38 protein-coding genes (2 of these 38 cut by a window edge) are annotated in these 57,671 nt (G+C 58.8%); 9 read left to right on the forward strand and 29 right to left on the reverse strand.

The annotated features are described in order from the left end of the window. From VGL38_11700 to VGL38_11710, 3 genes are all read right to left on the reverse strand, one after another. Window positions 1-778, reverse strand: the 5' end (the start) of a protein-coding gene (locus tag VGL38_11700) for an ATP-binding protein (protein HEY3296091.1). It extends 998 nt beyond the left edge of the window; only the first 778 of its 1,776 coding nucleotides appear in the window; the start codon lies at window positions 776-778; its stop codon lies off the left edge, out of view. Next, window positions 775-1,344, reverse strand: a complete 570-nt coding sequence (locus VGL38_11705; GenBank protein HEY3296092.1) for a class I SAM-dependent methyltransferase — start codon at window positions 1,342-1,344, stop codon at window positions 775-777. Before VGL38_11705 ends, VGL38_11700 begins: the two co-directional genes overlap by 4 nt. 169 nt (window positions 1,345-1,513) lie before the next feature. Further along, window positions 1,514-7,288: a carboxypeptidase regulatory-like domain-containing protein gene (locus VGL38_11710; protein HEY3296093.1), complete on the reverse strand. Its 5,775-nt coding sequence runs from the start codon at window positions 7,286-7,288 to the stop codon at window positions 1,514-1,516. Between the two features lie 1,118 nt (window positions 7,289-8,406). On the opposite strand from VGL38_11710, the gene VGL38_11715 reads away from it, so the two are divergent. From VGL38_11715 to VGL38_11735, 5 genes are all read left to right on the forward strand, one after another. Then, complete coding sequence (locus VGL38_11715; protein HEY3296094.1) at window positions 8,407-8,889, forward strand: TlpA disulfide reductase family protein; 483 nt, start codon at window positions 8,407-8,409, stop codon at window positions 8,887-8,889. After that, window positions 8,886-9,116: a DUF4266 domain-containing protein gene (locus VGL38_11720; GenBank protein HEY3296095.1), complete on the forward strand. Its 231-nt coding sequence runs from the start codon at window positions 8,886-8,888 to the stop codon at window positions 9,114-9,116. Before VGL38_11715 ends, VGL38_11720 begins: the two co-directional genes overlap by 4 nt. Continuing rightward, complete coding sequence (locus VGL38_11725) at window positions 9,107-10,372, forward strand: DUF3570 domain-containing protein (GenBank protein HEY3296096.1); 1,266 nt, start codon at window positions 9,107-9,109, stop codon at window positions 10,370-10,372. Before VGL38_11720 ends, VGL38_11725 begins: the two co-directional genes overlap by 10 nt. Beyond that, the gene (locus VGL38_11730; GenBank protein HEY3296097.1) at window positions 10,350-11,267 is read left to right on the forward strand and encodes an FAD:protein FMN transferase; all 918 of its coding nucleotides are present in this window, start codon (window positions 10,350-10,352) and stop codon (window positions 11,265-11,267) included. Before VGL38_11725 ends, VGL38_11730 begins: the two co-directional genes overlap by 23 nt. A gap of 175 nt (window positions 11,268-11,442) precedes the next feature. Further along, window positions 11,443-14,604, forward strand: a complete 3,162-nt coding sequence (locus tag VGL38_11735) for a tetratricopeptide repeat protein (protein HEY3296098.1) — start codon at window positions 11,443-11,445, stop codon at window positions 14,602-14,604. 86 nt (window positions 14,605-14,690) lie between these two features. Here the strand turns inward: VGL38_11735 and VGL38_11740 are convergent, their stop codons facing one another. The 7 genes from VGL38_11740 to recQ form a co-directional block, all read right to left on the reverse strand. Next, entirely contained in the window at window positions 14,691-16,313 is a 1,623-nt protein-coding gene (locus VGL38_11740) for a hypothetical protein (GenBank protein ID HEY3296099.1), read from the reverse strand. Window positions 16,314-16,316: 3 nt separating this feature from the next. Further along, the gene (locus tag VGL38_11745; protein ID HEY3296100.1) at window positions 16,317-19,385 is read right to left on the reverse strand and encodes a hypothetical protein; all 3,069 of its coding nucleotides are present in this window, start codon (window positions 19,383-19,385) and stop codon (window positions 16,317-16,319) included. 13 nt (window positions 19,386-19,398) lie between these two features. Next, complete coding sequence (locus VGL38_11750; GenBank protein ID HEY3296101.1) at window positions 19,399-21,087, reverse strand: cytochrome c3 family protein; 1,689 nt, start codon at window positions 21,085-21,087, stop codon at window positions 19,399-19,401. Window positions 21,088-21,101: 14 nt separating this feature from the next. Next, window positions 21,102-22,409: an NAD(P)-binding domain-containing protein gene (locus VGL38_11755; protein HEY3296102.1), complete on the reverse strand. Its 1,308-nt coding sequence runs from the start codon at window positions 22,407-22,409 to the stop codon at window positions 21,102-21,104. Window positions 22,410-22,634: 225 nt separating this feature from the next. Then, the gene (locus VGL38_11760; GenBank protein HEY3296103.1) at window positions 22,635-23,516 is read right to left on the reverse strand and encodes a hypothetical protein; all 882 of its coding nucleotides are present in this window, start codon (window positions 23,514-23,516) and stop codon (window positions 22,635-22,637) included. Between the two features lie 217 nt (window positions 23,517-23,733). Then, complete coding sequence (locus VGL38_11765) at window positions 23,734-25,404, reverse strand: hypothetical protein (GenBank protein HEY3296104.1); 1,671 nt, start codon at window positions 25,402-25,404, stop codon at window positions 23,734-23,736. Between the two features lie 50 nt (window positions 25,405-25,454). Next, window positions 25,455-27,269, reverse strand: coding sequence for a DNA helicase RecQ (gene recQ / locus VGL38_11770; protein ID HEY3296105.1), 1,815 nt, complete (start codon window positions 27,267-27,269; stop codon window positions 25,455-25,457). 403 nt (window positions 27,270-27,672) lie between these two features. On the opposite strand from recQ, the gene VGL38_11775 reads away from it, so the two are divergent. Genes VGL38_11775 through VGL38_11785 form a run of 3 tightly spaced genes read left to right on the forward strand, consistent with a single transcriptional unit; the run spans window position 27,673 to window position 29,013 of the window. Beyond that, the gene (locus VGL38_11775) at window positions 27,673-27,864 is read left to right on the forward strand and encodes a hypothetical protein (protein ID HEY3296106.1); all 192 of its coding nucleotides are present in this window, start codon (window positions 27,673-27,675) and stop codon (window positions 27,862-27,864) included. After that, window positions 27,819-28,088: a methyl-accepting chemotaxis protein gene (locus tag VGL38_11780; protein HEY3296107.1), complete on the forward strand. Its 270-nt coding sequence runs from the start codon at window positions 27,819-27,821 to the stop codon at window positions 28,086-28,088. The genes VGL38_11775 and VGL38_11780 overlap by 46 nt, the downstream gene beginning before the upstream one ends. A gap of 52 nt (window positions 28,089-28,140) precedes the next feature. Beyond that, entirely contained in the window at window positions 28,141-29,013 is an 873-nt protein-coding gene (locus VGL38_11785) for a carbonic anhydrase (protein ID HEY3296108.1), read from the forward strand. A gap of 88 nt (window positions 29,014-29,101) precedes the next feature. Here VGL38_11785 and VGL38_11790 read toward each other — a convergent pair whose 3' ends face one another. The 19 genes from VGL38_11790 to VGL38_11880 form a co-directional block, all read right to left on the reverse strand. Further along, window positions 29,102-29,311 (reverse strand): hypothetical protein, encoded by a 210-nt coding sequence (locus VGL38_11790; protein ID HEY3296109.1) that lies wholly within the window; start codon window positions 29,309-29,311, stop codon window positions 29,102-29,104. A gap of 262 nt (window positions 29,312-29,573) precedes the next feature. After that, window positions 29,574-30,446: a zf-HC2 domain-containing protein gene (locus tag VGL38_11795; protein HEY3296110.1), complete on the reverse strand. Its 873-nt coding sequence runs from the start codon at window positions 30,444-30,446 to the stop codon at window positions 29,574-29,576. Further along, the gene (locus tag VGL38_11800) at window positions 30,443-31,018 is read right to left on the reverse strand and encodes a hypothetical protein (protein ID HEY3296111.1); all 576 of its coding nucleotides are present in this window, start codon (window positions 31,016-31,018) and stop codon (window positions 30,443-30,445) included. The genes VGL38_11795 and VGL38_11800 overlap by 4 nt, the downstream gene beginning before the upstream one ends. 27 nt (window positions 31,019-31,045) lie before the next feature. Next, window positions 31,046-34,240 (reverse strand): CHAT domain-containing tetratricopeptide repeat protein, encoded by a 3,195-nt coding sequence (locus VGL38_11805; GenBank protein HEY3296112.1) that lies wholly within the window; start codon window positions 34,238-34,240, stop codon window positions 31,046-31,048. A gap of 179 nt (window positions 34,241-34,419) precedes the next feature. Further along, complete coding sequence (locus tag VGL38_11810) at window positions 34,420-37,245, reverse strand: PAS domain S-box protein (protein ID HEY3296113.1); 2,826 nt, start codon at window positions 37,243-37,245, stop codon at window positions 34,420-34,422. A gap of 256 nt (window positions 37,246-37,501) precedes the next feature. Beyond that, window positions 37,502-39,061, reverse strand: a complete 1,560-nt coding sequence (locus VGL38_11815; protein HEY3296114.1) for an NADH-quinone oxidoreductase subunit C — start codon at window positions 39,059-39,061, stop codon at window positions 37,502-37,504. A 4-nt stretch (window positions 39,062-39,065) separates the two neighbouring features. Then, window positions 39,066-40,514, reverse strand: coding sequence for a proton-conducting transporter membrane subunit (locus tag VGL38_11820; GenBank protein ID HEY3296115.1), 1,449 nt, complete (start codon window positions 40,512-40,514; stop codon window positions 39,066-39,068). A 1-nt stretch (window position 40,515) separates the two neighbouring features. Next, the gene (locus VGL38_11825; GenBank protein ID HEY3296116.1) at window positions 40,516-41,175 is read right to left on the reverse strand and encodes an NADH-quinone oxidoreductase subunit K; all 660 of its coding nucleotides are present in this window, start codon (window positions 41,173-41,175) and stop codon (window positions 40,516-40,518) included. Window positions 41,176-41,179: 4 nt separating this feature from the next. Further along, window positions 41,180-42,109, reverse strand: coding sequence for an NADH-quinone oxidoreductase subunit H (locus tag VGL38_11830; protein ID HEY3296117.1), 930 nt, complete (start codon window positions 42,107-42,109; stop codon window positions 41,180-41,182). Between the two features lie 14 nt (window positions 42,110-42,123). Continuing rightward, window positions 42,124-44,169, reverse strand: coding sequence for a hydrogenase 4 subunit B (gene hyfB / locus VGL38_11835; protein ID HEY3296118.1), 2,046 nt, complete (start codon window positions 44,167-44,169; stop codon window positions 42,124-42,126). After that, window positions 44,166-44,702 (reverse strand): hypothetical protein, encoded by a 537-nt coding sequence (locus tag VGL38_11840; GenBank protein ID HEY3296119.1) that lies wholly within the window; start codon window positions 44,700-44,702, stop codon window positions 44,166-44,168. Before VGL38_11840 ends, hyfB begins: the two co-directional genes overlap by 4 nt. 244 nt (window positions 44,703-44,946) lie before the next feature. Continuing rightward, window positions 44,947-47,217 (reverse strand): GH92 family glycosyl hydrolase, encoded by a 2,271-nt coding sequence (locus VGL38_11845; GenBank protein HEY3296120.1) that lies wholly within the window; start codon window positions 47,215-47,217, stop codon window positions 44,947-44,949. A 15-nt stretch (window positions 47,218-47,232) separates the two neighbouring features. Beyond that, complete coding sequence (locus VGL38_11850) at window positions 47,233-48,318, reverse strand: hypothetical protein (protein HEY3296121.1); 1,086 nt, start codon at window positions 48,316-48,318, stop codon at window positions 47,233-47,235. 309 nt (window positions 48,319-48,627) lie between these two features. Continuing rightward, complete coding sequence (locus VGL38_11855; GenBank protein HEY3296122.1) at window positions 48,628-51,105, reverse strand: hypothetical protein; 2,478 nt, start codon at window positions 51,103-51,105, stop codon at window positions 48,628-48,630. A gap of 398 nt (window positions 51,106-51,503) precedes the next feature. Beyond that, window positions 51,504-53,333, reverse strand: a complete 1,830-nt coding sequence (locus tag VGL38_11860; GenBank protein ID HEY3296123.1) for a M3 family metallopeptidase — start codon at window positions 53,331-53,333, stop codon at window positions 51,504-51,506. A gap of 203 nt (window positions 53,334-53,536) precedes the next feature. Continuing rightward, window positions 53,537-54,115: a C39 family peptidase gene (locus VGL38_11865; protein HEY3296124.1), complete on the reverse strand. Its 579-nt coding sequence runs from the start codon at window positions 54,113-54,115 to the stop codon at window positions 53,537-53,539. Between the two features lie 11 nt (window positions 54,116-54,126). After that, a complete protein-coding gene (locus tag VGL38_11870; GenBank protein HEY3296125.1) occupies window positions 54,127-54,447 on the reverse strand; it encodes a hypothetical protein in 321 nt (106 codons plus the stop codon). Between the two features lie 208 nt (window positions 54,448-54,655). Further along, window positions 54,656-54,841 (reverse strand): CsbD family protein, encoded by a 186-nt coding sequence (locus VGL38_11875; protein ID HEY3296126.1) that lies wholly within the window; start codon window positions 54,839-54,841, stop codon window positions 54,656-54,658. Between the two features lie 76 nt (window positions 54,842-54,917). Further along, the gene (locus VGL38_11880) at window positions 54,918-55,880 is read right to left on the reverse strand and encodes a DMT family transporter (GenBank protein ID HEY3296127.1); all 963 of its coding nucleotides are present in this window, start codon (window positions 55,878-55,880) and stop codon (window positions 54,918-54,920) included. Window positions 55,881-56,088: 208 nt separating this feature from the next. Between VGL38_11880 and VGL38_11885 the strand changes: the two genes are divergently transcribed. Then, window positions 56,089-57,671, forward strand: partial view of a PAS domain S-box protein gene (locus VGL38_11885; protein ID HEY3296128.1) — the 5' portion only. 1,573 nt of this gene lie beyond the right edge of the window; the window shows 1,583 of its 3,156 coding nt (coding positions 1-1,583); its start codon is at window positions 56,089-56,091; its stop codon lies beyond the right edge, outside the window.

A 57,671-nucleotide genomic window follows, 5' to 3' on the forward strand; every position in this document is an offset into this window, starting at 1 on the left:
CCATGCTGGCCAGCACAGCGTCCTGTTCGTTGCGCTGCGTGGTCAGTTCGCGGATCTTCGCGTCCAGCTCTCTTGCCATGTGGTTGAGCGTCTCGGCCAGCGAAGCCAGCTCCGCGCTGTCCGGCAGATCCAGCGTGTGGGAAAAATCTCCGGTCGCATAGCGCCGCGCACCGTCCACCAGAGCGACGATGGGCCGGCTGATCCGGCGGGACAGCAAATAGGTGATCAGCGCCGCCATGACCGCAACACCGATTACGCCGAGAATGATTCGCTCGATCATGTCGCTTAGCGCCTCGTCAAACGAGGTCAGCGGCAGCGCCGCGCGCACCACGCCGACGATTTCCGTGCCTCGCCGCACCGGCAGCGCAAAGTACATCATGTTCTGCCGCATCGTGGCGCTGAAGCGCACGTCGAACTCCGGCTCGCCGCGCAGCGCCGTGTGCACCTCCGGATGTGACGCGTGATTCTCCATCAGACGCGGATCCGCGTCCGAATCGCCCAGCACGCGACCGTCCGGGCCGATCATCGTAATGCGCGATCCGGAAATGTCCCGCAGCGTCAGACACAACCGCTGCAGACTGTCTGCTTCGGTGGCCGGAAAGGTCGGCGGCAAATCGCGCATCACCAGCCGCGCGCGCAGTTCCAGATCCCCGCGCGTATGCTGCAAGAAAAACTCCCGCAGACTGTGCGTGGCAAACCATCCCGTGGCAAGAACCGCCAGCAGGGTGATCGCCAGATAGGGTGGTGCCACCTTCCAGAGAAGCCGCTTCCTGCTCATGCCGCCGATTCCTTCACTAGTAGCGCCGCATGACTCTTCGAAATCTTTAATGTCTGTTCTTCACGCAATCCGGCCTGCCGCGCAACCTGCAGTGTCCGGCTCCACGCCGCTGCATTTACATGCCCCGACGGTTCGGCCAGCAGCATCCGTCCTCCCGTTTTGAGAACCGCAAACGCTTCGCGAAAGAAGCTCTCCATATCCGGCAACTCGTGCACCACGGCAAAGGCGAGCACAATGTCCACCTGTCCGGCAACGTCGTCAATTCCCAAGCGAGCGCCGTGCGCCACCCGCGGCATGATGCGTTCAGAAAGTCCTGCCTTGCGAGCCCGGCGCTCCAGTGCGCGCAGCATCTTCGGCTGCACGTCCACCGCAATCACCCGTCCTGAGGGGCCGGCAAGCCGCGCCAGTTCCAGCGTAAAGTAACCCATTCCCGGCCCCGGCTCCAGCACGGTCATGCCATCTTTGACATGCGGCGCAAGCAGCCGACGTGGCTCCTGCCAAAGGCGGCGCAATGGCGAGATCAGAGCATATCCAAGCCACCACGGGCAAATCATATGTTCGGGCATAGTCCTCTCCCTTTAGGCCAAGCCAAATAGAAGTCGTTCACGCCTGCTCCAAACTCCTTATACGCAGGGGCGGCCAGCCTGGCCGCCCCTGCGTTTGTTCACCAAGATTTCGAGGATCAGGCCTCCGGACTCGGTTTATCCCTCATCCTTCCGCCTTCATCCTTCATCCTTACTTCAAGAGCATCATCTTGTTCATGGCCGTGTAGTTGCCCGCCGTCATCTTCACAAGGTAAAGACCCGAAGGAAGATTTCCGGCGTCGAAGCTGACCTGATACCGGCCCGCCGCATACTTGCCGTTGACCAGCGTCGCCACTTCCTGGCCCATCACATTGTAGACGATGATGTTCACCTGACTGTTCTGCGGCACGTCGAAGGGCAGCAACGTCGTCGGGTTGAAGGGGTTCGGATAGTTGGCGTGCAGGGCAAACTCCGTCGGCAGCAGGCCGGGGAGTTGGTCCACCGACAGCACGTTCATATCCACCTGCACCAGGAACGGACTGCCCGGCGCATTGCACAGCACCCGCATGGTGGTGTGGTACTCGTTGGGCTGCATCGTACCGGGCGATGCCGTTACGGTGATCGTCGCACTCTGGTTCGGATCTACCGTACCGCTGGCCGGATCGCTGCTGAGCCAGTTCACGCTGTCCAGCACCTGGAAGCTCAGCGGGCAGTTGCCTCCGGCATTCGTGATCGAGAAGGTCTGCGGCTGCGTCTGGAAGCGGCGCACCACAAACGTCAGCGAACTGACCGAGAGCGTGGCATTGGGCGAACGCAACGACAGATCAATCGTCGTATTGACATTCGCTTCCACCACGACGCCAGTGCGCACCGAATCGCAATGCGTGGCGTGACGGTAATGCACCGTGTACGTGCCCGGATCCACCGGCAACTGGTACGCGCCGTTGGCATCGGTCAGAACAGTGTCTACACCGCCGGTCGCCCACACCTGCGCACCAATCAACGCGGGATTGCTGCCACCGAGATGACGCAGCGTGCCGTTGATCGCCTGGCGCGGGCCGCCCCAGAATTGAACCGCATTGTCGCCCGGCGTGAACGGTCCGGTGTCCGTGCACCGCAGGCTGACACCGTCGGATCCATCGGCATTTTCCACGCCGATGACCGCGTTGGTGTTGCCCATCGTACCGTAATTGAGCGTTACGCCGCCGTTCGCATCGAGGATGATCTGGAAGTTGAAGTTCGGGCTACCGCCATAGTGGGGGCAATTGTCCCAACTGACGATGAACCGCTGATTGGCCGCATCCGCGTAGTACTTGCACTGCCCCGAGGTCGGAAACAGGTCCGTCGCGAAGGCGAACACCACGCCGTTCGGCGTAAACGTGCTCGGGATACAAGGCGGATAAAGGGTCACGCTCTGGTCGCCGAAGGTGATGAAACCATTCGAGCAGACATTGACCTGATTGTACGTCTGGCCGTAGTAGGGGAAGGCGAAGCCCAGATCGTAGGGGCCGCTCATGATGTCGTCACCCTGCGCGGCCACGGTGCCGTTCGTGGTGATGTCTACCCACTGCAGTTCCACCGAATGCCACGGGCTGACCACCGAACCGGAGCCATCCGCGCCCGGACCTTCATTGGGCACTTCGTCAATCCCCTTTACCGTCCAGGTGTAGATCGTCATCGGATCGGGCGGGGTATCAATATAGGAATGCACTCCCGGGGCAACCGGCGTCGGGGTAATCAATGTGCCGTCGCGATAGATGCGAATGCCGGCAAGGTCCGTGCAGGGCGATCCATCAACGTTGACTGCCGGATCGGCCCACGTGATGTGCATGCCGGTCGTCCCGGAAGCCTCAACCAACACATTGGTCGGAGCGTCCGGAGCCATATTGCACATCATGGTGACGCTGTTCGAAGGCGGCGACAACAGGTTGTCATCATACCGCGCCTTAATCATGTAGGTGTGATTCTGATTCTCGGCCACGCCGGTGTTGTCATAGGTCAGAACGCCGGGCAGCGTCGAGTCGATCGCATCAGGCTCATTGTCACGGAAGACCAGGTAGCGGGTAATTTCATCGAGCATGCGTCCACCGCGGCCGCGCGAGGATGATTCCGCCGCGCGTGCGATGGGAGCGTGCGGACCAACCGCCGAATTCATCCGCTGGGCAACTTGCCACGCCGGATGGGAAAACGGCGCCCGCGTCTCATCGGGAGTATGCGAGTACTGGTCCTTCTTGTCCGTGGTTGCGCTGACGCCAAGGGCGAGACCCGGAGCCGCAACCTTGGCGGCGGCGGGTGCGGTCAATGCCCTCACCGAAGCCGGCGTCTTGGCTAAGAAACCCTTCACCGTCTCGGTTTTGCGCGCCGCCATCGGAGCCCGGCTCACGGCGACGTCGCTGCGAACCGTGATGCCGCTTTCCACGGCGGCGGTAACATGTGCCGAGAGCATGGGGACAGAAAGCAGTTCCGGTTCCCACGCATTCCACGACTGGCCATCGTAGCTGTAGAAGAACGTGTTGGTGATGAACGGAGTCTGCATTTCGCCGCCGAGACACACGGAGTGACCCGTCGTCTGCCGGATGCCGACATAGAACGTGCCCTTGTCCACGGTGACCGGCGCGTCCAGCGTGTACTCATGCATTGCGTTCAACGGCTCTTCCACCGTGGCATGAATCGTCGCCAGCGGCGTGAAGCTCGGGTGTCCGGTGCCGTCATCGGCAAATACACCCAGTTCAAATGGCGTACCCGGAGTCGCCAGGCGAGTCAGATACGCCCGGATGGCCGTCACGGTCTGCGGGGCCGTTCCCGGATAGCGGGCAACCATCCAGCCGTAGGGCGGCGTCGCGCCCCACCAGCCGATGCCTTCCACTTCATTCACGCCATTGTCATACATCAGGTTGGATGCCAGAACATCCGTGGGCGAGTTCCACGCCAGATGAATGTGGCTGTCGAAGGCGCCGTCCGCCGTGAGGTTGATCGGCGCAAGGTGACCATAAGGATTGGTTACGGTGTCGGACAGCATCGACTCGCACCAGGGCGGAGCCAGCATGTTGGTATCTACCGCCGTGATCACATAATTGTACACGCCTGCCACCGTCAAGGTGTCGAGCACATACTGCGTCGTACGGCCCCAGATGTTGTAGCGGAAGGTGAAAGCACCGTCCGTGGTCAGCTTGCGGTACAGCTTATATCCGTCCACCATCGTGTCCGGAGACATTGCCCAATGCAGGCTGTCGACGTTCCGGGCCGTAATCACGGTGCCTGTCAGGCTTGCCGGAGCCGGCGGAGCCGAACGGCGCATGGTGATGTTCGCGCCCGTGTAACCCGTCGAATCGGGAATCACGATGGTGATCGGCGTCGGATCGTAACCGGCGAGGGTTCCGGTGATCCGGCGGTTGCCGATCTGCACCAGGCTTATTGTGTAATCGCCGCCGGCATTCGGATGGGTGTTGGGGCTGAACTGGCCGTTGGCCGTCACGGTCACCGCCGCCACGCTGCCATGTCCGCCGCTGAGGGTCACATGTCCGCTCACCGGTCCGTAAATCAGATCGCCGCCCCAGAATTCGACGGCATTACCGCCGCCGGGGGTGAAGGAGCCCGCGGTATGGCACCACAGGTTGGTACCAGCGGTTCCCGTCGCATTTTCCACACCAAGCACGGCATTGACATCGGCCATCTCGCCGTACTGCATTTTGATGCTGCCGCTCGGCTCGAGGATCACCTGGAAGTTGTAGGGACCGCCCTGGCTGAAATGCGGGCAGTTGTCCCAACTCACGATGAAACGTCCGTTAGCGGCATCTGCGTAATACTTGCACTGGCCTGCTGTCGGATACAGGTCCGTATTGAAGACGTAGACCACGTTGTTCGGCGCAGCGGTATTTAGCGGGCAAGGCGCGCCCAGCGTGTTGTTCTGGTCGCCGAAGGTGATGAAGCCGTTGGAGCAGATCCGCACCTGCGTATAGGGATTTCCAAAGTAGGTAAAGGTGAAGCCAAGGTCAAAGGGACCGTCGTTGAAGTCGTCCCCCTGCGCCGCGACCGTGCCGTCTGTGGTAATGTCCACCCAATCGTAATCCGCTTCCCGCCACAGCGAGTCACCCACCCAGAACGAGGTGCTGGCCGCGCTGCTGAGATACGTTCCCGCCTTGGCGCGCGCATAGTAGGTGTTGGGACCTACCGGCTGGCTGGGCAGAGAAATCGTCTGAGCGCCCGGGGCCACGTGGCCGATCTGCGAACCCGGCTGGAGGTTGCCGCGGAAAATCACCACGCTGTCCGGCGTGAACGGGTTGTTATTCGTGTCATGATCCGGATCCGTCCACGTGAGCGTCACCGTATTCCGGTTCGACGTCCCCTGGAAGTTGGTGACGGAGCGCGGGATGCCGTCGGGCGGCGTGGCGATGCCCCAGATGGTCATGTCATCGAAGAAGAAGCCGGGATAGCCGCTGAGATAGGATCCAAACGTGAAGCGGAACATCGGCGTCTGGCCCAGATACTGCCCGATGGGTATGACGACATACTGCCAATTGGCACCCGCTTCAGTCCAGGCCGAGTCACCACTCACACCGGTACAGGTATTGAAGGTGTAAATAGGCTGAGTGAAATAGCTGGGCGAGGGCTGCACATTTTCCCACGTGACGCCGCCATCGACGCTGACCTTGAAATTGACGCCGTCGTAGGGTCCCCACGGATACATGCTCCACCATGCCCAGAACTCGACCGTGGCGTTGTTGCTGGTTACTGCCAGACCGGGATCCAGATCCAGATGATTGCATTGATTACCCGTATAGTTGGCGTCCATGCCCGTGCCCCACATATTGGAGCCGCTGTGCGGCTGGGGAGCGGTAGCATTTGTCGGCGCGCCCCAACTCCATCCGCCATCGGAGGTCCAGCCGCCGTTGTCCACGTCAAAATCGTTCGCATATCCCGGAGTGCCGACGACCACTGTCCGGCTGACAGGACCGCTTAGCCAGGTGCCCGCTTTGGCCCGGACGTAATACGTAATATTGCCCTGCGACTCGGTAACACTGAATGTCTGCGCCCCGGCCGCCACGTGCCCGATTTGCGAACCGGGCTGGCTGTTGCCGCGATAAATCAGAATGCTGTCTGGAGTGAGGGGGTTGCCATTTGTGTCATGGTTCGGATCAACCCAAGTCAGTGTGACGTTGGCGCCATTCACTGAACCCTGCAGATTCGTCACCGGGTTCGGAAGTCCATCCGGCAAAGCAAACCAGATGGCGCGTTCCGCTTCCAGCGGGCGAACCGTATTGCCATCGGTATAGCAGCGGTACGGAAGATTGGTGGTCGTCGCCGCATTCTGAATACCGACCGTGCCCATAATCGCACCACCCGCAAGGGTGACCGTATTGTACTGAATTTTGATCCGGCCACTATTGAACAGGATCACTTCGAACTTCATGCTCGAGCCAGTGTAGGTCGAGTTAAAGAAGCCAATAGAATCATACTCAATAACGGTATACGTGCCGAAGTTCTTGTACGCGACCACGTCATTGCCCGTGGCGTCGCCGCCGCGCTGCAAATGCATGTCATAGGCGCACGGCATAACCGCCGCGCCCCAAATCGTCTGCGGAATGCAGCTATAGTAACTGCTGGCGCTGCACGTGCCGAACTCGATCATACCATTGCTGGTGGGCGTAAAATTCTGGTAGCTCGCGCCATAGAATGGGAAGTCGAATCCGATCGGAGCCGCGGCACTGGCGCAGCCGTCATCATAGCTCTGCCAACCCGTGATCCACGTCGCATCAGCATCCCCGCGAAGTTCAATCCAGTCATAGGTCGCGGTGTCACCGCCCAAGTTGTCTACAAAGGCGTAGCCGAAGGCATCCGGACCACCCTGATCATCCAGCGGATGACCCGGACCGCGCGGCTGCAATAGGCGCGCTTCCTCCGCAAGGGCCATCTTCTCCTGATTAGAAAGCGATAGCCCGTTCAGATTCTTCTCGTGGGCGGCGGCTAAGACCTCCGCTCTCTGCATTGCCATATCCGGCGCTTGAACCGCTCCTTTGCCAAGCAAGACCTCTTTGCCCGCACTCCCTTTCCCTGCGGTGCCGGCGGAAACCAATCCTCCAGCCAGCACGATTAGGGCGAGAGCACTGATCCAAATTCTTCCAAGTGATCTCATCGCTGTCTCCTCTTTCTTGATACCCGGTTTATCTGCATTCAAGGTTTGACATGCTTCGCGGGCCGCACGGGCCGGCGATTTCCGAAACCTCTCTGGTCCAAATCGCTGCAAAAGTGCTGCGAAAACGGGTACGCGCTGTCATCACACTCATAGCAAGGTCGTCTGGTCGCACAATAGTCTTATGAACTCGGTTTGGCACGGTCGTTCATAGAACAGAATATAACGCACTTTTTCCGTACAAGTCAAGGAATCGCGCTACTTTCCGTAACATTGTCCACCCCTCTACTACCCCGCCAGACTCCCCGCGGCAAAAACCCACAAACTCCGCGACCAACTGCCCGCTCTGCCCAAGCATCTCGCTGCCCATTCACTTTGCCAAATCCTATCTCGCTGCTTATACGTCGTATGTCCACATTTTGTCCAGAGCGGCTAACGCTGCAAATTACGAATTAAGATCCTATTTTATAAAACATAATATGCCATGATCCCGTTAGCGTACGTCTCTTACTCTCGCCTTCTCTCTATACTAAGTCTATCAATTACATGCGTCTGAAGTTCAATGACCTTGCGTCTGTCTAAAACTTCCGCTCATTCTGAACGTAAGTGCGCGTCTTCTACGCCGGAAGTGTTCTATTTCCATCCAGCGCAACCTTCACCCGTTTCGGGTCGTCGCCAATATCCATCTTCGCCGAAAAAAACCGCCCCCTTTTGAGGCCCTGCCTCTTCTCTTCGCCCGGCGTCACCACCCGCGTCTGGCCGTAAACCGTTCGTTTCTTGACCTGAATATCTATTTTCAGTTCGACGCCTGTGCGCCTCTCTTTGGGTCGTTCGCAACCTTGGACACTTTTGTATCCTTTTATTCAATATCATCTTAACGGGTCGCGCGGGGCATCGTGCGGCGGAGCCTTTCCGGCTTTCAAACGTTAGAGAACAGGATCATTGATCATAACCATAAGGACAGTCAAGCTATTATGTCGACTCGTCGCACCTTTCTTCTCATACTGATTCTTTTCAGTCTCTCCGCCATCGCGGCGGCGGCCACTCCTGCGCCATCCTTCACGCTGCCCCTTTCCGACGGCCAGATCAGTCTCGATTCCCTGCGCGGCCATGTTGTCTATCTGGATTTCTGGGCATCGTGGTGTGCTCCCTGCCGGCAGTCCTTTCCGTGGATGGATCAGCTTACGAAGAAGTATGCGGACCAAGGCCTGATTGTGCTCGCGATCAATCTCGACGCCAAGCGCGATGCTGCCGACAAGTTTCTGGCAGCGCATCCGGTCAGTTTCACCGTCGCTTACGATTCCAAGGCCACCGTGCCGCCGCTCTATAATGTCAAAGCTATGCCCAGCACATTCATCATCAACAAGGATGGTACCATCGCCGCTTCGCATATCGGTTTTCAGGAAAAAGATACGGCCGATCTGGAAAAACAGGTGATGGAGTCGCTGGAAAAATGAAGACACTACTCGTAAAAAGCCTGCTGCTGCTTGCAGCGATCCTGCTCTTGCTCTCGGGCTGCGCCGTGCAGCGCGTCCAACCGTGGGAGCGTGACATTCTCGCGCAGAAAAAAATGCAACTGGTGCCCGATCCGACGCAAAATTCGTTCGACGAGCACATCTGTTTCAGCAAGGAAGCATCCAGCGGCGGATCAAGCGCTGGCGGTGGAGGCTGTGGATGCAACTAAGGAACCGCCTGCGTACCGCTACCTGTGCTCTCCTCGCCGTGGCCGGGACTGCCGCCGCCGAAGGAACGTGGCAGGCGGAAGCCGGAGCGCTGGGATATTCCGAAGCCGGACGCGTCTCGGTGTTTGAGCCGCTGGCGCGCATCAAGCGCACCTTGCCCAACGGCCAATGGGTGGCCGCCAAAATGGTGATTGATGCCATGACGGGAGCGTCCCCCAATGGGGCGATGCCCACAGATCACCCGCAGACCTTTACCTCCGCCTCCAGCCTGGCGCAATCGCAGCGCAACCGGGGTGATGGCGAAGGGGAGGGCCGCGGACCCACCGTGGTTGCGCCCGGCGCAACACCCTTGCTGCCGTTTCAGGATCACCGCGTGGCGCTGGATCTCGAATATGAACGGCCCCTGCTGCGCACACTGAAAGCCGATATTGGTGCCCATATCTCCGGTGAACGGGATTACATTTCGCGCGGGACCACTCTGAGTTTCAGTTGGGATACGCCCGACCGTCTGACCACATTCACCGCGGCGGGCGGGGCCAATTTCGATCTGGTGCAACCCGTGGGCGGCAAGCCCAAACCGTATGACCTTTATGCCGTCACCACGCGCTACGGCAATGGGGACAAGACGGTGCTCGACGGCATGGCCGGTATTACGCGCATCCTCTCCCGCCGCTGGCTGATGCAGTTCAACTATGGCTATGGCCGTGACAAGGGGTATCTTACCGAGCCCTACAAGCTGGTGAGTATCCTTCTGCCCAGTGGCAGCACTACCGATTATCGCTATGAAAACCGCCCCGATCTGCGCACTCGGCAGGACGCCTATCTGAACTCGGTGTATCAATTCGGCGAAGACGTGCTCCGCACGTCCTACCGTTATTACTGGGACACATGGGGCGTCAAATCCCACACGGCGGACGTCAAGTATCGTTTTGAACTTCCGCACTCCAGGTATCTTGAACCGCACGTTCGCTACTACACTCAGACGGCGGCGGATTTTCACACGTTTGGTTTGATGGACGGCGCACCGCTGCCGGCTTATGCGACCTCCGACTACCGGTACGGCCATTTGGCTACCACCACCATCGGATTGAAGTACGGTGTGCCCACGGCCGGCGGCGAACTTAATTTCCGCGCCGAATACATGCGCCAGAGCGGCGACTCGCATCCCAGCCAGGCGGTGGGGGTGCAGAAGAATTACGATCTATTCCCTTCGGTCAACATCCTGATTCTGCAAATTGGCTACTCGCGCGATTTCTGATCCGCAACTTGCATCCACTCTGAGCCACGAGCGCGATCACTGGAAGGGCCGCTTCTTTGCCATGGCCAGTCCCTGTGAAGTGCTGCTCAACGAGGTTGCGCACCGCGACGCGGCGGAGCTGGTGGAGATTGCCGCCGCCGAGGCGGCGCGCATCGAGCGCAAGTTCAGCCGCTATCGCGCCGACAGTGTGGTGCAACTCATCAATACGGCGCGCGGGCAGCGCGTCGAGGTCGATGAGGAGACCGCCAAGCTGCTCGACTATGCGGCGGAGTGCTACGCCATCAGTGACGGCCTGTTCGATGTCACCAGCGGCGTACTGCGGCGGGTCTGGAAGTTCGACGGCTCCGACCGTCTGCCGCCGTCCGCTGCGGTGGAAGCTCTCCTGCCGCTCATCGGCTGGGACAAGGTGACGTGGGACAGGCCGTGGATCACACTGCCCGCGGGAATGGAGATCGACTTCGGCGGCATCGGCAAGGAATATGCGGTGGATACCACGGCTACCCTGCTTCGCTCGCGCACGGCAGCGGGCTTTGTGGTGAACTACGGCGGCGATCTTTATGTGAGTGGTCCGCGCCGTAGCGGCAAGGATTGGGTGATTGGCGTGGATGACCCGCTGGCCACAGGTGAGCACAGCGTCGGCTCGCTGACTATTGCGCGCGGCGGCATTGCCACCAGCGGCGATGCGCGGCGCTTTCTTTTGAAGGATGGCGTGCGTTACAGCCACATTCTGAATCCCAAAACCGGCTGGCCCGTTACCGCCGCACCGCACAGTGTCACTGTCATCGCCGACACCTGCATCGAAGCCGGGATCCTTGCCACCCTCGCCATGCTCCAAGGCCCCGACGCCGAGACCTTCCTGACCGAGCAGGAGGTCAAGTTCTGGGCGAACCGGTAAGTTAATTCTCGTTTTATAGGTATAGAAACAGCGGAGGCTGGCCATACAGGTCAGCCTCTTGCTTTTCTCGTGAATTTGGTTATCATTAGAGAAGTCGGCAGTAGTGGGTTATTCTAAGATCAACCAAATCAAAATCGTATCTGGCGACAGCCCCGCCCTGATAGAGGAGTGAATCATGTCCATCCCCAAGACTCTCGAGGACCGTCTCAAATCTGGCAAGATTCTTCCATTCGTGGGCGCCGGTGTCTCGAAGGCGGTGAAGCGCCTTGGAACCAGCACAAATTTGTTTCCGGACTGGAAACAGTTGCTCGAACATGCTGCAGCGCGGTTGGTCGAGGAAACCAAAGTGACCGAAGCGGAGGTTGTGCGGGCACTTCTGAAGTTGAGCCCGTCGCGATACCTTGATGCCGCAAAGCATGCGCGGGATGGAATGGGCGCGTCCGTGTGGTTCTCGTATTTGGCAAAGCAACTCGTTCGTAATCGGGATGAGGCCGAGGAGGCCAGTCTCGAACTGGCGAAAGCAGTGTGGGGTTTGGGCAGTCGCCTGATTATCACCACCAATTATGACCACGTACTGTCATGGGCCTGCCCAACGGGCCAACCCAGTGCGTGGGACATTGAAGCGCGCGCAGAAATGGCGGCGGCGTTGCGCGGCGAGATTTCCCAGAATACCGTATGGCATCTGCATGGCACCAGTGATAACGTATCTCGGCTCATCCTATCCCCGGATGGTTACCGCCAACTCTACCCCGACGGCCAGACGGAAGCCACCTACAAAGCCGCACTGGAAACCCTCCGCACTAATCTGGCCTCGCGCACCTTTCTGTTTATCGGATTCAGCCTCGACGATCTTCGATTTGTGGAGGAGTTGAAGCGCACTCATAGTATCTTCGACGGTGCGGCCGGTCCGCACTACGTATTGATTCATGCCTCCGAGGAGCCGCACATCAAGAGTCTCGGATTGCCTGTGGAGACAATTAGCTTCTCCGATTTCGGCCAGCCTTTGGTGAATCTCGTGCGTGAACTCGGGGCACTCGCTACGCCCGCGACCTCTGCGCCTGTTGCTGCTTCCCCTGCGCCGCAGCACATGTGCGATGTCAACAACTCCGTGTTCTACGTGCCCTTCAACGCTAAGGGCAATCAGGTTATCGGGCGCGAAGGAGCGCTGGAAGCCGTGCGCAAACAACTTGCCGACGGCCACCGCACGGCCATCGGCCACACGGCAGCCTTTCAGGGGCTCGGCGGTCTGGGCAAGACGCAACTCGCCGTTGAATACGCTCACACCTACCGTGACTCCTATCCCAAAGGAGTCATCTGGCTCACGGCAGATCAGGACATTGATGCCCAACTCACCGACCTCGCCGTCAAAGCTAATTGGATTGACGCTGCCTCCGAGCACAAATACAAGCTCGACGTCGCCAAACACCGCCTTAATTCCTTTTCCGACTGCCTGATTATCTTCGACAACCTCGAAGACATCGCCGCCATTGAGGATTATCTGCCCGAGCCTCCGGCCCAGCCGCACATTCTGGTGACCAGCCGCACGCCGCATCGCGGTTTTGTACCCATCGCGCTGGATGTCTTGAGTGCAGACGATTCTCTGAAGCTACTGCTGCAAGAGGCTGGACGCACGCCGCAGACCGACGTGGAATGGGAAGCCGCACGCGAGATTGCTAACGCTCTTGGTGGTTTGCCTCTGGCACTGGAAATGGCCGGTGCCTATCTGTGCTACCTGCCTGTACCTTGGCCCACATACGCCGAACTCTTGCGCAGGAATCTTAAAGCAGCGCTGGCGGGCGACTTCTGCAGTAGCTTTACCAAGCATCAGGCCGACATCTACTCGACTCTCAAAATAGATGAAGATCTGATTCAGTCGAAGTCACTTCTAAAACCGATCCTCGACCTCTTGACGTGGAGCGGAGCTTCCACGATGGGCTTATCGCTCATGGCCGCCCTTCTGGATAATGCGAACCCGGGGGATCTGGAGATCGCCTGTGCCTTGGGAGTCTCCCTCCGCCTGCTGCAAAAGGATCCCAAAGAAGAGCGATTTGCCATTCACCGTCTGTTGCGAGAGGTGCGGCGCGAGGAAATTCCTCTGGAGCAGAGTACCAGTTGGGTGGACAAGGTCTGCCAGAGAATCGGCACGTGGTTTGTTGCGAGACGCGAGAAGTTCGAGGATTTGCCCGCTTTTGAAGCGGAAATCGACCATTTGAGAGCATGGCAGGAAATTGCAAGCACTCATTCTGCTTCACACCTAGCCCAACTCGTTTGGTTGCAAGCCTACCCGCCGTACCATCGCGGCCGATATCATGAAAGCAAAGCTTATTTGGAGAGAGCGCAGGCTGTCTTCGGTTCGACTGAAAGCCGCGACCAACTACTCCAAGCGCGTTTACTTCAGGACCTTGGCGCTATTTCCCTTGGTCTTGGAGACGATATGATTGCTATGAGTTTCTTGCGTGAATCACTTTCAATTTACAAGACCGAGTTTCCAGGGGATCAGCATGATCAGGCGCGGTGTCTGGCTGGCAATGCGCAAATACTAATGGACATGGAATCGTTTCCGCAGGCTGAGAAGCTCATGATCGCGTCACGCGACATGTTCAGACGGCTCTATGGTGAACGGAACGACAATACGCTCACAAGGGAGTTTTCACTTTGTGTCATCCGTGGCAGAATGGGACGATACCGCATTGCACTTGAACGAGCCAATGAACTCCTACAAACGTCTTCGTCCGTATTTGGCGAAGAGAGTCTTATCACAGCCCAAGCTCATAACGTGATAAGCGTTCTTTGTGGGGAATCTGGGGATTTTGGTGCCACTTTGTCACACAGTTTGACTCAATTGAAGGTCCTCCGAAAGATCGTCGGTTTAAAACACCCCCGCACCGCGATCTGCCTCTATAACGTTGGAGGCGCTTACCAGAGGCTTGGTCGTTCGAAAGAGGCATTGCTTTGTCTCAAGGACGCATACGCAATTCAGTTGGAAATGCTCGGCGCAGAACATAACGAAACAGTTGATTCTCAATTGGAGATTGGAGAAGTTTTGTACTTGCAAAAGGATATCAAAGGTGCAAGACACGAACTGGAAAGTGCGGTTGAAATCTGCAGAAAGCGGGGCTTTCTGAACCGAACAGCGGTCAAAGCCCACATTGATCTTGCAAGACTGATGGACAGATTGGGGCTTGCGTCGGAAGCTTATCCTGTCTTAAAGAACTTTTTCGACCGATACCCCAAGGAATTTCCAGCCTACATACGCCTGCGAGACTCTGTACATGCACTTCAGCAGAAAGCTCAGCGTCCCGGCTTCCGCCAACGTTCAGCCAAGAAGGGCCGATAACCTCGTGTTCCACATGTCATAGTACAAAACGGGCTGACCATTGCGGTCAGCCCGTTTGCATTTTCCTTGCCTCGCCGGATTCATCCTTAGAAGCGGCAGCCGAGTTCGGCGTAGTAGCGGTTGCCGCTCAGGCCACCGCCCCGGTAGAATTCATAGCTCCCCGATGCGTACAGCAAACGGCTCATCATCCAGTCCGCATTAATCCGCTGCCAGTTGCTGCTGACCTTCTGGTTCACCGTCTTCAAATCATAAACATCCCAGCCCGCCTGCACTCCCGCCGTCAGACGGTTGAACAGCAGCCGCGAGACCGTGATGCTCGGCTGATAGCCTTTGGAAAAGCGGCTGGAAAAGGCCGTCACCCGTGCGCCCAGAAACACGCGCTGCTTCAATAGATCCCGCGTGCTGAGTCCGGCGCTGCCCGTTTGGGTGGTGGTGTTGTCTCCACGCCGCGTGCGCAGCCCGCCCTGTACGTCCGCCTGCATGGCCCACGGCAGCCGCATGTCCACACCCAGCTTGTAGCCCTGCTGCAGCGAGGTGTCGAACAGGCTGTCCGCCAGCGTGCGGGTTTCATAGGTTCTGTAGGGTGTGCGGTTGTCATAGCTGGCCGTTACGGCTACCGCATGCAGCGGACTGTAACGCACATTCAGCAGCAGGTTGGTCAGTTCCAGTGTCGAGCTGTTCGCGGTCTTGCGCCAGCCGCGGTTCACGTTCATTTCCACACTCTGATAGGCGCTAAGCTGGTCTGTCCACAGATAGTTGGCCTGCTCATAGACAAACTCGCGGCTGATCTGCCCCTTATAATACTCTCCTGCCGCCGCCAGCGTGGCATTCACAAGCTGCGTGCCGTAGCTTCCATGTTGATACGTGGCATAGGCGCCGCCCTTGGTTACCGTGCCGCGCAGATCGGTGGTGCGCAAGTCCGGCTGCGTGCCGCCGAACGCTCCCACTTCAATCGCGTTGGCGACCTGCACTCCCAGCAGCGCGCCGTCCAGATACCCGATCCCCGCCATCCGGTTGCTCAGGATCCGCCCCACCGAATAGTTGATGGCCGATCCCGGCGCATCATAGCTGAGCGAGACCTCATACACCCGGCTCAGCCATTCTGTCTGCGGCACTCCGGGCCGTGGCAGATTGCGGTGGTTCCGCCGCAGATTCATCCGCGCATTCAGCACCGGTCCCGCGCCGAAGATGTTTTCCACCTTAGCCCTCAGCGCCAAACCCGGCTGATAATAGTTGTAGTTGAGCGCATCGTGGCTGATCTGCCCCAGTATCTGCACGCCCACGCTGCCGGTGAACCGCGCGCCCGCTGTTTTGGCTTTGCGCACCGGCGCAATAACTGAAGGCGGAGCGCTGACCTGCTTTGCTGCGGTGTCGGCTACGGCCTGCGGGGTTTGCGGTGCGATGGTCACATGCAGCGACACCTCATCGCCCACCCGCACCGTGCCTGCCACATCCTTTAGCGCGCAGGACGATGATTTGTCCGACACGAACAGCACCACCGCCGTCGCCACGCGCTTGCCTTTCTGCAGCACTTCGCCCGAATCGCCCTTCTGCACTCCCTGTGCCGCACCCTTATCCAAATATACTGAGCTGGTCGCCACATAGGTGATGGTCGCCGTTACAGTCTGGGCACTCGCACTGCCGATTACGCACAGTGCCGCAGCCAGCGCCACCAGCCATCGCAAAGATTTCTTTATCAGAATAGACATGGTTTACCTCGCACTCCCGCGCGGCGTCAGTCGCTGCGGCGGCACTCCGCCCGAACTGCCGCGCGGATGGCAGGCATAGCAGTGCTGACTGTCGTAGACATAACCGGAGACTTCGTTGTGCTGACCGTCCGTCTGCGACCTCGTGTGCGCATGGCAATCAATGCAGGAGAACACCGTGTAGTCGCTGGGGTTCGCGTGACAATCGGCGCATGTGCTCCAGGCGGTTCGATGGTTGCCCGAGTAGATCGGAAAATACGGTCCGTCATGGTTGAACGTCGAGGGCGTCCATCCGGTAGTGGTGTGGCAGGTGGTACAGGTTGTGGGGAAGTGCGCCGACTGATGATTAGGATTGGTCGCGCCATTGTAATCGGTCTGGTGGCAGAAGAAGCAGTCCGTCGGCGTTCCCGCATACTGACCATTGACGTGGCACAGGTTGCAAGCCGTCGTTACGTGCACGCCCGTCAGCGGGAATGATGTGTTGCTGTGGTTGAACGTCGCCGGATTCCACGCCGTCGTGCTGTGGCATGTCAGGCAGTTGTGATCGAACTGGTTGGACACATGGTTCGGATCCGTTACATTCTGGAAATCGGTCTGGTGACACGAGAAGCAATCGGTCGGCGTTCCGTGATAGTGGCCACCCGCATGGCACAGGTTGCAAGCCGTAGTCTGGTGCGCCCCTGTCAACGGGAAGGGTGTGTTGTTGTGATTGAAGGTCGCCGGGGTCCACGCCGTGTTGCTGTGGCAGGTCAGACAGTTATGATCGAACTGATTGGACACGTGGTTCGGATCCGTCACTCCCTGGTAGTTGGCAAGATGACAGGTATAGCAATCCTGCGGCGTCCGGTTGTATGGGCCGCTCTGATGGCAGGAACGGCAGGCCAGCGCCACATGCGCGCCCGAAAGTTCATACCCCGTGCTGCTGTGCGCGAAGGTCGAAGGCTGCCAGCCGCCCGCCACGTGGCAGCGGTGGCATTGCTGGCTGAACTGCCCCTGCACGTGCGGCGGATTGAAGGCGCCCTCATAGGCGTCGCGGTGGCAGGCAACACATTCGGACGGCGTGTTCACAAAATTCCCATTGGCATGACAACTGGCGCACTGCTGGGTGGTATGCCGCCCGTTCAGCGGGAAGCCGGTATTGGCATGGTTGAAATTGCCGTTGTCCCAGCCGTTGGTGGTATGGCACTGGGTGCAATCATGCGGATAGCCTTGCGCTACGTGGTTTTCGGCGCGCTGGTAGTCGCTCTGATGGCAGGAGTAACAGGCCGTAGGTGTTCCGACATACTGCCCGTTGACGTGGCATTGTGTGCAGCCCGTCTGGCGATGCCGACCTGTCAGCGGGAAGGCGGAGGTCTGATGGTCGAAGGTTGAAGGCTGCCAGCCCACCGTGTTGTGGCACACCCGGCAGTCATGCGGGAAATTCTGCGACGCATGCCCCGGATTATTTGCCCCGTTGAAATCCGCGGTGTGACACGAATAACAGTCCGTGGGTGTGTTGGCAAATTGCCCGTTGACGTGGCACTGGGCGCACTGCACATTCACATGCGCGCCCGTCAGCGGGAAGGTCGACTGACTGTGGTCAAAGCTGGCTGGTGACCAGCCCGCCGTCGTGTGGCATTGCGCGCACTCGTGCGGGAAGTTTCCCGTCACGTGATTGGGATTGGTCGAATTCTGGAAATTCGTCTGATGGCAGCTAAAGCAATCTGTCGGCGTTCCCGTAAACTGACCGTTGACATGGCAGTCGGTGCAACTGGCTTGCACGTGCCGTCCGGTAAGCGGGAAGGTGGACAGGCTATGATCAAACGTCGCCGGCGACCAGCCGCCGGTGCCGTGGCACTGCGCGCATTCGTGCGGAAAATTTCCCGTCACATGGTTAGGATTGGTCGAATTCTGGAAATTGGTCTGATGGCAGGAATAGCAGGCGGTCGGCGTATTGGCAAACTGCCCGTTGGTGTGGCACTGGGCGCACTGTGTGTTCACATGCGCGCCGGTTAACGGGAAGGTGGACAGATTGTGATCGAAGGTCGCGGGCTGCCATGCTGCCGTGGTGTGGCATTGAGTACACTCGTGCGGAAAGTTTCCCGTCACGTGGTTGGGATTGGTCGAATTCTGGAAATTGGTCTGATGGCAGGTGTAGCAGTCGCTGGGCGTGCCCGTGTAGCGCGGTTGGCCGTTGACCGTATGGCAGGCCGTGCATTCCACGGATGTGTGCGCGCCCGTCAGTGTAAACCGCGCCAGATTGTGATCGAAACTGGCCGGACTCCAGCCGTTGGTGGAATGGCACACCCCGCAGTTGTGCCCAAAATTTCCCGCCGCGTGATCCGGATTCGTGGCCGACTGAAAATTCGCCTGATGACAATTGTAGCAGTCGGTGCCGATTCCCGAGTAGCGCACCTGTCCGTTCACAGTATGACAATCGCCGCAGGTGGCGCGGGCGTGCTGCCCGGTCAATACGAATCCCGATAGCGCATGGTTGAAGCTCGCGTTCTGCCATTTGACGGTTGTCACGCTGTGGCACTGCGAGCAATCCATAGAGAATCCCGCCGCCACGTGGTTCGGATCCGCCGCCGATTGATAGGCCGCCAAATGGCAGCTTCCGCAATTGGTGGAGACTCCCGCATACTGACCTGTCGCGTGACACGCTTCACAATCCACATTGGCATGCACGCCAGTCAGCGCAAAGCGTGTAGTCTGGTGGCGCTGCGCCATTTCCCGTTCATTATTCCACTGGACCGGTGTGTGGCATTCGGAGCAGGCGTAGGCAAACTGTCCGCGGTGAACATCCAAGTGACAATCTTTGCACTGCGTTCCGGCCTTGGCAAAATCCAGAGTGGTGTGGCAGGAGGCGCACTGCACCTGCACGTGCCGGCCTTCCAGCGGAAAGCGCGTAGTCTGATGATTGAACACCGGCGATGCCTTAATCGGCCGCCAGCCTTCGGTGGTATGGCAGTCCTCACAGTTCAGGGCCAGATTCCCGTGCGGACTCTGGCCGGAACCGCTCTGAGCAAAGGCGGTGCTTCCCGCCAGCAGCAAGAGCACCGGCAGTAATATGAGTGGCACATGTAAGATTTTCATACGGGCTCCTCCACTAACTGGCGCGCTTGCCGGCATGGCAGGCGCTGCACTCCATTTTCAGCGGACTGTACACCACATAAGCATTCCCATCCGCACCTTTCACGCTCGGGTGACAGGCGCTGCACGCCACTTTCTCATGCGCGCCGTCCAGTTTGAACCGCGCGTCCCGGCTGTGGGCAAACACCGTTTCTTTCCATCCTTGAGGACTGTGGCAGCGCTTGCAGTCGGCCTGTTTCTCGTTCCGGTCCGCTCGCACAAACTGGCCCGCATGCGGATCCTTGTGGCAGCTTGCACAGTCCATAGCCAGCGGCTTTATCCACAATACTTCTTTATCGCCCGGCTTGACCACCTTGTGGCACTTAAGGCACAATACTTCACGGTGCTTGCCTTCCAGCGGGAACTTGGCCAGCTTGTGGTCGAAGGACGTGCGGTGCCACGTGTCGGTGTTGTGACAGAACTCGCAACCACCTTTGGCAATCCACAGATCAAGCTGCCCGTCGTGGGCGTCCTTGTGGCAGCCCTTGCAGGAGCGGTCTTCAAAGGTGAACTTGGCCGGACTCTGCGGCGTCGCCTTGGTGTGGCATTGACTGCACGGCACGGCCAGATGGCTTCCGGTCAGCGCGAGGCGGCTCTGCGCGTGCTCATCGATTCCGTATTTGGGCGGGGTGTAGCCGGCCATCGTATGGCAGGCGTCGCACACGCCTTTATCCTTGCGCGCGGCAAACTGTCCGCCGTGTTCATCCTTATGGCAGTTGACACAGGCCGCGTGGGCCACCGGCGTCGTCATGTCGCCGCTGGTGTGGCACTTCGTACAGGTTACGTCGCGGTGCCGTCCTTCCAGCTGATATTTGGTTTTTGAATGATCGAAGGCCGTGCCGACAATCGTCTTGAAACTCGCCGTAACATGACAGGTCCCGCAATTCTGCCCGAACTGTCCGGTGTGCTTGTCTTCGTGGCACGGTGTGCAGTTGGCAAAGCTCAGTCCCGTATATCTGGCATACTGCCCGACATGATCCTTTTTGGAAATCTTGTCCGACGTCGCCAGCGGCACACTCTGAAACGGGTGGCACTTCTCGCAGTCGGTGCTTACATGCTTGCCGGTCAGGGCATATTTGGCTTGAGAATGGGAGTAGCCGCCGGCGGGCTTCCAGGCATCCGTGGTGTGGCACTTCAGGCAATTCTCCGCAAGCTGACCCTGATGCTCGTTCTCGTGACAGCTTGTGCACTCTTTCCCCAGTCCCAGAAAGGTGCGCGTGAGGTTGACATTCCTGCCGCTCTTTACCGCGTTATCCGCCACAAAACTCCCCCTGTGGCAATCGCTGCATTCCTTGTTCCGGTGCGCGCCGTCAAGGGCAAACCCCGTCAGAGTATGATCGAAAACCTTTTTGCCGCCCTTCCAGTTGACCAGCTCGAAATCCACGCCGTTATGCTCGGAGTGGCAGGAGGCGCACTTGGCGCTCTTTACTGCGGAAGACGTGTGATAGCCCGTGCCCGCCGACTGCCGCGCGGCAATCTGCGTATGGCAATCGAGGCACTTGCTGTTGGCCACATCCTGCCCGAGAGCATGGCACTTCGTGCAGTTGGAAATACCTTCCAGCGCGGAATGGTACCGCGAGAGCTTGCCCGGAGAAATCTGGGCCGATGCACTCGGGGCTAAAAACCAAAATGCCAGAATGCCAAAAAGCCAAAAGGGATTGCGCATATCCGTGATCGATCCTATCGCTGGCCGAATTTGCGTTGAACGTCGATACCCACTTTCTTCAGAAATTCGGTGGGCAGTTCTCCGCCGGCAAAAATAAACACGTAATCATTGGGCAGCACCAGCGGCGTGCCGCCGGTGTCCAGATGGACTTCATTCGCGTCGATTCGGGTCACGCCGCTGTTGAATACCGGCACTACCGCCCCGCGTTTCAGCGCCGCCTCAATCCGCTTCTGGTTGCCTTCCTTCAGACGGAAAAAGGTCTCGCGGCGGTAGGACACATGCACAACATTGTCCCGCTGCTCTGACAAGGCCAGCGCCGATTCCACTGCACTGTCGCCGCCGCCCACTACCAGCAGTTTCATTTTCTGAAACTGCTCGGGCTCGAGCAGCCGGTACGCCACCTTGGCCGATTTTTCCCCCGGCACGTCCAGCTTGCGCGGAGAGCCCCGCCGCCCAATGGCCAGCAGCACCCGCTGCGTGGGATAACTTCCCTTGGGTGTGACCACCCGGAAACAGTCATTTTCTTTCAGAATATCATCGACGTGCTCGCCGCTGCGGATTTTCAGATCCGTCCGGGCAAACACCTCCATGAAGATTTCCAGCAGATTCTCTTTCTGAATTTCCCGGGCTTTCAGCGTGCCATACACTGGCAGTTCCACCGGCTGCGTCATGACCAGTTTGCGGCGAGGATAGGTCAAAATCGTCCCGCCCAGATCCTCCTGATCGAGCGTCACAAAATTCAACCCCAGCAGTTTGGCCTGCAACGAGGCGGCAACCCCCGCCGGACCCGCGCCCACAATTACGAGGTCGTACACTCCGTCCGCCCTGTGGCCATTCAGGCTTTTCGCGATGTACTCCACCGCCTCGCGTCCCTGCTTGACCGCATTGCGGATCAATCCCATTCCACCCAGTTCGCCCGCGATGTAAATACCCGGAACATTGGTCTCGAAGGTCCCGCTGACAAAGGGAATATCCACGCCGCGCTTTTCGGTGCCGAATACCAGCGTGATCGCATCCACTGGACAGGCCGCCTCGCACATCCCATGGCCGACACAATGGGAAGGATTAATCAGCGCGCCGCGATTGTTGATCAGCCCCAGCACGTCCTTTTCGGGGCAGGCCTGCACGCACGCACCCATCCCCATGCACAGGTCGGGATCAATATAGGGATGCAGCGACACCGGCTCATCCATCCCGCGCTCGACGGCCTTCTTTAAGACCTGCTCGGCATGCGCGCTCTGCTTTTTCGCCCGCAGAAAATAGATTACCGGAATACCCACGGCGATCACTGCGGTTACGATGTAGATTAAGGATTCAAGCATAAGAAGAAAAAAATCTGAAAGCAAGACGGGCACGACATGTCGTGCCCATACGACGGATTCTGGGTCTAAAGCGAGGGCCACGCTGCCCTCCCGGCTGACGGTCCGCTGAAGGCGAGATCTCGGCTACGCCGGACCTGAGGCCGCCGCTATGGGAGATCGTCTTGGGACCGCGCGGCCTCCATGCAGCACCCTTACGCCGCCGAGCAGGCGAAACAGGTGCAGGGGTTACCCCTGCTGCCCGAAGATCCAGCGGTAGCCGAAGAGGATCGTCACCACCACGTGCACGGTCATGATCACCAGCATGACAATCGCAAAGGGCCGGTGGATGAGATGCCAGTGGTGCAACAGGGCGCGGGCCGTGGAGAGAAAGGCGACGCGGCGATGGAGTTTCACTTTGCGTTTGACAATCGCCATCACGTTGTGCATCTCCACCTTGCCCAGCCCTTCCGCTGATTTCAGTTCGCGGCGGATGCGGCGCAGCCTCGACGGTAGTGTTACATCCTGCATCAGCCAATACCACATATTGCCCCAGCCTTGGTGCTGGACTGAACCCTCGACGCCCGAAGCCCGCTGGATCATTTGCAGTGCGGATTCGTCCAGCTTGTACTGCTCTTGCAATTGCCGCTGCAGGTCGCGGTCCATCTCGTCAAGGTCCCGTGCCGAAAGCTCCTGGCCGCTGAGGCTGTGCGGGATCTGTAGATACAAATACCGGCCCAACACCCCGCTCAGGGCCACGCCGATCATGGACCAGAAGGAGACCGCGACTATCCCCCCAATTTTGAAACTCGTGTGAAAGATCACGAGAATCGGGCCGGTCACCCCCATCCAGATATGGTAGTTCAGCCAGTAACGGATATTGCCAGCATGCTGCATGGCCCGCAACCGTTTGCGGGCTGAATACAACAACAGGATGAGCATCAGGCCGCTGCCGACAATCCCCAGTCCGTGTCCAATGGACCCGCCGGGCTTCCACGCCATGTGCAGCGCGCTGTGTGGACGTTCCAGAGAACTCAGCGTATAGTACCCGCCGCCTTCAAAGAGGATGTTCAAAACAACGGCGAGGGTGATCGAGTACAAAACCCATAAAGAGATGCGATGAAAGGTCATAGCCTGATAAACTAAGATGCACTGAGCAAAGTCTTTCTGTTAAGAATAGAAGATACAAAATTATCCACGCAAAGCAAACAAAACCTCTACCTTGCGTAAACTTAGAACCAAACGAACCGGATATAGTCTGCACATTCTAAATACTTCAATTACAAAGACAAAAAGAGCGGCACCCGAAAAGGCGCCGCTCGCGGAGAAGGTTGGACGATCCGGGATCTCAGTTGCGCACAGCACTCACATAGTAGAACCGCTTGGTCTGAGCATCCGACTCTCCCGGCAGGGTCGCCGTGGTGTCGGTCACCGAACCGACCAGTGTTCCAAAGTCCATCATGTCCGTACCCGCGCGGATGTTGTAGCTCGTGGCCCCGGTCACCGAATGCCAGCGCAGATGAATGTCGCTGCCGACAGGAGCAACGGTCACCTCCTGCGGAGCATCAATCGTAACCACCGGCAGATTTCCGAGGCTGCCATCCGGATTGATGTTCTGCAGGTATAGATCCCAGGAGGGATCCACCCGGCCATCGGGCCACGTGGCCATCACCTGGCCAAACCGGTTGACATCGGCAGCGAGGCGCATCTTGATGCTGGAAACCGAACACATCACGCGGGGGGAAGTCTCCCACACCATCGCGCCGGTGCCATCTACCCGAAACGCCTCGACGCCACTGTTCTGTCCGCCGAAGGACAGCAACTTCTCGAAAACTACCACCGCACCGTCTCCCACCGAATAGCAGAGAATATTGCTCTCCTGCAACGGATCGAGCGGCGAATAGAGGATACCGGCGTTCGTCCACTGCCGCGCACCGGTTGAACCGATACGCTGAGCGCCGATGCTGAAATTGCCCTGGCTGGCGTCGGATTCGAGATAGGCCACGATGATTTCCTGTGTTCCGGGAATGCGGCAAGCCACCGGAGACATCTGCATCCGAACTGTGGATGTATCCGTTTGGACGCCATTCGCCGTCCACGACACCGTGGCATCGGACAGAATATGCTGTGCCCAGCAGCGCAGGTTGATTCCGCCCAACCGGCTGTCATACCACGTGCAGAAGGCGCCGCCCAGAGAATCCGCCAGCAGGAACGGCTTCACCTGAATGCCCATTCCATTGCCCACAAAGACGGGAACGCCTGCCGCTGCCCACTGCACCGTGCCCGATGCATCAAATTTCTGCATGTAGATGTGACGCGGCGAGGAGAAAGAACTGCCCTGCCGCACCACATAGGAGGCTACAAAGCCGTCTTCCAGAGCCGGAGCAATGCGCGGATAGTCATTTCCATAAGTCGAGGTAATCGCCACGGTGGTCGGGGTCCACAGATCCGCACCGGCCAGAGACAGTTTGCGGATCTTCACCGCATTGTGCCCGCCGGAAGCTCCCTGCCAGGCGATAATCACGTTGCCCGCGGAAGAGATAATCACGCGCGGATCCGCTTCAAAATCCGTGTTGCCCGTTGCAGAAAGCGCGATACCATTAGCACCCCACAGGAATTCTCCATCCGGCGAGATCCGGTAGGCATAGATGTCGCGGTTCGCATCGGTGCGCGTGTCGTTGAAGACCACAATGGCGCTGTTGGTCGAGTCCACCGCAAGGTCCCAATCGGTCAGAGAAGTGGACTGCGGGTTGTTGCTGATCAGCAGGCCATTTTGCGCCCACAGGGGATTGCCCTGCGCGTCCAACCGCTGCAGGTACACGGCGTAACTTGCCCCGCCATGGTCGAACCAACTGACATAACAGCCGCCATCGGGCGCGGCGGCGAGCTTGGGTACTGTCTGCTCGCCGGTGCGATCACAAATAACCAGGTTGGCGTCAGGCGCCGACGGCCAGGCACCGGCCAGCGATCCCCACAGCAACAGGCCCGACACAATTACAGCCGTAAAGATTTTGCTCATGGTTCACTCCTTATAAGAATATGGTATGAATTTCCTTTTCTGCCGGCTATTTACCGTGCTCGCAGCGTAGACCCTTCCGCATGGAGGCGAATTTCTGTCAGAAAGCGCGAGCCGTATTCATGGGCTTTCTTTTCTCCGACGCCACGCACAGCCAGAAATTCCTGCACCGAAGCGGGGCGGCGGCGCGCCATGTCCCGCAATGCAGCGTCATCGAAGATCATATAGGCCGGAAGGTTTTTCTCCGTGGCGATCTCGCGGCGCAGATCCTTCAGCCGCTCAAACAAATCGCGGTCCACACCTTCCCAGGAACCGGCTGCCGGACCTCCTTTGGTCTTCTGGGCCGCGCGTCCGGAGGGCTTCAGAAGCTTGGGAGATTCATCTCCCGTTAAGACCCGCCGCCCCTTGGCGGTCACTCGCAGTACCTGATAGTCGCCGTAAGTCTCCAGATATTCCTGCCCGGTAAGCTGCTCAATCCAACTGCGAATGTTTGTCCGGTTGACATCCGACAGCAATCCCCACGTGCTGAGCCGTTCGTGGCCGTTTTCGAGAATCCGCTGGTCCTTCGATCCGCACAACACCCGCACGTTGTAGGTCACACCGAAACTCTCGCCGGTGCGAATCACGCACGAGAGAATCTTCTGTGCCACCGTCAGGGCGTCGGGCATCAGGTCCGCGCCGCCTGCGCAGACGTCACAGGCGCCGCACGGCTCATCGGGGAGATCCTGGCCGAAATACTGCACCAGCATGCGGTGGCGGCAGGTGATTCCCGTGCAGTAACTGTACATCGTGTCCAGCTTACGGCGCATGGCCGGACCGGCCTGCGGATCATCCAGCGGCAGCATCCGTTTCCACGCCACAATATCCCCGCCCGAATAGAACAGGCAGCAGTCCGCGTCCAAACCGTCGCGCCCCGCGCGGCCACTCTCCTGCTGGTAATGCTCCAAGGATTTCGGCATGCCCCAGTGGACGACATAGCGCACATTGGGTTTGTCGATCCCCATGCCGAAGGCCACCGTGGAAACTACGATGGAATCGTCATCTCGAATGAACACATCCTGATTTCGGCGGCGGTCCTCATCGGACAGGCCCGCATGGTACGGCAGCGCGGGCAGCCCCTGTTTGCGCAAGGTCGTGCTCAGGGCGTCCACTTCTGCCCGGCGAATACAATAAATGATGCCCGACTCACCCTTGTGCCGGTCGATGATCTCGCCGATCTGCGCGAGTTGCTCCACCTTAGGCCGCGCCGAATAGATCAGATTGGCCCGGTCAAAGGATCCCACCAGCATTTCGGGATTTTTCAGCGCAAGCTGCGTCGCAATGTCCTCCCGTACCTGTGGCGTCGCCGTGGCGGTGTAAGCATGCACGGCCACGCCGGGGAACTGCTCTTTCAGCACTTGCAGCGCGCGGTATTCGGGCCGGAAATCGTGCCCCCAGATGCTGATGCAGTGGGCTTCATCCACCGCAAAAAAGGAGACATTGCTCTGGCGCAAATATGTCAGAAAGCCGTCCAGTACCAGCCGTTCGGGAGCCACATACAGCAGTTTGAGTTTGCGGGCGCGGATCAGCGCCGCCACCTGCTGGCGTTCCGGCGCGCTCTGCGAACTGTTCAGGAAAGCCGCAGGAACTCCCACTTCCGAGAGCGCGTCCACCTGATCTTTCATCAGGGAAATCAGCGGCGAAACGACAATGGCCATGCCGTCCATCGCCATGGCGGGAGTTTGATAACAGAGGGATTTGCCGCCGCCGGTCGGCAGAACGACAACCGAGTCCTTGCCTTCCATGACACAGGTCATGGCCTCCTGCTGCAAGGGTCGAAAGGTGCTGTAGCCCCAGTATTGGGACAGAATACGCTGAAGGTCAGTCAAAAGTGGGGTCTTAGCAAATATAGGAAAGGGACAACGTGAACGGTAATAATATACGCGATTGCCGGGCGGTTCGCAAGCAAACGGATTCCGGATTACAAGGAACCCATTTGTCTACGCAGAATGTATATACCCAGCAAAATCAGCCGATAAGCGCCTCAATGGCGCAAGTCACTCCGCGGAATAGCCGGGAACAGCGGGTCAAGGTCAATGGCTGAATTCAAATTCCGACCTGACCAAGGGCGGTAGGATAGCCGCCAACTGTCCAGCAGGTGGCGGATGGCACACACAGACACAGGCGGCCTCGATTGAAGAAAGCAACGCCGGACTGGAAGAACTTTCCGGGGTGATCAGGGAGAATGCGACCCGTACCTACCGGGCCGCCGATCTAGCCACGAAAGCCCGAATGATGCTGACCGAGTCAGCTGTGGGCACCGAGCGAATGGGCGATGCCATACGGCAGATCAAGGAGGCGTCGGGACAAACCAGCAAGATTATCAAGACCAGCGATACGATTGCGTTTCAGATCAATCTGCTGGCACTGAAGGCGGCGTGGAAGCAGCCCGGGCCGGAGAAGCAGGCAAGGGTTTTGCAGTAGTAGCCGAGGAGGTCCGCAGCCTGGCCCGCCGAGCAGCGGATGCGCCAAGGAAACCAGTGGCTTGTCGAAGACACTGTCAACCATGCGGCGGGCGGCACCATTTGGCAGAGGGTCTGCACACGTCTCTGGGCAACACGGTGACCAAAGCGGAAGCCTTCCTTGAACTTTCCAACCGCGTCGCCAAGGGCTCGCGGGTTGTGGATGGCAAGACCGCCACGGCATAACCGATGGCAAAGAACTGAGACCATTTTCAACGTAACCTATAAGGGCTTCTCCATGCGATCCTTTCTTACGACGCTCCTGATGGCCTGCCTCGCCTGGCCGTTGCTGGCGAACGAACCGGCTTCTGCGGTGAGCCGCGAACAGGCATTATCGGAATTACGCAATGGCAATTCCCGTTTTGTGGCGGGCACGCCCCATGCGTGGGCCGCGGGCACAGCCAAACGTGAACTGCTGACCAAGGGACAGCATCCGCTGGCCTGCGTAATTACCTGTTCGGATTCCCGCGTATCCCCGGAAATTCTGTTTGACCAATCACTGGGCAGCGTGTTTGTCGTTCGGCTTGCAGGCAACGTGGTGTCGCCGGAAGCCGTTGGTTCGGTGGAATATGCGGTGGAACATCTGCATGTTCCGCTGGTAGTCGTGCTGGGGCACTCCTCCTGCGGCGCGGTGAGCGCGGCGCTTGCTGAGCCGGATATGGAAGGACCGATCGCGACGCTGATCAACCGGATTAAGCCGTCGATCGACGCGGCAAAGCAGAAGGGCTTTGCGGGTGACGAACTGGCCGGAGCGGTGATCACCGAAAACGCACGGCATGGCGCCGAAGAACTGGTGCATGATTCACGGGCAGTGGACGAAGCCGTACAGAAGGGCAGCGTGACCGTGCTCAGCGCGACATACGACCTGAAGACTGGCCGCGTAGCCTGGCAAACGCAGCTTTCCGCGCCGGCATTCGACGCAGCGGTGGCCACCACGCCAGCCGGGGAAAAACCGGCAACGGAGGCCAAGACAGCGACGAGCGCCACGCCGAAGACCGCAGTGGCGGCGCACAAAGAAGAGTACAAGCCGGCCACAAAGATCTTCGGCGAACCACAACCGGCACCGAAGAAACCGGCCCACGACGCGGCCTCTTACGCCGGACGGCGCTAAGCAAGTTTTTGAACGGGTAGAAGAGACAGACAAGCCGGCGTTTTGCCGGCTTGTCTGTTTAGCAGGTGATGTTTGCGAGGGTGGCGTCTCACTCATTGCCATCCTCCATCAGCGTCTCCCATAGCTTCCGGCGGCAAACTTCCATGCGGAGGTCGAAATCCTCGCGGCTCAACGCGGGCTCGAGCGCATGGATGATCCGGTAGATGGCATCCGGGTGCCGCCCTTCAAGTGTGGCAATCAGCATGATCCGGCAGAAGTCATCATCGATGCCCCGGATCACGGACAAGAGTTTCTCCATGTTGCCTTCAGCCCCGTCAGGAACAGATGGGTTCAGCGCGTTTGCATTCTAATAGTTTGTCGAAAAGGTTCCTCTGACAGGGGATGAGTGCGATTGTTCATTTGGATTCCGATCCGCTAAGTTTCTGTGCAGAAGAAGCTTGGGACAAAGGGCCCAATGCCGGAAGCTTAGGAGAACAGAGGCTGAGGGCCGCGAGCGGAAACAGAACAGGGCGGCCCTTTGGTAAAGGTCGCCCTGTTTGATATCCGCTTGCAGGAAGAGTCTATGGGGTTTGGGCAGCGGCTTGGATCTTGTTCAGCAAGTCCTGGGACTCGGTAAGCATGGCGGTGTTGTCCTTAAGGATGATATGCAGCCACGCCTGAGCTTGGGACGCGTTGCCTTTTTTCAATTCAAGATTGGCGCGCAACCAGCGGAATTCGGCCTTGCGGGTGGAACGCGGATCCATACTCAGCCCCTGGCGCACCGCAGCGGCGGCCAGATCGAGATGGTTGTTCAGATACGCGGATGAAGCGAGGTACAGCCAGACCTCCGGCTTATCCGGCATCTCTTTGCTCAGGCGCTGCAACTGAGTTTCCGCGGCGGGCATGTCGCCGGCCACATACGGCTGCATGGCCTGTTGAAACCGCTCCTCTTTAGGATCGCCGTCTCCGCGCGGCGTACTGATTGCAAAGGGCAGCTTGGCCGTGGTCGCTACGGCGGCCCAGCGCGCGGCTTCCGGATCGGTAGCAGGTTGCTGCGCAGCGGTATCGGCTGGCGGAGGTTGCTGCTGGGCCACCTGCGGCTTGTCCGGCGCCTTGTGATCCGAGAGCGGATTCACCAGCAAAAGAATGGCGACAATGGCGGCAAGGCCCAGCGCGGCGGCGAGCAGCCACGTCACACGGCTGGGGCGGCGGGATGGTGCGGTCTGTTTCACAATATTCTCCTGAAGTCGCTGAACGATAGTCATCCGGTTAGCCGATAAAGTCTGTAAAGATTTGGCCGCCTGGGTCAATTCATCGCGACAGGCGGTGCAGGTGAGCACATGGTCTTCAAAACGCTGCGCGGACGGCTCATCCAGCGTGCCCAGCGCATAGGGGAGTAGCAGCGAGCCGAGGGACAGGTCCGTGCAGAGAGGTTCGGATTCGGACGGCTTCATAAATCCACCTCCATCAGTTTCAGCAAATGGCGGCGGCAAAGATACAGCCGGTGGTCAAACGCGGAGCGTTTCATCTCGGGATGACCTTCGCGGAAGGTCGCCCAGATCTCGCCGACGGACAGTCCTCGCAGAATACCGACGAGCAGACTGCGGCACGGCTCCCCCATGCGGCGGATGGCTGTGGCACATGTCTGGATGGTGTCGCGGTCCTCAACCTGCCGCACAAAATGCGCGGGCGTAGCCGCCGCAGGATGATCGCCGTCCAAGGTTACACTCGTCGAACCGGACAGGCGTTGCAGCTCGTTGCCGATCCGGCGATAGAGGATGCCCCGCACATACGCCGTAGGCGAGGTGTTGACCTCGGCCACCTTCTGGGAAAAGATGGCCAAGGTATCCTGCACGATGTCTTCGACCAGTTCACGCGATTTGCCGGGCAGGCGGTACGTGGCAATGGCGATCAGGCCGCCGCGGATCGCGCCGCAAAACGCGTTCAGGCAGTGGATATCTCCCTGCTGCGCACGCCCAAAGAGGCTCTCCAGATCGAGATGCGGCGATTTGCTGGCGATGGTCATGCTGGTAATAAGATTTTCATAAAGATATTAATGTCCGGCGGAAACGCGCCAGTCACCCGACGCGACGAATCCCGCCCAATAGTAAGGATGATCCGAAAAACCCGTCTGTCGCATCTTCTGCCGCTGTTTGAGCATGGCGTTGCGCAGCGCGGACGGGATGTTCCGCTCCGGCCCGAACGTCATGGCGCTCATCAGTTCGGCGGTCCAGCGGTCATCCACCCGCCAGAGAGAACTGAGCACCGTTCGCGCTCCGGCCAGTTCAAAGGCGCGGCGCAAGGCAAAGACGCCTTCACCGGGAACGATCTTTCCCACTCCGGTCTCACAGGCCGAGAGCACCACCAGATGCACCCGGCAGAGGTCCAGCGCCGCAACTTCTTCGGCGGTGAGAATGCCGTCATCCATGCCAAGGCTGTCCCGGTCTGCACCTTTGAGGTTGGCACCCGCCAGAGCCAGGCCGCTGGTAAGCAGCGGGTTCTCTTCGGAAAAATCGCGCAGCTTGCCCGGTATTCCCTGCGTGCGTGGTGCGATGCAGTTGCCGTGAATCCAGAAACCGTGCGTGGCAAGGTAAACCGTTTGGGCGAAGGGTGCGCGGCGCTTGAAAGCATCTTCGGTGGCGGCGGCCCCGGTCAGCAACTGCGCGCCGGACTTGTCCTCTGAAGGCCAAAGGTCGAGAATGGCCGCGCATTCGGCGGCGGTGCCGGGAAGTCTCTTCCAGTGAATGTCACGGAAGGCGCGGCACTCGGAGCGGATGTTTGGGGGCGCAACGCCGGAGGCTTCTGCAGGCGTTGCAATGGAGGCGAAACGCTCGGGGGCGGCGGCATCGTAATCCGGATCGCCCATAACCAGCAAGCCACAGGATGCGGCACTGTCTGGAGTGCTGGCCGCCGCGCGTACAAGGTCACGTCCGGAGGAAAGATAATGGAATGCGTGCGAATCTACAAGGTATCTGCCCTGCGAATTGACCAGCGCGGCAAAGGCAAGGGTGTGGATGTCACCATCGGGCGCAATAAACACCAGGTCTTTGCCCCGGCAGGCGGCGGCGACGGGTTTCCACAGGCGGTCATAGAGGGCGCGCGCAACCTTCTTGTATTCGAACTCATCGAGGGCCACGGGGTTGGCCATCTCCTCGCGCCAGCGGGCGATCAGTTCTTCTATGGGTGCGGCGGCTCCGAGCCGCGTAGCGGTGATTGTGCTGTCGGGCGAGACGGTGATGACCAGATAGCGCGGCTCACTCTTCCGCAGACTCAGCCGATGGTCGTACTTGACGAATTCGACCAGCACCGCGTTAGCAGGCAAAGCCGAGGCGACCTGCGATGGCGTGCAGTTCCATAGCGGATCGTTCCCGTGATCGCGCGGACTGCGCGCCGCGAGGGAATCCTGCCAGCGCTGTTCACGGCGGGACAGACTGTCCAGATACGGCACCAGCGGCTCGCCGTCGGCGGACGCCTGAGCGCGCACGTACACATTGGCGAGCAGTGTGCGCACCGCCAGCAGGGAATCGGTGATGGCAGCGAGCGTGGCATCACGCTGCTCATTTGCGGTTTTCAGCCGCGCGCTGAGAACATCCCATGCCTGCGCCTTGGTGCCGAAAACCGTAGAAGCTAAATCATGCACGGCAGCGGAGTCGGGAAAGGCCTCACTTGCCAGCGTGTAGAAGCGGGCTGCTTCGTCCTGCAATTCGCGCGCCAGGCTGAGCACGTAGCGCTCGGAAAGCACGCTGACGGCGTCGCGCATTACGGTCTGGCGGATGGACCATGCGCGGCCTTCCTGTCTCAAGGGGTTGAGATCATTTTGAGGATCGGTGAAGATACCGTCGGGCCGTACGTCGCGCTGCATCCAGGCCATGCGCTGACAGCTCTCGGCAACGTCGGGATGCATATTGCCATAGATGCCGTAGCGCAGCCAGAGAGCACGCTGCTGAAAATAGCGCGCCATGTCGCCACGGCCCGTCTCATAGAGGAATTCGGCAAACGGTTCGTAGAAGCCGGAGAGCCGTGGATCCGCTTTGGGGTGAATGATCTCCGCCTTGACGAGCGCCGCCCAGTAGTAGCGCTCGGCTTTGTCCTTGTCCCCCTGCAAATCATAAAGCCGTGCCAGATCGAGCACCAGATAGGAGAAAGCATCCTCGCCGGATTGAAGCCCGTCGACCGCCACCTCGTAGGCCTTGCTGAGCAGGCTGTCCGCCGCGGTAAGATTCCCGCGCTCCATATAAGTCCGGCCCAGTTCGGTCAGCGTCGACACATAGAAATAGGGCGGGTTGTATTCGCCGCAGTCTTTCCAGAGGGAGATGGCCCGGGTGTACATGGGCGCGGCTTCGTCGAAACGGCCCAGTGCGGTCAGGCATTCGGCCAGCCAAGTGTAGCCTCGCGCGGTCTGACAACCGTGCGGGCCAAATTCAGCTTCTATGCCGGGGAGTGACTGACGGTAGAGCGCAAGAGCCTCGGCAGGCTCCCCTGCGGCAAACAGGTCCTCGGCCCGCATCTGCAACACCATAGCATAGGTGGGAAAGCCGTCATCCGGTTGCGCCGCCGCAATCGACAGGAGCCGCCGGCTGTATTTCGCCGCTTCATCGGGCCGCATGACTTCCCGCATGCCATTGTGCAGCCACCACAGCCCGAGCCGCACATTCGCGCTGTCGGCCCTGTCATGGCGCTCGAGAATCCCCAGCGCGGTGATTTCGGCGCGCAGCGCGTTGCGCTGCACGGCATCGCTGAAAACCGACGCATCCTTGCGGCCCGTGGTCCGGCCCCACTGGAACAGGATCTTGGCATAGCGCAGCGAATCGCACCACGTACAGTGGCGGCAACTGTCCAAGGCCGCAGCAAGACCGGGCTCGGCCTGCAAAATGGAGTAGCGGCCCAGCGCATCGTATGTGGCCGCCAGAGAAAAATTGCAGAGCAGCGCCAGCGAATCCTGGGCGCGGGGAGTCTGGGAGCAGAGCGTGGAGCAGGCTTGCAGAAATCTTAGCGCGCTGTCGGCCTGATTGAAAAAGCGGTACGCGTCGCCAAGCCGGAACTGCTGCGCGGCAAAAAAACGGCTGTGCTCTCCTTGCTCACGGCGAAGATCTTCAAGCTGGCTGCGCAAGAGTGTCAGCGCGCTGTCGGCAGGCAGGCGCCACGTAGGATCGTCCTCCTCGAGGGCTATCCAGGGCCGTGGCGCGGCAGCCGATGCAGCAAGGCTGGCCAACGCAAGGATTAACAGGATATAAATGCGGGATGGCACAGAGACTTATGATTAATATATGCCCGCTCTTGAGAGCAGATGCTTATAAAGAGTAGTTCTATAGAATATCGGAAATAATTTCACGAAAATCAAGAAATACTCACGCGTCCCCCAAACAGTAAAAGCTCAGAGGATGCTCTGAGCTTTTGCTGTGGAGGCCGGATTAAGGGCGCGTAGCGTCAGGGCTGAGTCGCGGCGAGTCCTGTTACCGGCAAGGTCGCATGAAACACCGTTCCGCCGTTGATATTACTTTCAAACTCCACCGTGCCGCCCAGAGCTTCCACCAGTGAGCGGGTGATAGACAGACCCAGCCCCAAGCCGCCGGTGGTGAGATAGTCCTTGGTGGTAAAGAAGGGCTCGAAGACATGGGGTTTGGCTTCTTCGGGAATTCCCGCACCCTGATCGGCGACGGTCAGCAACAGGTTGTTGCCGTTGACATGGGCGCGGATATAAACGGTGGAACCCTTGGGCGACGCTTCGATAGCATTCTGCAGCAGATTGAAGAGCACCTGCTTCAAAGAATCGCGGTGCATGGTGACAATCTGCTCGGCCTCCTGCGTGTCTACTTCAAGATGCAATTCCTGGGCGCGCAAGGTGGACTCGAGCAGGCTGATTACGTCACGCACGGCTTCGGCGGGATTAAACACATCCGGTTCATGCGGCGAAGGCCGGTAGAGTTCGAACATCTGGCGCACGATGCGGGCGATGCGGTCTAATTCGGTTTCGATGCGCTCGGTGTACTGATAATTGGGATGATCGACGGGCACCGCTTTCTTGACCAGCCGGAAGGACATCCCGACCCCGGCGAGGGGATTGTTGATCTCGTGGGCGATCCGCGCCGCCATGCGGCCCACCGCGACTTGCTTTTCACTTTCGAGACGCTGGCGTTCGAGTTTTTCGATCTGCGCCGTGCGCTCGGCGACGAGCTGTTCAAGATGGTCGGCGTGCAAGCGAATCTGCTCTTCGGCGGCCTTGCGCGCACCGACGTCCATGAAGGTCCCGACCAGGCGCACCGCGTGCCATCTCTTGCCGCTGCCTTCGAAGTACGCCTGCCCCTTGGCCGAGAGCCAATGCACCGTGTCATCCCACGGCCAGACGGTGCGGAATTCGATCTCGTAGCGGCCGTCGGAGGAAGGATTGACCGCTTCCACCAAGGTCCGGTCCACCATGGCGCGGTCTTCGGCATGAATCAGGCTGAGGACCTGCTCATATTTCAACGCGTCGGCATCGGGCACCCCGAACAGCAAGCGGCAGCGTTCATCCCACAGCACGTCGCCGGTTTGCAGATTGTAGTCCCACGTGCCAAGGCTGGCCGCTTCCAGCGCGAGCCGTCGCTGCTCCGCCGCTTCCAGCAGCCGCTCTTCGGCCTGTTTGCGCAGCGAAATATCTTCAATCATGGCCGTGATGAAGCGCAGCTTGCCGCGCGCATCCCGCACACCGAAGAGGGTGACACTGCCCCAGATAGGGCCGCCGTTCTTGCGGACGTAGCGCTTCTCGACACTCTGGCGGCCACGGGCTCCCGTCTCCATGGCGGCCAGCAGTTTCAGGCTGCTTTCCGAATCATCGGGATGGGTAATGCCCGCGACGCCCAACCGGCGCAGTTCATCGGGAGTCCAGCCGAGCATCTTCTGCACCGCCGGATTGGCGTCCAGAATCTGACCGCGAGGATCTTCGAGCAAAATGCCGATGGACGATTCGGCGAAGATGGCACGGAACCGCTCTTCACTTTCCCGCAGCGCTTCATTGATATGCTTGCGCTCGGTGATGTCGCGGTTGATCTGCAGGAAGGATACGCCGCCGCCGTTCTTGCGCGCCACCCAGCGGCTGGCGACGATGATCCGCTTGCCCTCGCGCGTGGTATGTTCCAGTTCCGCCGCGTAGCTGCCGTCGCGCAGCAGCGCCGCTTTGATGTTTTCGAAGCTCTCCGGGAAGTTGGTCAAAAGCAGTTCGTAGGCAATCATGCCCACCGCCTCGTTGCTCTTCCAGCCGTAAGTCTCTTCCGCGCCGTGATTCCAGTAGAGGATTCGATCCTCGAGGTCGCACACCAGAATGGCATCCTGCGCCAAGTCAAGCAACTCTGCCTGTTTGCGCAAGGCGCTGCTGATACTCTGCCGCTGGCGCATGTCCCGCTCAAGACGCTGATTGGCTTCGCGCAGCTCGTCATTCACCCGCTGCAGCGCTTCGTCGGTGCGGTGCATACGGGAAATATCCACCGAGGCACAGACAATGCCGGTGATCTTCCCTTCCTCGTCCCGCACCGGTTCGACCGACAGGCTGTAATGAGTCGTGGCGCCGTGCAGCGTAATGCTGACGTCCTGCTCAATGCGCTCGCCTTCGGTGAGGACCTTGCGCTTGAGGTCGACGAGCGGTCCGGCGGCTTCGGCGCCGAGGATCTCTTCATCGGTCTTGCCGACAATCTCCCGCAAATTGGTAATCGGTGGTGCAGGATTATACACCCAGGTGTAACGAAGATCACGGTCCTGCAGCCAGACCGACACGGGAGAATTCCGCAGCGCCAGGCGCAAGTGCTTGTAGCGCTCATGCACGGCTTCATCCGTGCGGTGCTGCGCGGCGGGCGGCTCGGCGGATTTCTGCGCGCCCCGCGAGCTACGGCCCAACACGCGCCGCAGCGTGAAGGCGAGCATGCCGCTGGCAGACTGCTGCGGCGTGACCACTTCCGAGGCTCCGGCGGTCAGCAGTTCCATCACCCGCTTCCAATCCTCATGAGCGGTCAGCACCACCACCTTGGCTTTGCGCACGCCGGGCAGAAGATCCAAGGCATCGCACTGCGGCGGCGAGTCGTTCAGCAGGATCAGATCGAAGCCGGCTTTTTTCAGTGAAGCGGCGGCATGGGCCGGGTCGACGGTGGAGAGTTGGATCTCCGCGGAACTGGCCTTCTTCAGCGCCGATGTGAGGCCGCTGGTGCCCTCGGGCTGACTGCCCACCCAGAGCACTTTCAGCACCGCCTGAGCCTCCGCAACATTCGGGGACTTTTTTGTTGGCATAGTGGGACGTTTTGATGTCATCATGTAACCGGCAAGCTATAAACGGAAGGATAGTACTCCGCATGGTGCGAAGTCTGTCTTAACTATCTGAGGAGTTATACGACGCGTAAGCTAATTTTCTCCGGCATCCAAGCGGAAGCACAGCGGATTGGTCTTTCTCTCACTTTATGTGTCGTTGCAGCGGGAGCACAGCGTCAATGAAAAAGCCCCGCTATGACCGGCGAGGCTTTGAAATAGCAGGCTGCTTGCGCACTCCTTAAAGGTCATTACCCGAGTAGGAGAGGTTGAAGCTTTTGTTGATCAAGGGAAAGTCGGGGACGATGTTGCCGCGGCCGGCATAGCCGAGCACGGTCCAATTGAGGAAGGAAGGATCCCGCACGTCCACGCGGCTGATCTGGCCATCGGCATCGGTCGCCACAAGGTAGACAATTTCGCCGCGCCAGCCTTCCACCATGCCGGTGGCAAAGGAACTCTTGCGGAAGACCGGAGCGGGCTGCTTCGCAGCGGTCTTCGGGGGCAGAGCGCTTAACGCCTGTTGAAGGATTTCGAGGGAGGCGTAGGCTTCCTTGACGCGCACCCGGTAGCGCGCATAGACGTCGCCGCTCTCTTCGGTGGCAACATGGAAGCGGAATTTGGAATAGGCCGCGTACAGATAGTCTTTGCGCACGTCGGCATCGAAACCCACGGCGCGTCCGGCCACACCCACCACCCCATGATCCGCCGCCACCTGCTTGTCCAGAGTGCCAGTGCTCTTCAGACGGTTGAGCAGAGTGCTGCTGTTCTCGGCGATGGTTATGATTTCGGCAAAGTCTTCGCGCAGCGCCGGCAGGCTCGCCGCAATTTCTTCCGCCGCAGCGGCACTGATGTCGCTGTTCAGGCCGCCGATCCGCATCACACCGCGCAGAAACCGGCTGCCGCAAAGGCGCTCATGGTGCTGCATGATCATTTCCCGCAGCCGTCCGCCGTGTGCGCCGCCGAAGTTGAAGCCGGTATCGGTCATAATGGCGCCGATGTCCCCGAAGTGATTGGCCAGCCGCTCGAGTTCGGCAAAGATCACCCGCAGAATATTGTCGCGCTCGGAAACCTCTGTGCCGCTTAAAGACTCCAACGCAAGGCAGAAGGCCAGCGCGTGGGAAAAGGAACTGTCTCCGGAAATGCGCTCGGCAAGCTTCAGCTTTTGATCAAGCGGCAGCACTTCGAAGAGCTTCTCGCTGCCCTTGTGCGAATAACCCAGCCGCGGCTCGAGCATCAGGACCTCTTCTCCTGCCACACTGAAGCGGAAGTGTCCGGGCTCGATAATTCCCGCATGCACCGGCCCCACGGGAATCTCGTAAATGCCTTCCCCGCCCAGCTTGCGGAAATGGAACCGGCCATCGGCGATAGCGGGACGGGTGCTGTAGACAAAATCTTTGCGCAGAGGGAAGACATCTTCGGGCCAGTTCTCGTGCAGAATCAGCGAGCGCGGGTTGGGATGACCCAAGGGTGTCAAACCAAAAAAGGTCTTGATCTTGCGCTCGTACATCGAGGCTTCGTGGATCGCGGGCGTGAGCGACAGAAAGGTATCTTTGACCCGAATGCACGGAGCGACAAAGAGATTCTCCTTCGGCACGGCAAACAGGTACATCATACGGAAGAAACCGGATTCGCGGCGCTCATCGAAGGCAGTGATCGTCTTCAGCGGCAGACGATGCTGAACATAAAGCCGCTCGCACACGGAGACGATCTCCTGTGCGGAGACTTCACACACCGCCAGGTTGCCGTGCATCGTGGCCGGGTGCGGAAGATAGCGTTGAAGTATGGTAGAAGGTGTGCTCATAGGATCACCGGATAAAAGATGCCGCCGACTCCAGCAGAGCCTTCAGCGGCTCCGGCACCACAACGCCGATAATAATCAGCGTGGACAGCAGAATCACCGGCGGCAGCGTCGTCATCAGGTTGGCTTCTCCGGCGGGCAGCGGCTCGGCGGATTTGCTGAAGGTCATGGCCACGATGTGCCGCAGGAAGCCGATGAACACCAGCGCCAGCATGGCAATGACCGTGACCACCACGGCGGGATGTGCGGCCATGCCCGCCGTCAGAATGTAGACTTCGGTCAGGAACATTCCGAAAGGCGGCGTACCGGTAATGGAGAGAAAGCCAAGAATCAGAATCAATCCCGTCAACGGCAGCGCGGGCAGAAGACCCTTGATGTTGGCGATTTTGGTGGAGCCGAACTTGATCAGCACATTACCCGCCGAATAGAACAGGATCGATTTGGACAGGGAGTGGTAGATCATGTGCAGCAAAGCGGCAAACGCGCCGAGGCCGCCGAAGCCGAAACCCAGCGCCAGGATGCCGACGTGCTCGATACTGGAATAGGCGAACAGCCGCTTGTAGTTGCGCTGCGGGAACATGATGAACGCCGCCACCACCACCGAGACCACGCCGAAAAAAATCATCAAATTCTGCGAGAAGTGCGGATCAATCGCCTTGTCGGTCACCATCTTGAAGCGCAGAATCGCCAGCACGGCCACATTCATCAGCGCTCCCGAGGAGAGCGCGCTGATGGGAGACGGCGCCTTGCTGTACGCGTCGGGCAGCCAGGTATGCATCGGTACCAGGCCCGCCTTGGTGCCGTATCCGATCAGCGCGAAGATAAAGGCAATCTTGGCGACCAGCGGATCCAGCCGCGAGGCATTGGCGAGCAATACCTGCCAGTTAACCAGCAGGTCGGCAGGCAAATCGCGTGTGGCGGTCATAAACAGCAACGTGCCGAAGAAGCCGAGCAACAGGCCGATAGAATTGATGATCAGATATTTCCACGCCGCTTCCATCGAACTGGACTTGCTGTAGAAGCTAATGAGAAACGCGGTGGACAAGGTGGTCGCTTCGATGGCGATCCACATCATAATCGGATTCACAGTGGACACGGCAAAGAACATGGCCATCAGAAACAGATGGAACAGCACAAAATACTGTTTCACCCGCCGCAAACCGATAATCTGCTTGCGCACTTCCTCGCGCAAATAGCCCATCGAATAGAACGCTGCGGCCACGCCGACCACTGCAACGGTCAACAAAACAATGGTGCCGAGGGCATCCACCGCCAGCAGCGAATCAAACCCGCAGCGGCCTTCCCTTCCCACCTGCGCGGTAATGACGGCCACCAACGCCGCCTCGCCCAGCGCCGCCACGGCGGCAATCGCTTCAAACGTGCGCGTGGCTTTTCCGGCCAGCAAAGTGGCCAGCGCAGCGGCCAGGGGAATCAAAATCAGAAGCAGCAGGACCATATTAATCGTGCAGTTCCTTCATGGTGGTGACGTCCAGCGAGCCGTGCTGGCGGAAGATCATCGCGGCAAACAGCGAAGCAATCACAATCCAGATCAGAATATTGAACGTGATGCCGAGCTGCAGGGCGGGGTTCTGCTCCAGCCCGGCAAACAGCGCAAAGGCCACGATGCCGTTCTCCAGCGACAGGATGCCCAGCATCTGCGACAATGCGCCCTTGCGGTTAATCATCAGGAACATCGAAATCAGAATCGTGGCAATGGAGGTAATCAGCAGCGGCGTCTGCCCGGAGGGGGCCAGTCTGACCAGCGGCTTGAAAAAATCGGTCTGCACCAGCGCAACGAGCATGGCAATCACCGCCAGCGTGAGCGGCGCATTCAGATAGGTGCTGACCGAAAACCGGAGCTGATGATGGCGGATGAGCCGGAAGAAGAAATACGGCGCGATCACCAGCTTGACGGCAATGGTGGAAAGAATCGCCAGTGCCAGAAGCGGCGAGAACTGCTCAAACGTCGCCAGCACCAGCAGGCAGGCAATGGCGGCGGATTGCAGGATGTAGAGCGCGACGGCGGAGGAATTTTTGTGCGTCAGATGCAGAAACACCGCCGGGGCAAACACTACGGTCGCCAGCATCAGCAGAATTTGCGGAAGAATATGTTCCATAGGTCTACAGCGTCAATCCGAGAGCGATGATGCTCACGATGAAGGAAGTGAACAGCAGGTCCGGCAGCCGCATGATGCGGTACTTGGCGATGCTCGATTCGATGACGGCAATTGCCGTACTGAATACGGCGGCCTTGAGCAGCAGCGAAAACAGCCCGAGCAACAGCGGACCGGCCTCGAGAGTGTGGGCAATGCCCCACGGGAAAAAAAGATTGGCTCCCAGCGCAATGAACAGCAAATACTTGTTGGCCGAAGCCCATTCCATCAGCGCCAGCCGCTTGCCGGAATATTCGATGAGCATCGCTTCGTGGATCATCGTCAATTCCAGATGCGTCGCCGGATTATCGAAGGGATAGCGGCAGGTTTCGGCAAGCAGCGCAATGGCAAAGCCCACAAAGGCGAGCAGAATCGGTGCGAAGGCCGGGAAAGGCAGCGCCGTAATCGTCGCGGCGATGGTGGTCAAATTGGTCGAGTGGCTGATGAGCGCCAGCGTGAGCAGCGAGAGCACCAATCCGGCTTCCGAGAGCGCGGCCACCAGCATTTCGCGGCTGGATCCGAAACCGCCGAAACCGCTTCCCGTATCCATACCCGCCAGCGCCAGAAAGAACGTTCCCAGGGCCAGCAGGTAAACCACCACCAGAAAATCGCCGGTGAGCGGGTTGGTGAGCGCGGTCGAGAGCAGCGGAATGCTCGCGCCGACAATCAGCGTCACCGCGAAAATCAGGTACGGCGCGGCGCGGAACAGCCAGGAGGCATCCTCACTGATCACCTCGTCCTTGGCAAACAGCTTCTGCAGATCGCGGTACGGCTGAAAGCAGGACGCGCCGGTGCGGTTCTGCAGCCGCGCCTTGATCTTGCGCGTCAGGCCCACATAAAAGGGCGAGAGCGCGGGAATGAGGATAATATGAAGAACCCAGATGAGACTTGCGGGCATGATGCGGATGAACCTTAGAGAACGTGGACCAGCAGAAGGCCGATCAGGGCGAGAAAAATGTACAGAATGTAAGCGTTGATGTTGCCGCTTTGAATGCGCCGGGTTTGCGCGGCGATACGGTCGGTGAGCTGCCGCAACGGCTGATACAAATAGGGCTGATAGATGTCGCGCAATTTCAGCGTCACGGTTTCCGTCTTGGGGAAGTAGCGCAACCGGTCGTCGTGATATTCGATGTCCGTCTGCTTCGTAGGCCGCAGCACGCCTTTGAAGACGGTAATAATCGAGCGCGAAAAACTTGTCGCGGTAATTTCCATGCGTGGCGTCAGTTCGCCGCCGCAGTTCCACGTTGGGCCGATGACAACCTTGCGTTTTCCGGCGAGCACGGCCACCCATGCGCCGGCTGCCGCCATCGCTAAAATCAGAAGGAGCAGTACGGCAGGCATGGACACAGAGGCGAACCCCTGGGGCAGTACCACCGCCGCCGGGCTGAATTCCGCCATAGGCATGACGCCAACCAATGTGCCGGCAATGCTCGCCAGACCCCGCGAGACCATGCCTGCGCCCGCGCCGAGCAGCAGTGTGGCGATGGCAAAGCCCGCCATGCCGATGCGCAGGGACAGCCCCGCTTCCTTAGCGTGCTGGGCTTCGGTGCTGCGGGGCCGCGCCAGAAACGTGGTGCCGAAAACCTTGACAAAGCAGGCGGCGGCCAAGCCGCCGGTGAAGGCCAGAGAGCCGATGGCAAGAATAAAGGGAAAGCCCTTCAGCACATCGAAGGCGGTGACGCCGTTGAACAGCGTCTGGAAGGTAAGCCATTCGCTGAAAAAGCCGTTGAACGGCGGCAGCGCGGAGATGGCCATGGAACCGACTAAGAAGAACAGCGCGGTCTGCGGCATATGCCGGATCAGCCCGCCGTACTCTTCGATGTTGCGGGTGTGAGTTTCGGAAATCACCGCGCCCGATCCCAAAAACAGCAACGCTTTGAAGGTCGCGTGATTCATGGTGTGGTAAAGCGCCGCCATCAGCCCCAGTACGGCCAGCGCGGAGTGTCCCAGCGCGGAAAACACCAGCGAACTTCCCAGCCCCAGCAGAATAATGCCGATATTTTCGATGCTGTGATAGGCCAGCAGCCGCTTCAGGTCATGCTCGGCTAAGGCATAGAGCACACCGAGCAGCGAGGAGACCGCACCGATGATCAGCACCACGGTTCCCCACCAGAGCATGGGATGAGGCAGCAATTCGAGGCCGATGCGGATCAGCATGTAGATGCCGGTCTTGATCATCACACCCGACATCAGGGCCGAAACATGCGACGGCGCGGCAGGGTGCGCGCTGGGCAGCCAGATATGCAGCGGAATAATGCCCGCCTTGGTGCCGAAACCGATCAAGGCCGTCAAAAAGACGGCACTGAGCAACGTGGGCGATGCGCCGGGAAGCGCCGCCTTGATGCTGTCGAAATCGAAGGAGCCCGCCACGCTGAACATCATCAAAAAGGACACCACAATAAACGCGGTGCCCAGATGCGTCATTACAAAATAGAGTGTGCCCGCCTTGATGCTGGCCTTCTCCCGGTGCTCGTAGATTACCAGGAAATAGGACGCCAGAGACATCACTTCCCACACGATCAAAAACCAGAGCCCGTTGCGCGCCGTCACAACAAGGAGCATGCTGGCAATAAAGCTGTTGTAGAAAAAGCCCAGCACACCGATATTGTATTTGCCGTAGTAATGGCGCGCATAACCGAGCGCATAGATGGAACAGAGCAGCGCCACGGCCGAAATGACCAGCATGAAAAACCCCGACAGCGAGTCGAGGCGAATGGACAGGGAAAGCAGGGGGAAGGAAGATTCGGCATTGAAGACTGGAGTTCTGCCTCCGATCAGCGCGGCTCCCGAGACGGCAACACCCAGCGCCGATCCCACGATGGCAAGCCAATGGCCCCAGAGATTGGCGGCATGGTCGCGGCCCTTCAGCAGCAGCGAGCCCAACGCTCCGGCGGCAAACAGAACAAAGATCGCAGAGAATCCTGCTTCGGACGTAAGGTTATCGAAAAGGTCTATCATGAACGGGATGGGGTCTCCAGATCGCTCAAAATCGCCAGCAAGGCCACCAGAATCTGACGCGGCGAGGGCGGATCGCCGGGGATTTCATAGTGTACCGGAATCACATTCTTGACACCATCCAGCGCGGCATAAGACTCTTTGAAGATCCCACCGCTAATGGCATCATCGCCTACAGCCACAACAATTTTCGGCTCGGGCATGGCCTCATAGGTGAGCACCAGTGCATCCCGCATGTTGCGACTGACCGGGCCGGTGACCATCAGCATGTCGGCATGCCGCGGCGAGGCCACAAAGTGCACACCGAAGCGCTCGACGTCGTAATAGGCATTGCCGAGCGCCACCAATTCCTGCTCGCAGGCATTCGTGGAACCGGCGGTCACCACGCGAATCGCCAGCGATCCGCGAAACAGCTTGCGGACTTTGGCCTCAATTTCCGCGCCGACACGGTGAAACTCCGCATCGGCCCCCAAGGCCTCGCGGCTGATCACGGTCTTCGGTGTCTTGAAAATTTTCAGAAACAGGTTCGTCTTCATCGCGATTCGTCAGTCCAACCGTCTTTTCGTCAAACCAAAGCAGCAAAGCCATTTGAACACATGACTCGCGGCGCAGTCAGGCCTGATGGGCCGGGTACGGCGCAAGTATACAAAATCCCGTTGACTTGTTCAACTTTGCACGGCAAAAACTTTGGGCTCTGACTCAAAATGTGCAGGCTCCTTCAAGATGAAAGGAGCCTGCGGCATTCATGCTCTAAAGTCCATTGCTCGAGAGTTTTGCGGACTATTCGTGCGCCACCGGGACACTGCCCCATGTTTTATTGGGCTCGGGTCCCATCGTGAAAACAATCACACCGCCGTTCTTAAGTTCATCGTACGGCAGAAAAGGAGTGCTCCATGCTTTGCCGTTCAGACTCACGGACTGGATGTAGATGTTTTTGTCCGAGAGATTCTGCGCCTGCATCATAAACACCTTGCCGTTGGACAGATGCACTTTCGCACTCTTCAAGGTGGGGCTGCCGATGCTGTAATCATTGCCGCCGGGGCAGACCGGGTAGAAGCCCAGCGCATTGAAAATGTACCAGGCGGACATCTGCCCGCAATCGTCGTTACCCGTCAGCGAATTCGGTTTGTTGCCGTACTGCGTCTTCATAATCTCGTGCACGCGCGCCTGAGTCTTCCACGGCTGCCCGGCATAATCATAGAGGAAGATAATATGATGGCTGGGCTCATTGCCGTGCCAGTACTCGCCGATTCTCCCCTGAATGTCATCCACGCCTTTGCCGGTATCCGCCTCCACGACGAACAGGGAATCCAACTTCTTTGCGAAGCGCTCTTTGCCGCCCATCAGCGAGATCAGGCCACTGACATCCTGCGGGACATACCACGTGTACTGCCAGCTCGTGCCTTCGGTGAAATCGCCGCCTTCCACGTACTGGTGCGGCTCGAACGGCGTGCGCCATTGTCCCTGCGAATCCTTGCCGCGCATCAGCCCATAACCTGGGTCGAACAGATTCTTGTAGGCGCCGGCCCGCTTCGTAAAGTACTCGTAGTCACTGGTCTTGCCCAGCGCCTTGGCCATCTGTGCTACACAATAGTCATCATAAGCATATTCCAGAGTCTTGGAAACCGATTCGTTCTCTTTGTCGCATGGCACCCAGCCAAGTTTCGCATACGCGGCCACATTATCATAGTGGGGATTCATCGCCGTGGTCTTGACCGCCTCATAAGCGCGCTGGGGATCGAAGCCCTTCACGCCTTTCAGATAGGCATCCACAATCACCGGCACCGCGTGATAGCCGATCATGCACCACGTTTCGTTGGCCTGCAAAGACCACACGGGCAGCAGGTGCTCGACGCTCTGGTCATAATGCGCCAGCATGGAATGGATCATGTCCGCATCACGCGGAGCCTGAATCAGGGCAAACAGCGGATGCGTGGCCCGGTAGGTGTCCCACAGGGAGAAGATCGCATAGTTGGAAAAACCTTCGGCTTTATGCGTGTTGCCGTCAAGACCGCGGTACTCACCGGTCACATCCTGATAGAGATTCGGCGCGAGGAAGGCATGGTACATCGCCGTATAGAAGGTCTCCTTCTCCTGCGGCGTGCCTTCAATCTCGATCCGGCCCAGTTCTCTGTTCCACTTCTGCCGTGTCTGTTCGCGGACCTTTTCGAAATCCCAACCGGCAATCTCCGCCTCGAGATTCTTCAGAGCATTTTCCGCACTGATGGCCGAAACGGCAACCTTCACCAGAATCTGCTCGTCTTTGCCCGTTTTGTAGCGGGCGTAGATCTGCAGGCTCTTGCCCGCCGCCTCGGCCTTGCTGCGGAAGCGGTAGCCGTTGTAGAGCACCGGTTTGCCGTCCCGCACAATACCGTAATCATCGAAGGGCCGGGAATAGCGCGCGGCGAAATACAGATGGCGGTCGCGCGCCCAGCCATTGACAATATGATAGCCTGTCACCGTCGAATCGTTCTCCACCCGAACCGCCGACCAGATCACATTCCAGCGCAGCACGTGATTCAGATCTGTCAGCACGCAGGCGCTGTCGGTCTGCGGAAAGGTAAAACGCAGCATACCCGCGCGCTCGGCGGCGGTCAGTTCCACCGTCACCGCCGGTTTCCGAAGCTTCACCTTGTAGTAGCCTGCGGACGCCGTCTCATCGGCATGGGAATACGGCGAGCGGTAACCGGAATCGGGACGGGCCTTGGGTCCCGGAGTAAACTTCGGCAGGCCGATTTGCGGCATAAACGGGAAATCGCCAAGGTCAGGAATACCCGTGCCGCTCAGGTGCGTCAGGCTGAATCCGATGATGGAACTGTCGGCATATTCATAGCCCGATGCGGTTTCCCAGAGCGAGTCTTCCGTGTCGGGGCTGAGCTGAATCATGCCGAAAGGCGCGACGGCGCCGGGATAGGTGTTGCCTTCCCCTTGCGTGCCCACCAGCGAGCGAATGTAGTCGGAGAGCGCGTTCGATGGCGCCTCAGCGGCGAAGGCCAGGCAAAAGCCGCACAGCAACGCACAGACGCTCAGCGATTTGAGAAGATGTGTCATGAGAAAATGTTCAGGTTACGGAATCCACACGCCTACGGAATCAGTAGTCCACCACGTGCCCGTCGGGTAGACAACGCCGACCTTGTAAAAGTAGACCATGTGGGCGACGGCCGTAGAGTCGGTGTAGTAGGTCGGAGGATTGTACTCTTCTCCGCGCGGCAGGGAACAGAGGGTTGAGAAGGCCGATAGCGTATCGCGGCGGGCGACGAGCACCGAGTCAAACCCGCGGCTGCGGTTCTGCCACTGAAGTTCCACAATGCCGCCGGCATGAACCCAGGCCCCCAGCTCCGCAGGGACAACGGGGGGCAGAGTGGTAAGGCGTAGCGTGTCCGAGGCCGGAGAAACGCCATACTCATTGGAGGCCTTGATCCACACTGAATAGTTGGCCAGGGGGAGATAGTCCTGAACGGAGTACTGCCAGTTCTGGTTAGGAAACGTGTCCGCCTCGATCTGCGCAGCCCCTGCGGCACGCCGGCACACAATGAAATCATCTATTCGCGGCGACATGGCACACCACTGAACGTACAGGCTCCCATACGGACTCTCGAAGAGGGTATCGGCCGCCGGAGCCGCAGGTGCGGCGTGAGACGGTACTGCATAGTCATAGGTCAGAACAAAGGGGATAGTCCGGCTTACGATGTTGGCTCCGCGGCTTGTGCTGACCTGTACGTAGAAGTTACCGCGAATATCCTGATGGTAAGACGAGTAGTTGAAACTGGACGTCGCGCTGCAAAAATCGATGTTGAAGGTGTCGGATGCCGGATGCAACACCGGACCAAACGGTGCGAAGCTTCCATAGGAATACTGTTGCATGTACACCTGCGCGTCCTGAATCTCACCCGGCACACTGGCAATAACGGTCGCCGTGAACGTCGTATCCAGCGTAAAACCCCACGGGCACTGGCAGTAGTAGCTCGGATGGTTGCACTCTACCCAATTGAACAGCGCCACCACCGTGTCCCCCGGTGTTGGATTGGTGATCATCACCAGACCCGTGCTGTCCGGCGTTATGTTGTAGGTGTTGTAAATCTTGTCCCCTTCGGTGGTGCAACCCGCCATGTACAGAGCCGCCACGCAGATCAGCAACAGAAAACGTTTCATCAGATGTCCCCGGTGAGGTAGATAGCAATGGGCTTTGTGTGGGACAATCTGCCGCACGGTCTCCATCTCCACCGCACCCAAGCAGCACACCAGTGTTCCCACATCGCATGGTGCAAGTTACAACAGTTTCACGTATAAGGCAAGAGTTTTGCTGAAGAAAGTTGCAGCAATGCTCGTCTGCAAATCGCGGGAGACTTTCCCCCACAGCTTTGTAAAATAAGATCTTGGAGCGATTGAACCACGTTTTCAAAATAGAAAAAGGGTGAACCCGCAGGCTCACCCTTCCCTGTTCTGTTCTGGCCTGCCCGGTTATGGGCAGATATGCCGCAGCACGTAGCGCCGGTTCAGGGATACCGCCGACGGATCCATCCACGCATTGAATCCCACCGTGGCATTCAGCGTTACCGCCAGCGTCCACGGCGGCAAGGGATTGTGCGGATCGAACGCCGCATTCTTGTCGGTGGTATTCCAGACCTCGTAGCTTCCCGCCACCGGTGCGGTAAACGTGAGCTGCACACACGAGTCCTCCCGCGCGGCATTAATGCGGTAAAGCGTGACATCCCGCGCCGAATCGCAGGTGGCCGTGTTGCAGGTTCCATCACTATAGATGGTGAGGTTGTACGGACCCGACCCTGTGCTGTAGTAGCCGACACGGATAATGTACGTCCCGGCCGGCATGGTGTCTGCCACAAAGGAGTTGAGCCCCGTGGGACGGTGGTGCACCCAGTGGAGTCCCGTGGTGTCGAAGTAGGAGGCATCGTCATCACACAGGAATTGGGTATTCAGGCAGCACTGATTGTTGTTCCAGACCACAAGATACATGTCGTTGGGTTCAAGCTTCATCTCCACGAGGCGGCAAGACGACAGTGTCAGCCGGTAGAACAAATCGGGGCTGCTGCTGATCGTCCCCTGTGTGGTGCCCGCACAGGTATCGGTACAGGTTACGTCGCAGCCCAGTGTGGTCCCGGTGGCAAAAATCGAGTCCGCCGCGCCGAAGCTGATGGGAATCGCTCCCGCACAACCGTCGCCGGGAATACACGCGTTGGTCGCGCAGGTCATGCCCGCCGTCCATGTACCGCCAAGAGCCGTGCAGGCGGCCTGCGTAGTGTCCACGCAGGAATTGCCGCCATTGTAACAGCAACGCATCCGCGAGCAGCTCATGATGTTCAAAGAGTACGACGGAATGCAGGTGGAAAATTCCGTCGCCACCATGATGTAATAGGTGCCCACCGTAAAGTTAGTGCAGGCCGTCTGCACCGGCCCGGAGTTCGACGAGGTCGCTGAGACAATGCAGTTCGAATCGGGCGGGCAATGGTTGCTTACCAGAATACCGGGATAGTAGAAGCTGCCCGTGCCGGGGTTGACACTGATCAAGTATTGCCCCGGCTGCGTCACGGTCCAGCGGTAAATCTTGTCTGCATAGGAGTCGTACGCTCCAAGGCAGGTGGCCGTGTACCGCGTGGGATAACCGCACGTGGTTTCCCCGGTGAGATTCACAACGTTCGAACCGGCATGCAGATCCCAGCAGTCGGTGGCGTTGACCAGCACACGGATCGTATCATTGGTGTGATCCAGGTCTCCGGGCAGATCCGTCCACACCACGAGCGTGTACTGACCGGCCACAGCGGGCATAGTAATGTTGGTTGCAAAGGTGTGAGCATCCACGCCGTACTGCGCCAGCGAGGGTGTGGTTTCCGTCACCACCGTGCCGTTGTTGAAACGGTACTTGACCGGCGAGGCTTCGGTGGTAGAACCCGCATTGGTAAAGGTGGCCTGAATCTGCACCGAGCTGTTGATGGGATAGGGTATGCCCGGCAGCGGATTTTGAACCGAAGACGTGGCGTAGTCATGCAACAAGCTTGGCAATTGGTAAAACCAGATGGCGCGGCCATTCACCAGCGGCATCACGGTATTGGCGCTGCTTCCGCAGCGGTAGGCAAGGGAATTGCTGGGTGAGGCCAAGCCATTCTGAACGCCCACCGTGCCCATCGGAGCGCCACCTGCCAGCGACAGATTATTGTACTGGAGTTTGATCTTGCCGTTGCTGTACAAAATGACTTCGAACTTCAGACTGGATCCCGCATAGGAACTGCTCCAGTAGCCCACGGAATCATACTCGATCACCAGATAGCTGCCGAAGTTGCGGAAGCCCACCGTGTTGACTCCGACGGAATGTCCGCCGTTATCGAGGTGCAGATCCCAGACATACGGCAGGATCGCCGGGCCCCATGTGGATTGCTGCGGAATGCAGGACGTGTAGTTCGAAGCCGACGCCGCGCCGAACTCGATCTGGCCATTCGAACACACCCAGAAAGAGTCGCGATTCACGCCGTAGAAGGGGAAGGCAAAGCCGATGGGATACTTGCTTGTGCTCGTCCCGTCATCATGGCTGGTCCAACCGCTGACCCATGTGGCCTGCGCATCACCGGTCAATTCAATCCAATTATAGGTGGCGGTGTCCGGGGATACATTGTCCTTATAGCGATAGCCTCCCCCATCCGGGCCGCCGACATTGTCCAGACTGTTTCCGCTGCGCTCCAATCCAAAACGGTACACCAGTTCCTTTTCCTCCGGCGTCATATTGCCGGTGGCCTGATAACGTGCCCACGCGGCGTGCGCCGCGCTGAGAGCTTCGTCGCCTTGCAGAACCGAGAGAGCGGTTCCGGCAGACGGTTTGACATGCTTCGGGTCATTTGGATCCCACGTGACTTTTGTTTGCACAGCCAAGGTGAGTGCGGCAAGGCACAGCAGCCCCAGAATTACCCAAAATCGTGAACGGACTTTCATTGACCTCTCCTCCGGAAGTGTTCGTTTCCATACTGGACTTCATCAACATCTGGTCTTGGGAAAGTGGATGAAAGCAGCCTCGAGGGCTTTCCTTCGCGGTCTCTGTATGATAAAGAGAAAACCCTGTTTTGTCAACATCCTGAACGATGTTTTTTGACAGACCCATGTCCTTACCGAAAAAGCTATACTTAAACCCATGTAGGCCTATGAAGGAGTTACTCCGCTCGCTTTTCCAACGTGGGCAATCGCCCCGCAGAGTAAAGTTGGATCAAGGCTCTTGTCTGCACTTCCGCCTGCGCCGCGCAGATCTGACGGCACCCCTTCAGCTCGCCTCCTCAAAAAGAAACGGGCTGACCTGTAGGGTCAACCCGTCCGTATCTTAGAAAAAGGGGGCGCGCTTACTGTTCTTGCGTGTGCAGCCAGCGTTCATATTCCGCGGCCATCTGCTCGAAGGTGTCATCTTCGGTGGAGGCAATCAGTTCGTCGCCGTGTATCATTCGAATCTTCGCGCCCAGTTCCACCGGCCCCTGATCATCAGGCAGGATTTTCTCCTTCTCAATAATCACATCGGTCTCGGCCAGCATCACTTCGAGCGGTTTGTTGACCAGATCCACCGTTGCCTTGGCAGAGAAGGGCTTGCCCGTCAGTTCTTCAATGTAGCGGAAGAATGTTTTCGAGTTGCCCGGCTTCCAGTAAATATCGGCCAGGGCGCTGCCGACGCGCGGATTATCCGTAATCCGCCCGTCACGCTCGAGGAAAAAGGCCCGCGTCTGGTAGACCGCCATCTGGGCCAGCACATAGGCATGGTAATAAGCCGACGAATCGCTGGCCAGCAGGTGCGGCACGCTCAAAATGGGGCGGGCATCCGAGGGCTGATGGACCATCTGGGCCTCAATGCGCCGTCCGGCTTCGAGAATATTCTTCGGTGTCAGTTCGCTGTCGGACATCCCGTAGAGGGCGCGTTCGAAATAGGGGACGATCATCAGTTTGCGCAGTTGATGAGCCAGGAACGTGTGGCGCTCTTTGAGGGATCGCTTTATCAGTTCCGCCGGCATGGGCTGCCCGGCCTCATTTTTGGCATAGCGCGTCAGCCAGTCCGGATCGCCAACCACGCTATCGAGAAACATGGACTGCGTCTCGGCAAAGGCAATAGACGTCGGCGCGAATTCCTGCGAGTAGCACGGCGCGGGCATCTCAATATTGGAGAAGTGCGCCGCGTGGCCGCCTTCATGGAAGAGTGTCTCCAGCGCGCGCTTGCCGCTGCCGACCTGTCCCGGCACCGCATTGGCCGTGAAATTGATCCGCGCCGGCAAAAATTCCTCGCGGTTGATGAACGCCGGTACCGGGCCATGCATGAAACCGTTCTCATACTTGCCCTTGCGATCCACCAGATCCAGTGTCAACTTCGCGCCATGGTAGCGGATACCCATCTTGGCAAAGGAGCGGCCCCAGTTCAAGAGCGCCGATCCGAAGCGCAGATAGGGGTCCAACTCGGCGCTGAGATCTCCGGCGGTGGCAAACTCGAAATTCCACGGCTCGATGGCCTGCGGTCCCTTCGCCTTCGCCACGGCCTCCACCGATGCGCGGCCAACCTCACGCGTGTTGACTTCCAGCTCATCGAGCACACGGAACAGCTCCTCAATAGAGAAGCCTTCGAACATCTTCACTTTCCAGTCATAGAAATCGCGGTAGCCCATCAGGCGGCCAAGGCGGTTGCGCTCCTTGACGATCTCGATGAAGCCATTCTCCAGCACATAGCCTTCAATCGAGCGCAGCCCTTCCCACGCCGCCTTGCGGATGCCTTCTTCCGGATTGGTCATCACCATCAGGCGGAGCTTGACGGAACTGCTGGGGACCAGTGCGCCCGTTTGCGGATCCTTGTATCCCAGTTTCATTCGCGTGCGGGCATTGGCCAGATCCGCTTCCATGCCGACGATTTTGCTCATTACGGCCAGGGCTTCTTTGCTCTCCATGGCGTTCACTTCAAAGAAGTGCAGCCAGCCTTCGAGGCCCACGCGCTCTTGCTCGCCAAGGCCGGGTTGCCCGAGAGCCTGGCGCAGCTTGGGAATCCAACTGCCGTCGGTGGTAAACTCCTTCAGGCGGATCTCGTTCTTTTCCAGCACATGTTCATCCCCGCCCTTCAGTCCCATTTTAGCGGCCCAGAAGGCGTCCTCTTTGGCAGTATGCAACGTCAGATAGCGCTGGTTGAGGTCATCCAGAAGTGTCATAATCGGATTCCTGAGAGGTGAAATAGTGAACACCGCGGCAAGATACAGGATGAGCGGTGCATTGTGGCCGCCCCATGCCCTTTTGATAGGCAAAAGCGGTGAATTGTTGCGCCCGAATTTGGGCAGAAAAAAGTCCGCAACCATAATGTACGGCGCGGACCGCTGTAAATCAACCCTGAAGGGTTCTTGTCGAATTTTTCGGCCTACATACCATGCAAACCGACCAGCAGCACCAGATATTTGCCGCTGTCCTCAAAGGTGGTGCCACGCTTGAGCCCGATCCAGCGCGGCTTGTGATGCGCCGGATCATGCGCCAGAAATTTGCCCTTCGGGTCGCAGTAACCGGATAGCACTACGCTATGATAGACCGGGTTGCGCCGCGACGGCTTGTAAATCAGAATCAGCGGCCTGCCCCGGACAATGTGTTCGGCGGCCTCGGCGGGGGTCAGTTGCAACACGGCGGCAAACAACCTATTCCCGTCCGTGTCCCGCAACTCCGCGGCATTCAAGCGATGCGTCAGGGAAATCAGCTCGAGCGGCAGCGCCGTGTCGGGCACCACCGCTTGAAAGCCATAGTAATCGAGCACCATATCCACGCAGGCGGCAAGACAGTCGGACTGCTTCTGCTGATCCCGGTGCCGCACATTTAGCACCGATTCGCTCCCGCGCTGGGACTCCGCCAAGTGCCCGGTCAGCGCGGCGCACGAGACGTAGAGCAACGGAGCGGCCAGCAGCACCGGCCACCTGAGCAGAGCCGCTCTATGGTTTCCGCTGAATACCATCTCTGACGTCTTCAACTGATCACGCGGATGATGACCACGGCCAGCAGCACGATCACCAGGATGTAGATAATATCAGTCGTGGATGCGACACCCACCGGAACTTCCTTGATGCCGGCCTGCGCCAGCAGACTATCCCCCTTCACTTGCAGAGAGTCCGCTTCCGCCTGCGTCAGGATGGCCGTGCCTTTGGGTCCGGCGTCAGGCTTAGCGGTCATCTGCGATGCAGGTTTATCCGCCTGTGGCGCAGCAACCTTTCCGCTTTGCGGCGCGGACGGCGAAGTCTGCGGGGCAGGAGTGACCGCCACGCACCATGTTGTTAAAAGAAGGATCATTGCGAATCCAAGCCATAAGGTCTTCATACTGTTCTCCGTTGACTATAGATAGCTGTCCATAGGGTCTTAAAGATAGAGTGGTTTGCAAGAATAAGCGCCGTTTCAAAAGCAGAAAGCCCCATCGATGACGGGGCTTTCTTAGCAATAGTTGGTGAACCTTGCGCGGGCTCTCGTCCGGCGAACACAAGGCCTTAAGGAGAAAGCCGCATCAGAGGTCGGAGATCATATTGCGGATTTCTTCCTTGGACTTGCCGATTTTGTTCTGCAATCTGCCGAGGAGTTCTTCCTCTTTGCCCTCGGAAAAAGTCAGATCATCATCCGTCAGGTTGCCGTAGCGTTGTTTGAGTTTGCCTGCCACTTCGTGCCAGTTGCCCTTAAAATTGAGCTTGTTCATAATCTCCTCCTTGGAGTTCTAAGGATAGTACCTCGTCTCCCAAAAAGAGGTTCCGCTACGACATCCGATGCTCAATTCAGCGCAGGAAAATAATAGCGACGCCGACCATTGCAATCACCGTTCCGGCAATCGTGCGGAAGGTGGGCGTGCCGTCCCCACGCAGCCAGACTACGGGCACTACCAACAGCGGATACAGCGTGGAAAGTGTGGCTACCACCCCGGCTTCGGTGGTCCGGTACGCAAAGAGCACCAGCGAAACCCCCGTCACCGGGCCGAGCAGCGAAGCCAGCAGCAGCGGACGCAGCGCGTCTTTATTTTTCAAAACCGGTTGAATCCGATTCAGATTTCCCGTCGCCATTCCCCACACCCACACCATCAGGGCCGCGGAAAACATGCGGAAGAAAGCCGTGGGAATCGCGGCCATGGTGCCGTTCATGGCAATCTTGGCTACCAGCAGTCCCGTCGCCTGTCCGAACGCGCCCATCAGCCCGTAGATAATTCCCGCCTTCAAATTGGCGACCGGCGCGCCATTTTCATGCTGCTCGGCAATGACCCAAATAATACCGCCGGTGGTCAGTAGGATGCCACCCCAGGCAACCCAACTCAAGCCCTCTCCCAGCAGTGGCACCGCAAGCAACGCGGTCACCACCGGCGTCGAAGCGGAGAGCAGCGTCGCCCGGCGCGGTCCGATCAGTGTCAGAGACCGGAAATAGAAACCGTCACCGAAGGCCAAACCCAAAAACGCCGAGAGCGCCAGCAGCCAGAGTTGCATGTTGGTTGCACCCTGAGGAATCACCTTGCCGCTGGAGAACCAGAGAAAAATTCCGAGGCACAGCGCCGCAAACGGCAGACGAAACATGTTCATGCCCAGCGGCTGGGCTCTCTTGCCCGCTTGGGCAAATAGCAAGGAGGTTGCTGTCCAGCAAACGGATGCGCTAAGTGCCGCCGCCTCGCCGGCATATCCAAAAGTTGAAAGACTCACGCCAATCCCAAAGTAGTAGAATCTACGCCTTTCCTGACCATCACCATATCCGATCACGGTCCCGGATCGTGTCTCACCATTGCAGAGTTAATCTAAGCAATCTGATGTCAAAGTCAAGATTAGGTCCAAAGCTCCGCCGAAACTTGAAGAAGACGCCTGCCACAGCGGGAATAAATACAGAGCTTTCCGCGAGTTATAAGAGTGTAAGGAGTATACTTGGGGATGAACGTGCGATGTTTTACGAATTGAGCAGTGATGCTTTCCTATGAAAACTCGACCAGTGCAGACGGTGGCTCTGCCATTCTTATCGCGGGTCCTGATCATTACCGCGATGTCGACCGGGATTTGTTCACTGTATGCCGCGCTGAAAGAGGCTGGCGCGGCGCACTGTGAATGGGCTGCGATGCATCCGAAGGACGTGCCGACCCTTCCCGTTGACGGCCAATATACCTTGATTATTATCCAGGAGGGCCGCGGTGGCTGCGATGCCTTCTCCCTGCTGCCTGACTTGCGGGCAAAGTACCCCTCCATTCCGATCTTGGTGGTTACTCCGTACACCGATAGCGCGCGGCTCGACCGCCTGATGCAGCTTGGCGCCTTCAGCGCCGTGGCGGCAAAACATGTTCGGTCGGGGGCCCTTTCCTCTACCCTGCGCTGGATCCTTCAGGAGCGTCTGCCTGCCGAGACGGCCTCCGAAGAATCTCCCGGCCCGGACGCGCTCCAAACCAATGTCCCGATGATCCTCTGGGGGACGGATCGCGAGGGCATCATCACCTATGTGGAAGGTAAGGGAGTCGATGAGATTGGTGCGGCATCCCTGTCGCTGATCGGCAAAAGTGCTTTCGATATGCTCAAGGACTATTCGAGCAGTCTGGCCATGCTGCGTCGGGTGCTGGGCGGCGCGTATTCCGGGCGAATCGCCGAAGTGATCGAGTTTGCACGACGCCGGGCACTGGTAGATACCCATTGCGTTTCGCTGCGTAATGACGATGGGCAGATCCGTGGCGCGGCGGGAGTATCCATGGTGATGACCGAATATGGCAAGGCTGGCCCGGCGGTGAAGGAATCTGCCGCCCGCGTTTACGCCGCAGAGGCTCTAACCGAGAGTGCGCGGCGATTCGAGGCAGTGTACCGCAGCCTTCCCGTTCCTACCTACACTTGGAAGCAGGTCGAGAATGACTTTCTGCTGGTGGATTTTAACGAGGCCGCCATCCGCAACAGTCCGGATCGGTTGAATGGCATGCTCAATGCGGTAGCGTCCGACTTCTTTCGGAAAAACCCGCAGGTCGTTGCTCTTCTGCGCCGCTGTCAGGACCAGAAAACAACCCTGCAAACCGAACTGGATTATTCGATGCGGATCACGGGCGAACAGCGGCACTTTCTGGTTCACGGCGTCGCGCTGCCGCCCGATCTGGTCATTCTCCATACCGTGGACGTCACCGAACGCAAGCGCAATGAGCAGATCATGCGTGAGGCCAACGCCCGATTGGAGAAAGTCGTTGCCCTGCGAACAAGCGCCTTGCGCGAGCAGGCGGCGCTGCTCGATCTGGCCAATGACGCCATCATCGTGCGGACGCTTGATGGGCGCATCACCTTCTGGAACCACGGCGCCGAAATCCTCTACGGCTGGAGCTGCAACGAGGCCACCGGCAAGACCACTCAGGAATTGCTGCAAACCCGCTACCCGATTCCCACGGCGGACATTATTTATCGCACCTTGCGAGAGGGAAATCTGGAAATCGAGATCGAGCAGGTCGCCCGCGATGGCCGGCAGATTATCGTGGCCAGCCGCTGGGCTCCCCAGCGCGACGACATCGGCAACCCCATCGGATTTTTAGAGATCAACCG

Source organism: bacterium (assembly GCA_036504735.1).
Lineage (GTDB): Bacteria > Electryoneota > RPQS01 > RPQS01 > RPQS01 > DASXUQ01.

Excerpts from the sequence above, each read along its gene's own strand:
- VGL38_11755 (HEY3296102.1), bottom strand. The coding sequence starts at position 22,409 with ATGCTTGAATCCTTAATCTACATCGTAACCGCAGTGATCGCCGTGGGT.
- VGL38_11720 (HEY3296095.1), top strand. The coding sequence starts at position 8,886 with ATGAAGACACTACTCGTAAAAAGCCTGCTGCTGCTTGCAGCGATCCTG.
- VGL38_11845 (HEY3296120.1), bottom strand. The coding sequence starts at position 47,217 with ATGACACATCTTCTCAAATCGCTGAGCGTCTGTGCGTTGCTGTGCGGC.
- hyfB (HEY3296118.1), bottom strand. The coding sequence starts at position 44,169 with ATGATAGACCTTTTCGATAACCTTACGTCCGAAGCAGGATTCTCTGCG.
- VGL38_11785 (HEY3296108.1), top strand. The coding sequence starts at position 28,141 with ATGCGATCCTTTCTTACGACGCTCCTGATGGCCTGCCTCGCCTGGCCG.
- VGL38_11735 (HEY3296098.1), top strand. The coding sequence starts at position 11,443 with ATGTCCATCCCCAAGACTCTCGAGGACCGTCTCAAATCTGGCAAGATT.
- VGL38_11865 (HEY3296124.1), bottom strand. The coding sequence starts at position 54,115 with ATGGTATTCAGCGGAAACCATAGAGCGGCTCTGCTCAGGTGGCCGGTG.
- VGL38_11800 (HEY3296111.1), bottom strand. The coding sequence starts at position 31,018 with ATGACCATCGCCAGCAAATCGCCGCATCTCGATCTGGAGAGCCTCTTT.
- VGL38_11710 (HEY3296093.1), bottom strand. The coding sequence starts at position 7,288 with ATGCAGAGAGCGGAGGTCTTAGCCGCCGCCCACGAGAAGAATCTGAAC.
- VGL38_11860 (HEY3296123.1), bottom strand. The coding sequence starts at position 53,333 with ATGACACTTCTGGATGACCTCAACCAGCGCTATCTGACGTTGCATACT.
- VGL38_11765 (HEY3296104.1), bottom strand. The coding sequence starts at position 25,404 with ATGAGCAAAATCTTTACGGCTGTAATTGTGTCGGGCCTGTTGCTGTGG.
- VGL38_11715 (HEY3296094.1), top strand. The coding sequence starts at position 8,407 with ATGTCGACTCGTCGCACCTTTCTTCTCATACTGATTCTTTTCAGTCTC.
- VGL38_11750 (HEY3296101.1), bottom strand. The coding sequence starts at position 21,087 with ATGCGCAATCCCTTTTGGCTTTTTGGCATTCTGGCATTTTGGTTTTTA.
- VGL38_11745 (HEY3296100.1), bottom strand. The coding sequence starts at position 19,385 with ATGAAAATCTTACATGTGCCACTCATATTACTGCCGGTGCTCTTGCTG.
- VGL38_11825 (HEY3296116.1), bottom strand. The coding sequence starts at position 41,175 with ATGGAACATATTCTTCCGCAAATTCTGCTGATGCTGGCGACCGTAGTG.
- VGL38_11840 (HEY3296119.1), bottom strand. The coding sequence starts at position 44,702 with ATGAAGACGAACCTGTTTCTGAAAATTTTCAAGACACCGAAGACCGTG.
- VGL38_11875 (HEY3296126.1), bottom strand. The coding sequence starts at position 54,841 with ATGAACAAGCTCAATTTTAAGGGCAACTGGCACGAAGTGGCAGGCAAA.
- VGL38_11830 (HEY3296117.1), bottom strand. The coding sequence starts at position 42,109 with ATGCCCGCAAGTCTCATCTGGGTTCTTCATATTATCCTCATTCCCGCG.
- VGL38_11815 (HEY3296114.1), bottom strand. The coding sequence starts at position 39,061 with ATGAGCACACCTTCTACCATACTTCAACGCTATCTTCCGCACCCGGCC.
- VGL38_11820 (HEY3296115.1), bottom strand. The coding sequence starts at position 40,514 with ATGGTCCTGCTGCTTCTGATTTTGATTCCCCTGGCCGCTGCGCTGGCC.
- VGL38_11705 (HEY3296092.1), bottom strand. The coding sequence starts at position 1,344 with ATGCCCGAACATATGATTTGCCCGTGGTGGCTTGGATATGCTCTGATC.
- VGL38_11790 (HEY3296109.1), bottom strand. The coding sequence starts at position 29,311 with ATGGAGAAACTCTTGTCCGTGATCCGGGGCATCGATGATGACTTCTGC.
- VGL38_11855 (HEY3296122.1), bottom strand. The coding sequence starts at position 51,105 with ATGAAAGTCCGTTCACGATTTTGGGTAATTCTGGGGCTGCTGTGCCTT.
- VGL38_11870 (HEY3296125.1), bottom strand. The coding sequence starts at position 54,447 with ATGATCCTTCTTTTAACAACATGGTGCGTGGCGGTCACTCCTGCCCCG.
- VGL38_11760 (HEY3296103.1), bottom strand. The coding sequence starts at position 23,516 with ATGACCTTTCATCGCATCTCTTTATGGGTTTTGTACTCGATCACCCTC.
- VGL38_11725 (HEY3296096.1), top strand. The coding sequence starts at position 9,107 with ATGCAACTAAGGAACCGCCTGCGTACCGCTACCTGTGCTCTCCTCGCC.
- VGL38_11775 (HEY3296106.1), top strand. The coding sequence starts at position 27,673 with ATGATGCTGACCGAGTCAGCTGTGGGCACCGAGCGAATGGGCGATGCC.
- VGL38_11740 (HEY3296099.1), bottom strand. The coding sequence starts at position 16,313 with ATGTCTATTCTGATAAAGAAATCTTTGCGATGGCTGGTGGCGCTGGCT.
- VGL38_11810 (HEY3296113.1), bottom strand. The coding sequence starts at position 37,245 with ATGCCAACAAAAAAGTCCCCGAATGTTGCGGAGGCTCAGGCGGTGCTG.
- VGL38_11795 (HEY3296110.1), bottom strand. The coding sequence starts at position 30,446 with ATGAAGCCGTCCGAATCCGAACCTCTCTGCACGGACCTGTCCCTCGGC.
- VGL38_11850 (HEY3296121.1), bottom strand. The coding sequence starts at position 48,318 with ATGAAACGTTTTCTGTTGCTGATCTGCGTGGCGGCTCTGTACATGGCG.